Genomic DNA, 57,671 nt, shown 5'->3' with positions numbered 1-57,671 from the left:
ATAAATGATTACCGTGATCGCATGCACGATGAGACCCGCCTTCATCGACAACGTGTTCGAGAATTACGACCGCCAGCTCTGGAAGAACAAGAAAATGATCATTATCCTGAACAATGACGGCATGGACATCGAGGTTTACAAAGAGCGGGCCGGCCAGTACCCTGAAGGCGAAGTGACCGTCTACCAGCTGCCCCAGAAATACCGGCTCGGCAAATGCCTGAATTACGCCATCAAATACGCGGACAACGGACTCATCGCCAAGTTCGACGACGACGATTACTACGGGCCTAAGTTTCTTCGGGAGGCCGCCCGCGCGATCAAGCACGGCAAAGCGTCTATCGTCGGCAAGCATACCGCCTACCTCTATTTCAAAGGAAAGCGGGCCTTGATGGTGTTCCGGCGAGGCGGCGAGAAAACATACAAGCGCAACGTCAAAGGCGGCACGCTCGTATTTCGCAAATCGGTATGGCGCCGCGTCAAATTCCCTTCGAACCGGAAAGCCGGCACCGATGCCAGATGGCTCTCCCGCTGCATTCGGCGAGGCTTCCGCGTCTATTCCGTTTCCAAACGGCACTACGTCTGCATCCGCCGCCAAAACTGGAACAGCCATACGCAGAAAAAAAGCACGCGCCGGTATATGCGGCACTGCAGGCTCGTACGCCGCACGAACAATTTCAGCCGTTACGTCAATTGATGCCCGGCAATCGGATAACGAACGCAAGGTCAACCGGCCGGCCGGTTGACCTTTACGCGCGTGCGTCTCCGTCCCTATGCCGCGGGCGTGCGCATGGGCATCAACGTTTAAGCAGGTTGATATGATCGAGATCGGTGCTGGAGTCGAATATAAAAGCGAGATTGTATTTGCCGCGTTTATAGACGACCTTCTGCTGCACCAAGGATCCGTTCCGGATCGTGACCGAGTACGCAGGCTTTCCCCAGCGTCCGAAGAGCATCCGCTTGGTGATGCCGCCGATATTCGTCTGGCGTTCAACGTTGGTCCCGAAGTAGCGCATCTCCCGAACCTTGTTGAGCCTATAGGCGATGGCATAACCAGGGCGGCCCATCTCCGCATGATACCTATCATAGCCATTCGCGCTCGATCTCGGCTTGTCCGGCTGACCGATTTTGCCAATGACCTGCTTGCGGGTGCTGGTCCCGACCTTCAGTCCTTTCACCGAGCCGGGGAATTGCCCGACCAAGGCAGGCTTATAAAAGCTGTTTAACGTCTTCAGCGCCATTGCGGCGTCCTCGCTGCCTGCTGTCCGCATCTGTTTCGCCGCTTGCCCGGCATCGGCAAGGGCGGGCATTCCGGATACTAGGAATAGACCGGACAGAGACACGGCTAATACGATCTTGGAAGCATGTTTCTTCATGAGATTCCTCCTGCGTTCGAGATGGTGGGTTTGGATGATCTTAGCTAACTTTCCCTTGTGCCCGGCGGTTTACTCGCATCCCAACGCTACAGGGGCAGGCAAACGCGAAGCGATCTTCGGAATAAAGCAAAAAAGCCGCGATTTCCGCGGCCTTTCACGTTTTCGGTTATTCCGTTATCTTGAGATACGGGCGACAAAATCATTCACTGCTTCCGCAAACGCTTGGGGCGTCTCTACGTGATTCATATGTCCGCCTTGTTCGAAGATCACGAGCTGCGAGCCTGGGATTTTCTCATCCATCTCCTTGGCCCAGCGCGGTCCGCAGTTAAAATCGTACTCGCCTGCGAGGATGAGGGTGGGGAGTTCAATCGTTTCAAGATCATCGCGAACGTCCCACGTATGCGGCTTGCGATTCGGATCCACGGAGAAATCCAATCCGGCCCGCCACTCGCCGAATGCGTCTGGCAGCCTCCAAAAATGTCCGAAAAACGCAGGCATCAAGCGGCCCAGCACGTTCAGGATGGCTTCTCTGTCCCGCGCTTTTCCCGTAATCATGTCCATCCATGCCTGCTTCGCATCCTGCGCTTCCGGACGGTCCGCCCAACGCTGGGCGAAAATCTCGAGTTGCTGAACCTGCTCCATGCCTAGCTCTTGATTCATGCACGGAGCCGAGCTGTAGAGGATAAGTCCGCCGAGCTCGTTCGGATAATCAAGCGCATATTGCAAGCCAACGAACCCGCCGTGCGAGTGACCTAGGAACAATGGCCGATGCGCTCCGATATGAGCTGCTACTTGATGGGCGAAGTAGGCGTATTTGGGCATCGTGTACTCTCCGCCTGGAAGGTTGTCGGAATTTCCAGTACCTACTGCCTCCAAATAGACGACGGTCATGGATTTTTCCAGCAGCGGCATGCGCATATAGCTCCACTGAAAACCTGGGCCTCCCGCATGGACCAGACAGACCGGGCCTTCTCCCGCAATATGATAAACTTGGCGGACACCGTCAATGACAATCTCGTGCATTGCCGGCACGCCAATCGAAGCTTTATCGTTTGATGCAGTCATGTATCTTCCTTCTTTCGGTTCATCTTTGACTACCTGAATCCAGCAACCGCCCAGCAACTGCTTGACTCTGCATTACCGATGCGCAATAATTGCTACATGGAAAATCGAAAAACGCAAATCATAACTATGGCATCATCGCTTATTCGAAAAAAAAGCTATTCGAACTTCACGTTTGACGAGATTTCAAAACATTTTGGCGTTACGAAAGCGAGTATACATTATCATTTCGAGAAAAAGGAAGATCTGGGCCTTGCCGTATTGGATCAACTTTATCGAAGGCTGGTCGACTTTAAGTCCGTCATTCAACTTTCATCGCAATCGATGGAAGAGAAGCTCGTGCAATATTGCATTAACCAATCCATACAGTTCGCGGAGTATGACATATGTCCGACCTCTTCCTTGCAGACGGATTATGAACTGCTGCCGGAATCGATGAAACGAAAGCTGCAAGAGATAGGCGAGTTTGAAATTACGATCATCGATGAGATCGTTGCTGAAGGCATCGTAGACCCGGCGATGAATACGCGCGCCATGGCGATCACGATCTTGTCCGCAATCAAGGGAGCCCTGCAATACAATCGCGCCATGCAGCACAATTTCATTCCGGATATCATGTATGGAATTAATCGGCTATTGAAAAGCTAGCCGGCAAACGCAATGATACGAGTTAATATTTACGGGCTGCCTGATGCAGTCTTTTTTTGTTTTAACCCTTTATTTGGGACAAATCTCTATTATTCAAGACCTGGATAAGTGATATGGTATTTTCCCGAAACGGATAGTAGATGCTGCATGGCCTCGGGAGTGGGCGGCTCTACATGATTCTCCATTCCTTCGACATAAGGAACGCCAAGTTCCTTCACGAAAGAATCAAATCCCGCAGGGTATGCGGTAACCAGAAACTTAGCCGTATTCGATTTCACTTTGAACGTATGCGGAATGCCGCGAGGCGCGAACACGTATTCGCCGGCTTTCACCGAAATCGTCTCCTTGCCGAGCGTCATCTCGATTTCTCCATCCAGAACGTAAAAAGATTCATCTTCTTTCTCATGCAAATGCAATGGAGGTCCATCATCTTTCTTGACGGAACAATGCACGACGCAAAACTCTCCGTTCGTATCTTCGCCGCTTACCAATATGGAATTGACGTCGCTAAGAAACAGGAACGTATTTTCTTTATTGATATTCCGGTACATCACATCTGCAATCCTTGGATTACTCATCTTATCGGCTCCTTCTGGGTGTGAAATCATGTTGTATAAATCTTACTAACCGGCCGGTAAGTGTAGTTGAATTATAGCTACACTCTTAACCGTGAGTCAATATTTCTAACATTAAGATATTGTGAACTAGCATTGCCTCCTCCGCGCCGATCCGGACGGCAAGCTCCGAGGCGGAGCAGCGTTGCCCGCTTGTCCATTTTTAAAGGGACCAACCACATTAAAAAGCCCGCCTTTGCAAACCAGCAAAGGCGGGCACTTTCGTTTATGAAAGATAAACTTATTCCACGGCCGGCTTCGGCATGAGCCACGCATGATCCGGATCGTTGCAGAACTTCCATATCCGCACCGGGCCTGCCATGACGTTCAAGTAGTAGGCATCGTACCCCGGAGGAGCCGATACGGGATGGTAGCCCCGAGGCACGAGCACCGCTTCGCCGCTTGCTACCGCCAGCGTCTCGTCCAGCGAGCGATCGTCCGTGTAGACCCGCTGTACCGCGAAGCCCTGCTCCGGCTTGACTTGATAGTAATACGTCTCCTCGAGCAGCGATTCCTCGGGCAGATGATCCCGGTCGTGCTTATGCGGCGGATAGCTGGACCAATGGCCGCCAGGCGTGAACACTTCCACGACGAGCAGGCTGTCCGCCGCCTCGGATTCCGGCAAAATGTTGTGGATGAGCCGCTCCGTGCTGCCTTGGCCGCGGACTTCGACGCCTACGTCCCCGGGAGCGATCAGACGGGCCGCTTGCGTTGCCTTCCCCGGCGCCCAGCAAAGCGCGAGATGAAGCTCTGTCGCGGCCGTGATTTCGAACCGGTCGCCGGAAGGCACGTAGACCGAGTACGGCGGAATTTTCTCGAACACGCTCATGCGCGCGCCGATCCCGTTCCATGCCTGCTCCGAGGTTGCGACATCCGCCTTGCCGGCAAGCAGCACGAGGCACGCCTCCAATTCCCCGGTCGAACGAACGAGCCGCTCCCCGGGATTCATCCGATATACTTCAAAGCCGACGTACGTCCAGCCTGCCGATGCCGGCGTGATGCGCAGGACATTGCCCTCCGCGTCCGGCGTCAGGCTTGGTTTTACGATGAGCTCGCTCATGGATGTGAATGCTCCCTCCCGGCGCTTACCAGCGCGCCGTCACCATTTTCTTGCGCGTATAAAACTCCACGCCGTCCTGTCCGTTCGCGTGCAGATCGCCGTAGAACGATTTTTTCCAGCCCGAGAACGGGAAGAACGCCATCGGCGCGGGCACGCCCAGGTTGATGCCGAGCATGCCTGCGTCGATGTTCTCGCGGAAGTGGCGGACGCTGCTGCCGTTCTGCGTGAAGAGGCAGGCGCCGTTCGCGAAGTCCGATTCGTTGGACAACGCGATCGCTTCGTCCAAGCTGTTCACCCGCACGACCGACAGTACCGGCGCGAAAATCTCGTCCTGCCAGATCTTCATCTCGCTCGTCACGTGATCGAAGATGGTCGGGCCGACGAAGTAACCGTCGCCCGCTGCCGCGGCATCGGTACGTCCGTCGCGGCGCAGCACCGCGCCGTCTTGCTCGCCGGACGCGATATAGCCGAGCGTGCGTTCCTTGTGCGGACCGCGGATGACCGGGCCGAGGAAGACGCCTTCGTCCATGCCGTTGCCGATCGTGATCCGGTCCGCCGCGGCGACCAGCTTCTCGATCAGCGGCTCGGCCGCCTCGCCGACGGCGACGACGACGGAACAGGCCATGCAGCGCTCGCCCGCGGAGCCGAAAGCTGCGCCGACGATCTGCGTGACCGCGGCATCGAGATCCGCGTCCGGCATGACGATGGAGTGGTTCTTCGCGCCGGCGAGCGCCTGGACCCGCTTGCCATGGGCGGATGCGGTCTTGTAGACGTACTCGGCCACCGGCTGGGAGCCGACGAACGAGATCGCCCGGACGTCCGGATGCGCGAGCAGGCCGTTCACGACGTCATGCGCGCCGTGGACGACGTTCAGCACGCCGTCCGGCAAACCCGCTTCCCGGAAAAGCTCCGCCAGCCGGTTTGCGAGCAGCGGCGTCCGCTCGGACGGCTTCAGCACGAACGTGTTGCCGCAGGCGATCGCGAGCGGGAACATCCAGCACGGGACCATCATCGGGAAGTTGAACGGCGTGATGCCGCCGACGACGCCGACCGGGTAGCGGTACATGCCGGATTCCAGGTTCGTCGCGATATCCGGCAGCTGCCGGCCCATCATGAGCGAAGGCGCGCCAGCGGCGAATTCGACGCATTCGATGCCGCGCAGCACTTCGCCGTGCGCTTCGGCATAGCTCTTGCCGTTCTCCAGCGTGACGATGCGGGCCAGCTCGTCCCAGTGATCGACGAGCAGCTGCTGGTACTTGAACAGGATGCGCGCGCGGCGGGGAACCGGCGTCTTGCTCCATGCCTCGAAAGCGGCTTTGGCGACGCGGACGGCGCCGTCCAGTTCGTCCTTGGACGAGAGCGGCACCTGGTGGATGATCTCGCCGGTTGCCGGGTTATAGACCGGCTCGGAGCTGCCGGAGACGGATGCGACCCATTCGCCGCCGATGTAGTTGGGAAGCAGAGCCGGTGCGTTCGTGTGGGACATTCGGAAAATCTCCTTTCGGAATCGGAATTAGGCTTGCTGGGAAGCTGCTATATAATCTTCGATCTGCCGAACCGTCGGCATCGCGTCGGAGCAGCTGTGGCTGGAGATGACGATGGACGCGGACGCGCTGCCGAATGCCATGCTGCGGCCGACGGTCCACCCCTGCATCAGGCCGTAGAGGAAGCCCGCCGCGTAGGAGTCGCCCGCGCCGAACGTCTTGATGACCTTCGCGGGGAATATCGCGCCCCGGTGAGAGCTTCCGTCTTTGCCGTAGGCGATGGAGCCGTCCTTGCCGTGCTTGATGACGACGAGCTCGGCGCGGCAGCCGAACCATTGAGCCGCCGTCGCCTCGTCGCTGCGCGCGGCGCTGCCGTCGAAGCGCTCGAGCATGTCGAATTCCTCGCGGGTGCCGATGATGATGTCGCTCTTCTCCGCCGCGAGCTGATAGCAGATCGCCGTTTCCTCGGGCGATGCCCACGAATACGGCCGGTAATCGATATCGAAGACGACCTTCGTGCCGTGCTTGCGGGCATAACGGAGCGCGAGCAGCACCGCTTCGCGCGACGGGCTCTTCGCCAGCGCCGTGCCGGATACGAGCAGCACCTTGCTGTCCGCGATGAGCGCCTCGTCCACTTCTTCCGGCGCGAGCAGCAGGTCGGCGACGTTGTCGCGGTACATGAGGATGCTGCATTCCTCTGGGCTCTTGATTTCCGTAAACGCGAGTCCCGTTACCGCGCCCGTGCGGTCCGTCGTCACGCCGGACGTATCGATGTTGTTATCGCGCAAATAACGCAGGATGAACCGGCCCATTTGGTCGTCCGCCACCTTGCCGATGAAGGCGGCGCTTTGCCCCAAGCGGGACATGCCGATGCAGATATTGGCCGGCGAGCCGCCGACGTACTTGGTGAACGTCATCGTCTCTTCCATCGGGCGATTGATCTCGTTGGCGTTCAAATCGATGCACAGCCGGCCGATCGCGACGAAATCGCGCGGCTTGCCGGCATCGAAAGCGATGGACTCCATCTTGCAGCCCTCCCTGATGTTCGGATTGAATGGATAGCTTGCGAATTATTTCCTATATAGAATGCTTTATTTCATGAATGCTTTATTTCATGCGATGAATGCCTGATCTCAAGCGATGCTGGCCAGTTAGCGAAGGAAATGCAATTCATGCGATGATCGGCTATCCAATAGAGCTGTCAATAAGGACGCGCGGCCCGGAGACCCTCTTGCATCCGCTCATGCGCCTCGACGACCTTCCCGCTCTCGGACACCTCCGGCACGCCGACATGCCACCACGACTCGTAACCGTCCGAGTTCGTGCCCGGGAGCACCTTGATCTCCACCAGCACCGGACCTTCCTCGCCCTTCGCCTGCCGCAGCGCATCGGCCAATTCCTCCGCCGTGCGCGCCGTATAGGCGGCCGCCCCCAAGCTGCGCGCATGCATCGCGAAGTCGATCGGCATGTACGTGCCGTTCAGGCGGCCCGTTTCCTTGGAGCGATATCGGAATTCGTTGCCGAAGCCGTCGCTGCCATGACCGCGCTGCAAATTATGAATGCACTGGAAGCCGTGATTGTCGAGCAGCAGCACCGTCAGCTTCACGCCCTCTTGAAGGGCCGTCACCAGCTCCGAATGGAGCATGAGGTAGCTGCCGTCGCCGACGAACGCGTACACGTCCCGCTCCGGCTCGGCAAGCGCGGCGCCGAACGCCCCGCTAACCTCGTAGCCCATGCAGGAGAAGCCGTATTCCATGTGGTACGTCTTCGGCTCGGTCGTCCGCCAGAGGCGGTGCAGGTCGCCCGGCAGACTGCCGGCCGCGGCGACGATGACGTCCTTCGGACCGATGAAGCCGTTGATGACGCCGAGCGCGCGTGTCTGCGTCAAGCCTTCGTCGCTCTCGAGCGCGTAGAGACGGTCGACTTCGGCGTTCCATTCCGCCTTGAGCGCGGCGATGGCGCCTTCCTCGTAACCGCTCAGGTAGCCGCGCTGCGTCAGCTCTTGCGCCAAGGCCGCGAGCCCTGTCTTGGCATCCGCCGTGATGGCTGCGCCTTCCAGCTTGACTGCGTCGAACGCGCTGACGTTGATGTTCACGAACGCCGCGCCGGGGCAGCGGAAAGCCGACTTGGACGCCGTCGTGAAATCGGAGAAGCGCGTGCCGACGCCGATGATTACGTCGGCCTCCGCGGCGACCCGGTTCGCCGCCAGCGTGCCGGTCGTCCCGACGCCGCCGAGGGCGAGCGGATGGTTCCACGGCATCGCGCTCTTGCCGGCCTGCGTCTCCGCGACCGGGATGCCGAACGTCTCCGCGAACTGCCGCAGCGCTTCCGTCGCCTCGGCATAGAGGACGCCGCCGCCCGCGATGATCAGCGGCTTCCGCTTGCCGACGATCGCCTCGGCGGCCCGCTTGACCGCGTCCGGAGACGCCGGACGGCGGTCGAGGTAATGCACGCGCTTCTCGAAGAACGCGGCCGGATAATCGTAAGCTTCGGCCTGCGCGTCCTGCGGCAGCGCCAGCGTAACGGCGCCCGTATCCGCGGGATCGGTCAGGACCCGCATCGCCTGCAGCAGCGACGCCATCAGCTGCTCGGGACGGACGATCCGGTCCCAGAACTTGCTGACCGGCTTGAACGCATCGGTCGCCGAGACGGAATAATCGCTCGGCACCTCCAGCTGCTGCAGCACCGGGTCCGGCTGGCGGCTGGCGAAGTTGTCGCCCGGCAGCAGCAGGACGGGAATGCGGTTGACCGTCGCCGTGCCGGCCGCGGTCACCATGTTCAGCGCGCCCGGCCCGATCGACGAGGTGCAGGCGAAGATCTGCCGGCGGTTCTTCTGCTTGGCGTAAGCCGCCGCGGCATGCACCATGCCCTGCTCGCTCTTGCCTTGGATGAATGCAAGCTCGCCGGATGCCCTCTCGAGCGCTTCGCCGATGCCCGTCACGTTGCCATGGCCGAAGATGCCCATGACGCCGCGGACGAATTTCGTCTCTTCCCCGTCCGCGGAGAGATATTGTTGGTCCAGGAATTTGAGCAGCGCCTGGGCCATCGTCAGTCGAATCGTATGCATGCGTTGCCGCCTCCGTTCACGGATGATGTCGCTTAGAGCGTTTCGTCCAGCTTGAGCAGGTATTCCAGACTCGCCGCCAGGCTGTCGAGCGGGCTGCCCGGGCAGTAATCCTGCTCGACGGCGAACCATTCGACGCCGCTTGCCAGTCCCCAGCGGAGGATCGGCGCGAAGTCGATGACGCCCGAGCCGATCTCCGCGAAATACTGGCGGTCGTCCGCCGTCATGTCCTTCAGGTGAAGGATCGGCATCCGGTTCGCGTAGCCGCGGATGAACGACAGCGGATCCTGGCCCGCTTTCTTCACCCAGTACGTATCGATCTCGGCGTAGATCGCCGGGTCATCGAGCAAGTATTCGAGCGCGAACTTGCCGTCGATCGTCGTGTGAAACTCGAAATCGTGGTTATGGTAGCCGACCCGGAATTCCGTTCCCTTCACGCGCTCCGCGACGGCCAGCAGGTCGCGCTTCACGCTTGCGTAGCCTTCCGGATTCTGCAGGCCGTCCGGCAGGGAATGGCAGATGAAATCCTTCGTGCCGAACAACCGCGCTTCCTCCAGCACGTTGTCCAGGTCGTCCCGCATCCGCGGGAGGCCGACATGCATGCCGGCGGTCTTGAGGCCGAGCTCGTTCATGACCGCCGCGATGTCGCGCGCCGGATTGCCGTGCAAGCCGTCGATCTGAACGGCTGCCCAGCCCATTTGCGCCAATTCCCGCAGGACGGCCTCGAAATCCTTCTTCAGTTCGTTGCGCACCGTGTACAGCTGCGCGGCAAGCCGTTGCTTGATCATTGCGCGATCGCCTCCCTTTTCAAATCGAGCCATTCGACTTCTTCGAGCGTCAGATGCAGGTTCATCGCCTCGACCGAGGAAAGCAGCTCTCCGGGATTGCGCGGTCCGATGATCGCGCCAGTGGCGAACGGCTGATGCAGCACGTAGGACAGCGCGAGCTGGATCGGGGTGACGCCCTTCTCCCCGGCCATCTTCACGGCCCGGCGATAACGCTCCCAGTTGCCTTCGCTGTAGTACACGCGCACCATTTCTTCGTCCGCGCGGTTCTCGGGCGTGAAGTGGCCGGAGAAGAATCCGCCCGCCTGCGCCGACCAGGACAAGAGCGGCATGCCGTTCGCAGCGTGCCAAGCGATCGTCGCCTCGTCCGCCGAGACGACGCCCGGCCACCGCGCCTCCTGCGGCTTGGCCAGGCTCAGGTTCGTGCTGCTGAACGCGAATCCGGTCAAGCCATGCGAGGCTGCGTATTCGTTCGCTTCCTGAATCCGCGCGTGCGTCCAGTTCGACGCGCCGAACGCGCGCAGCCGACCGGCTTCGAGGTTCGCGTTCAGCTCCTCGATGATCGGTCCGACCGCGACGGTCTCGTCGTCGCGGTGCAGCGCGAAGATCTCGACGTGATCGGTGCCGAGCCGCTCCAAGCTTTCCGTCAGATCCTGGCGGATCGCCTGCGGGTTAACCCGCGGCCCCGGACTCCCGTCGTCATGATGGGCGCCCTTCGTCAGAATGACGACCTTGTCCCGCAGCTTCTCCTCGGCTAGCCACTCGCCGAGCAGCTTCTCCCTGCCCCGGTATTGGTGAGCGGTATCGAACGCATTGCCGCCGGCGTCCACGTAAGCGCGCAGCATCAGCCGCTCGTTCTCCTCTAATTTCCGCAAGTCGCCCGTTCCCATGATCAGCCGGGAGATCGGTTTATCCACACCTTGAATATGCAACGCGTCCATCCTTACATCCTCCTTAGACAGCTCAAGTCCGCTTCTTCATTCGCTATCGAATTTATAATCTGGTATCGATTCCATAACGATCGCCGACGCGTTATTGCGAGATCGCCCTCGGCAGAATTCGACTGCCTGCATGCCGCTGCAGAAACGCCTTCAGCCCTTCCAAGTCCGGCGTGCCCGTGCTACCGCCGTAAGCGCCGACGGACATCGCGCCGCAGGCGTTGCCGAACTTGAGCGACGTCTCGACGTCGAAGCCTTGAATGAAGCCGTATAAATATCCGGCATTGAAGGAATCTCCCGCGCCGGTCGTATCCACGGCCTCGACCTTGAAGGCCAGGTGCCGCGTCATGACGCCGTCCTTCATCGCGACGGCTCCGTCCGAGCCGAGCTTCACCACGATATGGGATCCATGATCCGCCATGATCGCGAGCGAATCCGCGATCCGCTCGCGGCGCGTATAATGCAACGCCTCGGTCTCGTTCATCAGGAATACGTCGATGTGGCGCATCAGCTCGAAGATCCCCTCGTACCATTCGCCGGAATCGTCCCAGCCGACATCGCAGGAAAGCGTAACACCCTTCTCCTTCAACCGCTTGACGATCGCGAGAAACTGCTCGTGGTTCTCCCTGCCCCGGTAGCCCGTCAGATGGACATGCCTCCCCTGCGCGATCTGCTCGATGTCGAGCCGCTCGAGCGCCAGCTCCTGATTGGACCCCATATAAGAGAGGAAGGAACGGTCCGTATCCGGATTAAAGGCAATCGAGATGCCGGTTTGATGGGTTTTGCTCGTTTGAATCTGGCTGGTATCGATACCATATTGGGCGAATTGCTCCCGGATGAAGCTGCCGTTGCTGTCATCTCCCAATACGCCGTTGAACGCCACGCCAAGGCCGAGCTTGGCGAGAGAGAGCGAGAACAATGCCGCTCCCCCGCCTACGTGCATCATCATGTTATCCACGAACACTTCCTGGCCGGGCTGCGGCACCTGGCTGTACCCCACTACCACAAGATCTATATTGACGTCTCCGACGACGACAGCATCGAATTTCTTCACGTCTCTCTCCCTCTTCCACTCCGATGTAATGATGCCTGCGTTATTTATCCATGCCGCTTGCAGCTGTCGCGGACGACGAGCTGATGCTTCAGCACGACATCCTGTCCGGGCGCGTCCTCTTGGTCCATGATCATGTCGATCAGCACCTCGACCGTGACCTTCCCCATCTCCTGGATCGGCTGCTCCATGGACGTCAATCGCGGCCGCACGAGCTCCGTCAGCTGGCTGCCGTCGAAGCCGATGATCGAGAGGTCGTCCGGTACTGCCAAGCCTTGGTCGCGCACGGCGTTCATCGCGCCTACCGCCATGTCGTCGCTGACGGCGAAGACGGCCGTAGGCCGGTCCTCGCAGGCGAGCAGCTCCCGGATGAGATCATAGCCGCTTTGCGTCTTGTAATCGCCGAAACGGACATGCTCGTCCACGAGCGGCAGCGAGCTGTCGGCCATCGCGCGGCAGTACCCGATATAGCGGTTCTGCCCCGACGTCACGTCGCGCATGTCGCCGCCGATAAAGCCGATCCGTTCGTGCCCGAGCTCGATCAGGTAACGCGTCGCGTCGTAAGCGGCCGTATAGTCGTCGATGATCACGGAGGCGAAAGCCTGGTCCGTCGGCTTGACGCTGGAGAAAATAATCGGGATGCCGAGCTTATGGATCATGTCCCGTATCTCGTCGTTCAGCTTCTCGTGCATGATAATGATGCCGTCCACGCGCATTTCCTTGAACACGTTCAAATATTTGAGCTCTTTGTCGATGTCCTCGATGATGTTGCACACGAGCAGATTATAATCGTTCATGCTCGCCGTCTTCTCTATGCTGCTCAGGATGGTAGAATAAAAGCTCGACGTCACGTCGGGCACGATGACCCCGATGAGGTTCGTCTTCTTCCGCACGAGACTCCTGGCGATATGGCTCGGCGTGTACCCCAGCTCGTCGATTGCCTGCTTCACTCTGTCCTTCAAATCGTCTTTGACGTACTTCTCGCCGTTCAGCACGCGCGAAACCGTCGTGACCGATACGCCAGCTTTCTTCGCCACATCTTTGATTTTCGGCGCCATACGCTCATCAAGCCCCCAATTTCTTCATCCATGCGTCGTTATCGCCCGTTAACTCTTCACCGCTCCTTCCATGATGCCCGCGATGAACTGCCGGCTGACCACGAGGAAGATGACGATGAGCGGCAAGGTTGCCATGAGCGTGCCGGTCATGACCATGGAATAATCTGCCGTATGAACTGATTTTAACTGTTGGAGAGCTAACATTAAAGTGAATTTGGACGTATCCGTCAAAACAATTAACGGCCACAAGTAATCTTCCCACGTGCCCATGAATGTGGTGATGGCCAGAAACGCCAGCGCCGGCCGCAGGATCGGCAGCGCGATGCGCCAGTATTGGCCGAACTTGCTGCAGCCGTCGATACGCGCGGATTCCAGCAGCTCGTTATGGATGGCCAGCGCGTACTGCCGGATCCAGAAGATCCCGAACGCGGAGGCGATGCCGGGCACGATCAGCGCTTTGTAACTGCCGACCCAGCTGAACGACTTGATGACCATGAACTGCGGCACGAGCAGCATTTGTCCCGGGATCATCATCGTGCCGATCATGACGTAGAACAGCACCTGCGAGCCGGGGAACTTGAACTTCGCGAACGTGAACCCCGTCAAGGAGTTGAAGAACAGCTGCAGCGTCGTGCTGAGCACCGCGATGAAGATGGTATTGAAGAGGGCGCGAATGAAATTGGTGTTATCCAAGACATGATGGAAATTCGTCATGAAATATCCGCCGAACGTCAGCCTCGGAGGGAACGCGAAGATGGCGCTCGTCTGGTTCGTCGACATGACGACCAGCCAGTAAAACGGGAAGATCGATACCAGCACGCCGATTAGCAGCACGGTGTGCAGCAGGATCTTTTTGGTTAGGATTGCCTTGCCCATCGGTCATTCACCTCGTTATCAATCGTCAGATTTATTGAAGACTTTCCAGTTCAGGACCGACAGCAAACCGATGATGATGAAGAGTACCCAGGAGACGGCGGCCGCGTAGCCGTAGTTCTGATAAGTAAAGCCTTCCCGGAACATGTACAGCACGACGGTATCCGTGCCCGGGTACGGGGATTGCGTGCCTGCCAGAACCTGAGGTTCGGTGAAGATCTGGAATCCGCCGATCGTCGACATCATCACGGAGAACAGGATGATCGGCTTCAGCATCGGCAGCGTGATGCGCAGGAACGTCTGGACCGTTGACGCCCCGTCGAGCTCGGCCGCCTCGTAAAGGTCCTTCGGGATCCGCTGAAGGCCGGACAGATAGATGATGGCGTTGTAGCCCATATACCGCCAGCAGATCATCGCCGCGATGACGACGCGGGACGCGAAGGGCGAGTTGAACCATTCGATACGCGAGAGTCCTACCTTCTGCAGCAGGTAATTGATCAGCCCGTATTCGTTGCCGAACAGGGATTGGAATATGATAACGACAGCGACCATGGCCGTAATATTCGGTAGGAAATAAGCGATGCGGTAGAAACCCTTGTACTTTACGACGGCCATATTGATCAAGAAGGCGACGATCAAGGCGCAGATCAGCTGCGGCGCGTTCCCAAGGATCCAGAGGATGATGTTGTTGACGAGCGCCTGCCAGAACGTCGGATCCGTGAACAGGTACGTGAAATTGGCGAAGCCGACGTACTTCATCTCCCCGATGCCGTCCCATTTGTGGGTGGAGAGGAAGACGGAGTAGAAGATCGGGAATACGGAAAAGACCAGGAACAGGATGTAAAACGGCGATATAAACAGATACAACGCTCTGCTCTTGTAGATGTCTTTCAAAAGGCCTCCCATGCGATTCCTCCGTTACTTGGCTGGGACGGGAAGGGGCCTTCGCCCTTCCCCGTACCATCCGTTATGAATGCCAAGCTTGGCTGCGGTCCCGGATTCGCTTAGTGGGACAGCTGTTTCTTGATTTTATCCTGCGCGTCCTGCCATGATTTCACGGGATCGCGCTTCTTGTCGACGGCGACGAGCGCGTCGGTGATGGCCGTGCTCGCAACCATGTCGCGGGAATCGGTATGCGCGACCTTGACGTCCTTCGCGGCGTCCGCGAATACGGTGCTCAGATCTTGATTGCCGAAGAATTCGTTCTTGTTGACCATATCCGGGCTCGCGTAGATTTCCGGCGTCGACGGATAGTTGCCGAACTCCTTGTACGCCGTCACGAGATTTTCCGGACTGACGAGGAATTGGATGACCTCGTACGCTTCCTTCGGATGCTTCGTCGAGTTCAGCGCGCCGAAGAACGAACCGCCTTGGTTGCCGACGCTGCCCGGCGGATGCGCGATGTTCCATTTGCCCTTCGTATCCGGAGCCGCGCTGATCAGATCGCCGACGGCCCACGAAGCGCCCGTGAACATGCCGATTTTGCCATTGTTGATGGCCGCGTTTTGCTCGGAACCGTTGGAGTACGGGAAGGTCAAGCCCTGCTGGTCGGCTTTCACGGCCATGTCGTAGGCGCTCTTCACGTGCTCTTGGTCGCCGATGTAGTTGCCCTGCTCGTCGAAGTACGATTTGCTGCTTTGGCCCATGATGGTGTTGTAGATGTCGGCGATATTGCCCGTCGTCGCCCCCGTCGCGTCCTTCACTTTCTTCAGCAGCGCGAAGTAATCGTCCCATGTCTTCACCGCGGCGCCGACCGCGTCCGGCGTGTTCGGCACGCCGGCTTTTTCCAGCAAGTCCGTGCGGTAGTAAAGCACGACCGGCGCCACGTCGATCGGCATGCCGATCAAGTATTTATCGTCCGGCGTCGCGGCCATTTTCCATTTCCAGTCCAAATACTTGGATTGCACGTCCTTGGCGCCTTGGTCGTAGAGATTCACGAATTTATCTTTATACGTCAACATCGAGGATACCCAGCTGTCCATCGCGACGATATCGGGACCGTCCCCGCCGCCCACGAGGGTAGCTTTCAATTTGGTGAAATAGTCGTCCCCGGATGGAAGCTTCTCTGCCTTCAGATCGATGTTCGGGAATTTCGCTTTCGCCGCCTCGATCGTGGAATCGGAAATCGCGCCGTTCCAGTACCACAGGGTCAGCGGAATTTTTTCGGTTGAAGCGCTTTCCCCGCCGCCATTGCCGGAAGCCGTATTATTGGAACCGTTGGAACCGTTCTGCCCGCAAGCCGTCAGGACAAGCAGCACGCACGCCAGCAAGATGGCGGTTAAACCAAAGGACTTTGTTTTCATTGACTCGTTCCCCCAATTTTAGAAAATAAAGTGCATTCATAGGATGACTGCATTCCGCTTTCTTCAAAGCTTTCCTTACTCGCAATTTCCTATTCACCTGCCGACATGCTTTCCGATTTAACCACCACCTTCGAAAAAATAAGCCGTCACACGTCATTCTGGTACCGCTACCAGAAAAGAATTAAAAAATATGGTACCGATACCAGATTCATAAATGTTTTCCTCTATGGTATCGCTTCCATATCGTTGTGAACAGTATAATCGCATAATTTCCTTTTGACAATCCTTTTTTTAGTCGAATGTAAGCGTCCCTCATGGACCGAATTTGTCCCGATCGGTCTCCTTATGTCATCGGCCGCCGCCGCTCGCTTCCGGAATAGAACACGGGACCGCATCGGGGAATGCGGGCCCTTGTCGACTACGCAACGCTTTTTTCGGACCTGCAGGAAATCCATCTTCTAACATGCTTCTAAGGTTGCAGCCCTTCGACTACTCGAGCTGTAAGTGTCCGATTGGCGAAGTCGAAGACGAATTCAACGACTTCGTTGTCCCGTTCAATGATCAACGTCGACTTCGTGGAAGACCCGCTTCGGGGGTAGCTGTCGATCGAATACGTCTGGGACAAGGTTCCGTAAGGAGCTGCCGCATAATCGAACGCGCCTCGGAACGGAAATACGAACGTGCGCCGATAAAGGCCGTTCCCCGTGTAATACATGCGGGTGGTCTCACTGTTGGAATCGAAATTGATCGCCCCGACCTGATGTTGGAAGCTGCCGTACAGAATGACGCGGGCCGGAAGCTTGACGCCGGTCTCCGGATCGAAGTCGTTCGCCGCGCCATAGGATGCATTGGGTATTGGGTTGCTTGCCCGACCCCGGAGGTCTTCCTCCGATTGCCAAATCCGCTTGATCGTCTCTTCCTGACCGAATCCGAGCGGACAGCCGCTGCCGGGCCGGTTTGCTTGATAAACGTCGGTGACCCCTTCGCCTCCGCCGCTTGCCGGCATCGCGACTCGGCAGCTGCCCAATGTTCTGCGGATCGGCATTTGCAAATATGCATGGATGTTGTTCACGGCCGTCCATCGGTAGGCATATTCCAAGAATTGATCGCGGCTCTCCGCATCCTGCGAGGCAAACCATGCAATCTGATCATAGCCCCACCACTCCATCCAAGCTCGGCGTTCATCCGGAATGCCGTCGCTTTCGCCGAAGAACTTGCCGCCCCAATTATCGAGCTCCATCAACATCGGCAACGTATCGCAGTCCCAGCCGCTTACTGTTGCGCCGCCTTCGCTGAACCCTTCTTGAACCAGCGCGAGCTTGTCTCCCGGCTGATCCAAGATCGGCATCCGCGAATAAGGCATGGAATGAAAGTCGAACAACAGCGTGCCGTTAATATTCACTCCGTGCGTATGCGCATCGAGCAGCACGATGCCGCGTCTTGCATGGCCTCTGGCATAGTCCCTTATCTTCCGGAACAATGCGGCCGTTTTCCTGAACCCGTGGTCTTCGGCGGCATATAAATGGACTTGCCCCATATGGATCGCTTCGTATCCGGCATCGATATAACGCGCCGCCCTGTAGTAGAACCATAGCTGCGTCTCCAGCTTATTCATGTTCGGAATGCCGCCGTCCCCGTCCCACACGAAACCTTGCGGCTTCGAATCGAACAGCATGTCCGCGTAACGGAACGCACGCCGTTCGACGGATAATCCAAACGCCTCGAATACCCAAGCCGGTATTTCAATCTTCTCCACGTCCGTGAAAACGGCTTCAAAAATGCATGTCTGCAGCATAATGTCCGGGTCGATCTCATGCACGCGTTCCGCGAGCGCCCGCGAGTTCCGGAAATGAACGTCGTCATCCGGTTCCAGCAGCCACACGCCCGATGCGCGGCCGAGAAACTTGGCACCGATGCTGCCGATCATTCTCAAATCGTCGTCCAGCGTCGTGCTGTTCACCAGATCCGCGGCCGTGACCGCTCGCGAGAGGTAGCCTTCCAACGCCTCGCGGCTGATCGTTCCGTTAAACATAGACAGGGTCATACGCAACCTCCAATGTTGGGATTTGTAGTGATGAACGTCTTTCGTCGCCAATCTGGTATCGGTTCCAGATTGTTAGTTCTACTATACCATCTCTTTTGGCGAATGATAGATAATTTTCGGGCAGGATACTAAAGTTCGGCTATCTCCCTTAATCCGAAACGAACTCGAATCGAAAATTTTTGACTCCGTATAAATTTCCCTAGAATAATAACGGCACAAGGAGGTTCTCCTGCGCCGCTATTTTGTCATGTGTCCTGCATTCTTGAACGATGGCGACACGCTAGGTTCGCGCTTGCAACGCGCTTCTGGCAACCAGCATATATCCGACTCCTCGAATCGTAATGATTCTCTCCGGACTAGCTGGGTCGGCCTCGATTTTTTTGCGCAAATTGCTGATGTGAACGGCGACCGTTCTCGTATCCTCCAGACTGTCCATTCCCCAGATGAGTTGAAACAACGCATCAACACGGACGGCACGATTCACGTTTTGCGCCATATAGGACAGGAGACTGAACTCTTTTTTCGATAAAAAGATGGCTTCGCTCCCCATATTGACGGACTGCGCGTAGAAATCCAGCGTTAAACCCGGCAACTCCAGCAGCTGTTCCCTTCTCCCCGTCGACACTCTGCGAAGATGAGCCTTGATCTTGGCCATGAGCACTCCCGGGCTGAACGGCTTCGTCACATAATCGTCGCCGCCATAGGATAATGCGCTGATTTTTACCTCGTCTTCCTCGCGGCTGCTCAAAAACACGATCGGCGCATTCGTGAAGCTGCGTGCGTTCACGCACCAATCAATGCCGTTTTCATTAGTCAGCAATACATCCAGTACAATCAAATCCGGCTCGAAAGACGCAAGAAGCTTCATCGCTTCCGTCCCATTATGACTGTAGGAAGATAAGAACCCCTCCCTCTCGCAATAAACCTGAACAATCTCGCATATTTGGGGATCATCATCGACGATCAGGATTTTGCGAGCGTCCGTCATACCGTCACCTTCCTTCATTTTGCATACAAGGAAGCGATACATAGAAGATCGACCCCGTCTTGCCGTCGCTCTCCGCTCGAACCGTCCCTCCATGGGCTTGTACGATTTCCCTGCAAATCGCCAGTCCGAGCCCGCTGCCCTCTATGCCCTTCTCCACGCCCGGTCGGTCATATCTGTAATTGCGATCGAAGATTTGCTCGAGCTGGTCCGGTGGAATACCCGTGCCGGAATCTTGTACGCTAAGGATCGCATGGCGAATATCCTTCGCCTCTTCCACGGCAAGCGCAATACGCACCAACCCGCCGTTAGAGGTGAATTTCATCGCGTTCGACACGAGATTAAACAACGCCTGGTCTATTCTTTGCGCGTCCATCAAGGCAACAGGCAAGTTAAGCCGTCGATCTTCCGCATCGCCGATATCCAGCATGAATTCCAACCCTGCATCACGCACGACCAGTTCATATCGTTCAAAAAAACCGCGCAAGAAGCGAATTACGGGTACCGGCTCCATTCGGTACGACACTTGTCCCGTCTCCAAATGCGACAAGAAGGACAACTCCTCGATCATGCGGTTAATTCTTATCGTGTTATCCCGGATATACTTCAAGTACTGTTCATTACGTTCCGGCTTGACCTTGTCCTGCACGGCTTCTACATAGCCCAGCATGCTGGACAGCGGCATGCGCAAATCATGCGTAATATAGGCAAGGAGCTTCTTCCTCCCCTGCTCGGAGTGAAGCAACCGGTCATACGAAGCGCGGAGATCATCGTGAGCCGCGGATAAGGCCTGCGTGCGTTCCTGCACGGTCCGTTCCAAATTCAGATTCATTTCGGTCAGCTTATCGTTCGCGTCCTGCAGTTCGCGTGTAATCCGCTCCTCGTTCGATGCCGCCCTCGTAAACCTTGAAGAAAGCAGCATCATCTGCGCGATCGTGAACACCAGCAGGCCAAGCGGAGATGTATTGGCGATCGGAGACCATTCGTTATAGTATAAAAAATCATTGACGACAGTAACCAACGCAACTACGGACACCAGCAAGAAGAGCAAGGCTCCCTCTTTACGCCGCATGGCCGCTTGGACCAGCCCCACCATCAGATACACCATGTGCAGAACAACGATCACGCCGATGACGAGCAGCATTTTCGTATATAGAATTGCGGGGGTCGCCGCAACGATGATACAGCATGCGCCGGTTACGACCCGCGTGCCAAGACGAAACCAACGCGACACATAATTCGGGAATATGCAATCGAAGTACATGGTGATGATATAACCGCTGCTGCACAGAATCAGGTACTCCGTCTTGAACTCCAATTCCCAAGGAAAAGCCGGCCACAATTGCGTAAGCAAGACCTCGCCGACCAACAAGGATCGGATACCGAACAACACCGTGAACAAACCGAAATACAAGGGTGCCTTGTCTTTGCGCCGCAGTCCGAACAACAGCAGATGATATACGCCGATCACCAGCAGGCTAGCGGTTATGAACACTTCGGCAGCGACTTTCAGATGGGTTCTGACCGTTAGCGCATCGCTGCCGCCCAGCTCTATCGATTTGGTGATGCCACCTCGCATATGATGGAAGTTGGCGACTTGCATAACCAGCTCTACCCTGTCGCTCTCGGGCTGGAAGAACACCAGCTTCGTTGCCAGTCGCGGCGTTACGCTGCGCTTATCTTGACCAACGACACCGACTTCTGCCAGCAATTCTCCGTTCGCCCATAATTTATACGCGTGAAAAATAGTAGGCAGCCTCAGGGCAAGCCGCTCGTTTCGATCCTGCTCGCCAAGCTGGATGACCAACCGAAAGGTCGCGAAGCCTGTACCGTTCAGCAGTCGACCATCCAGCCGATAGCCCAGCCAGGAGCTCGGGATGCTGATCCAGCGTTCATGAATTTCGTCAGTTGCAGAACGAATCCGAATGTCCTCCGGCGACAGCAGCTCTTGCCAGTAGAACGCCCATTCTCCCGTTAACTTTAGCGGGTTCTCGCTGACATGAACCTGCGTTAGATCCAGGATTCCTTCTTTGCTTTCGATCTTCGGGGAGTCCGGTGCAGGCATGACGGCATAGCTTGCAATCAAACCGACAACAACGGCAGCAGCTATATAAAGCAAGATCTTACGAGAACCGAGTCGGAGAATTCCCCTCATGATGAACCTACCCCAATCTGCAAGAGCGCAATAAGCAAGTCAATTATCCAAATCATATCATCATTAAAGGAAAATGTACCCTGCAAATATCCGCAAGGCGCTGCTTGCTGCTATGGTTTCATCGGCGTAATTTGCGAGGTTCGAATCCATCTGACCTCAGCGAGGCATATTTGCTCGATCGTACGAACTCGCGATGGGCTTCTTGAATGGCGTTCGCGCGCATCAGCAGCTCCTCGGAACCGCCATGCTTCAGCTGCCCGGCAATCCGCATCAGATTGAACGTGTTGAAATGGTTCGCATCCGCTTTGCTGCGGCTATGCTGCAATGCGTCCTCGTACGCTTGCCGTTCCGTGGAGAGGCTCATGGCTTGATCATGTAGGTGGGGATCATGTCGCTGCAAGTAGTCCATTTCGTCGGCCCGCAGCTTCTTGCCCGTCATGAGCAGATTTCGAATCAATGCCAGACGCGGCTGATCCGCGGTCGCGCGTGCGTCCTTGCATTGCTGTATCGCTTTGAAATAAATACTGGCCGGCTGCGCGGATTTAATATTCATGCCATCCCCCTAATTACAAATGTCATCATGTGCAACGTTGCCTTGATCCAATGATCCGGCTGCATCTACCATTTGCAATGACAGCTAGCTTCACTTCGTCAAAACCTACACATATACTACAAATTTATCATGAAAGATCGTTCTATATCGAAAACGCAAAGAAAACTTTGAGTTCATAGCGAATGTTGATCTCATACGCCAACTCATGCCCCTGCCGGAATCAAGGCAAAAAGCCTGCTCCAATGGGAGCAGGCTTTTCGCTAGTTTGGTAGGGTTACGTTGCTTGCAAATTGATCTGTTTAAGATTAATGCAAGTCCGCGTCATACTCCATCACGCTCACTTTGCCTCCTAATGCGCTGCCCCCCGTTGGAACGTAATAGCTCACGTAGATGTTGTCCGAGCTGTCGATAGCGAGATGGACCCACTGAACGTTATCTGCGGTGAGGCCGGCATACTCGACGACGCTCCAACTCATGTTCTCGTATTTCATCACCGTTACCCGGTTGCCGTTCGCAGCGTCCCGATAAGCAACATAAGGCGTGCCTTGGCTGTCGAAGGCGATGCTTGCGTTCAAGGTCATCGAATCTGACGTCGGGAATCCGGTCGTGCCTACGGCTTCCCAAGCGGAGCCCGTGTATCTCGCCACGTTTATCTTGGAATTGCTCGTATAGACCACATAAGGTAAGCCGCTCGGATTCAGCGCGAAGGTTTCGCCCCAATAACCGCTCGGTACCGGAGGCTCGCTAAGAAAACTCCGAGCGAAGCTCTCGCCCTCGTATTTCGCCATGGCCATTTTAGTACCCGAATTCCCTACGTTATAATACCCGTAGAACAAATATGGCATGTCGTTCGGGTCTAGCGCGACGACCGTATTCACAATGCTTGCCGCCCCGATACCGCTCTGTATCTTCTGCCAAGTACCGTCTTTAAATCTCGCCACGTGCACGTTCTTCGTGCTCTGACTGACGTCGACATAAGATATATATGGCATATCGTCCTTGTCGAACGCAATGGAGACATTATCCCCCATTTCCGAGATACTGCCTACGGTCTCCCACGTTCCCGCAATGTATCTCTTCACGACGGTTTTCATGGATTGCGCGATATAAGCGACGTATAGCGTGTCCTGGCTGTCCATGGCGAGCGTGACGCTTACCTGCGCCCACGACTTATCGAGGACGGTTGGATCGCCGATGGTCTGCCACTCGCCTGTCGCTTCCATGTATTTCTTCACGTAAACCTCTTTATTCCAGGTCAACGCGGCAACGTAAGGCGTGCCCTGGCTGTCGATGACGACATTGGACTGATTATTCACCAACGCATCCATCGCATCGCCAAGATTCAGCCACGAGGTCATGGTCCACTTTGCGTATAGGGTCATATCCTTGGTCACCGTTGCCGAGAAGTCATAGGCGTTCGTCAGTGCGGAATCTCCGTACCACCCGTCGAACCGATATCCTACCCACTTCGGTGCGGAAGGTGCCGCAGCTTTCCCGCCGGGAACCACCGCCTGGCTCGCAATGGCCGGCCCGCCGTTGCTGTCGAAGCTTACCGCGTAGCTGTTGAATGACCATTTCGCGTACAACGTGAGGTTCGCTATCACCTGTCTCTCCGTGAAGAGATAAGCCTCGTTCAGCGCGGCATCGCTGTACCAGCCGACAAACGTATAACCGGCCTTCGTCGGCGCGGTAGGCGCCGCAGCGTTGCTGCCATTGTTCACATGCTGGTCGGCCACTGCCGATCCGCCGTTGCTGTTGAAGCTCACCGTATAGACGGCCGTCCACTTCGCGTACAAGGTGAGGGCAGACCTCACCTTCGTCGAGAAGTCGTAGGCTGCGGTCAGACCGGCGTCGCTGTACCAGCCGCCGAACGCGAAGCCGTTCTTCGTCGGTGCGGTTGGCGATGCAACCGTGCCGTCATAGGCTACCGTCCGGATAGCCACCGCCGAGCCGCCGTTACTGTTGAAGCTCACCGTGTAGCTGTTGATCGTCCACTTCGCGTAAAGCGTAAGATTAGCCGTAATCGGCGTCGTCGAGAAGCTGAAACGGTTCGTCAAGCTGCTGTCGCTATACCATCCTTCGAACGTTTGACCGGTCAACGTCGGCGCTCCGGGCGCAGTAGCCACGGCTCCTTCCACCACCGTCAGCTCAGCCACTTCCGTGCCGCCGTTGCTGTTGAAGCTCACCGTGTAATTGTTTTTGGGAGCAACCGTCCATTTTGCATACAACGTCATGTTAGCCGCCACGGTCTTCGTCTCGAAGTCGTAAGCGTTCGTCAAGCCGCTGTCGGCGTACCAACCGCCGAATACGAAGCCTTCCTTGGTCGGCGCGCTAGGCGCCGCGGCCTTGTCTCCTTCGTTGACCTTCTGGTCGGCGACCTCCGAGCCTTCGTTGCTGTCGAAGCTCACCGTGTAACTGCGCAGCCACTTCGCGTACAACGTGAAGTCTGCCGTTACCGATGTCGCGAAATCGTAGGCGCTCGTCAGGGCGCTATCGCCGTACCAGCCGCCGAACGTCAGATTATCCTTCGTCGGTTCAGCCGGTTTGCTTACCTGGGAGCCATACCCTACCGTCTGGGCATTGACCGTTGATCCGCCGTTGCTGTCGAAGCTTACCGTGTGGTTGTCCAGCGTCCACTGGGCGGCGAGCGCGACAGCTTGGGCCGGCATCGTTGCCGGAGAAGCCGGAGACCATCCGGTAAATGCATGCCCCTGCCAGGTCGGAGCGCCCAGGTATAACCCCGTCGTTGCCCCGTATGGGACGTTAACGACCTTCGTCGTGTCGCCGGAGCCGTTGTAATCGATCGTCAAGGCGTAGGTATTGCGCTTATAGTACAGTTTCAGGATCGTCGTGCCTTTGCCCGCGATCGGGGCCGCCAGCACCGTTCCCGGGATGCTGCCGTCGAACGTGAAGCCCGCATAGGTCTTGCTCGGATTCGTCAGCTTCGCCTCGGTATCGGTCGCGCCGCGATACGATTCCGTATCCGCGACCGTATAGGTGTCGCTTCCGATATTTTGCAGCAAGTAGACGACTTGGTAAGACGTGTCTTCTTTGGCCGTCCATCTCGCGGTATAGGCTGTGTCCGAAGCCGGCATCGCGCTTGGCACGTTCGGCGACCAACCGGCGAACGTATATCCCGGTCTTGTCGGCACGGGTATGCGAGCCGCGATGTTCTTGCCGGCTGCTTCCGTTACCGAGCTTCCGGGCGCTCCCGCATAGGCCCAATCGAAGGTCATCGTACGATTCATCGGGTAGTACTCGACTCTGACGACCGTCGATCCGTCGCCCTTGATCAATACGCCGCTTGCCGTACCCGTCCCGTAACCTTGGTTCTTGAACCTGTCGGAGGCAATCCGAATCTCCGTGCCGGTCGTGCCGATCAACGTTTCCGTAGCCGCGGGCGACATCGCCGTCTTGGTGTTTGGATCGATCAAATAATGCTGAACGGTATACGGCGTATCCGTGTTCGGAATCCAGTGCGCGTACAGCGTCCAATCCTGGGCAGGCATGCGGCTCGGAATGCTCGCCTTCGTGCCGCCGGAGGCTGACCAGTACCAGCCGTCGAAGGTATAGCCCCGATTGACCGGGGTGGCGAGTGTGATCGGCGCGTTATACGGCGCGGCGACCACCTGGGTCATGCCCCCGTTCTGCGGATCCAGTTGGATAATATAGTCGCCTACCCTGGCCAACCATTGCAACGGAATCTTGCGCGTGAGCGAATCCGACGAATACGACAGCGGCGCGCCTTTCCAGGTGATGACCAGATTACCCTCGCTCACCTGAATATCCGTATTCACCACTTCGATTTTCCCGGTATTCGCCCGATACCTGAAATTCTTATTGTCCACCTGGATGTCGAATCTCGAACGGTCGTACGCCTGCGTACCCATCTCGCCCGTCTTCAGATCGAAATTGCTCATCGTGAGCAGATTCTGCGGTACGGAGAGGGATGATGCGGAACCTGCCAACTTCACGGCGGGCGCCGTATCCTGCGAATAGGCAAAATCGACGACCTGCTTCTGCTCCCCTGCCGAGTACAGCGGCCATTGATTGTCGTATACCGGTACGCTGGCCGAGAGCAATCCGTCGCCCAATTGGGCGCCTACCGAGCTCTCGAGATAGATGCCGATCTCTACGTACAGCGCGCCTAGAGATCGGGTAGACTGTACCCCGTTCTGCTTCTTCATTTGATAGTAGAAGTACCCCCACAAATTCACGTAGGCGCCGGGTTCTACGGCCAGCCCGATGCTGTTCAATTTGACGCTTCCGATCCCCGCTTTAAGCTCCATATGCATGCCCGCCCGCAGCCCGAGCGTTCCCATGACGTAGAAGGTGAACTGATAATTGCCGTCGCCAGGCAAGCTGACGGTGTCGCTGTTGCCGGAGAAACTCAGCACGCGCAAGGTAGCCGAGTAGCGCTTGGCGGACGTATAGTTGAAATCGGCCCCGATCGTCAGGTTCACGTTGGCATGGACGACGAACTCCGCCGTGAAGTTGACTTCGACGATGCCGAACGCCACGCGCATGCTCTTGTCCACGAGCTCTTTCTTGATTAACGGAACCCAGTCCGTCTCGTTCTCCATCATCTCTTGATACTGCGCCCTTAGCGACGCATCGTCGACGCCGGTATCTTGCACGCCGTCGATTAACGCTTGGATTTCCGTCGCGATGTCGCGCACCTTGCCTAGCATGCCGCCGTTATTGGCTTTATCCCAGTCATCCAGCGCACTCTGCAGCTTATCGTGTTCGACGGTGGCGATCTTCGCCGTTACGTTGATTCCGGTATAGGTATAGGCATCCAGATTCACGGTGACCACATAATCGTCTATGGTGTACCAATAGGGGACGCCCCAGAAGTAGTCCCAATGTCCTTGCAGATCCCCGTCTACGCCCAGCCCCAAGCTCATCTCCTCAAGGAAGGTACCGGTCATATGGATGACGAGGTCGCTGTCTTCGTTAATCTCAACGACGATGTCGGCTGCCACTTGCAGCGAGGCGCTAACGCCCGAGGTTCGGCCGTCGATATGACGCAGCGTCGTGCCGAGCAAAGCGGCGACGGTCAGATTCTCCACTTTGACTTTGCTCTCGTCGCTTGCCAGCGCCTTGACCATCGCCTTCGGCTGCGCCTTGAATTCTTTGGTCTGCATCGCCAGGCCGGACAGATAATTCCCGGCTTTCGCGACGAAACCGCTCGCTTGCGCTTGCTGCTCCATTTGATCTTCGAGCTTGGCGGCATCCTCGTCCGATAACAGCAGGTCGCCGTCAAGCGCTTGCTTCTGATAGATGTCGAAGACATGCTCGATGTCTGTCACGGTGGCATCGTTATACGTTATGATAAGCATCTCCGCCGCATGGGTAACCGACGTGATACGGCCATATCCGCTTACTTCGGAACCTTCTTGGGCAAATTCACCCGTATAGAATCCGATAAAATCGCCCACGTCGACGGTGGTAAGCTCGCTCAAGCCGAATCGCGCATACAGACTGTCGCTGTAGTTCATCGCGAGACTCTCTACCTCGATCGAGTGGTTATCGGCGTCTCCATCCGTGTCCGCGTCTACGCTCACCGGCAGAACGTCCGGCTTGAACAACACTTGCTTGGCATCCGCGTTGCCGAACGTATAGGTGTTGCCGCTAATGGCCGTGATCGTGACATAGGCGACAGCTCCGTCTTCGACGCCGGATGTTGCTACCGTGCGCAGATCGGGACGAACCCCTTCATAGATGGCAAGGGCATCGCCGACCTGAATCGCCGCGTCTCCGGTATAGGTGAATGTTCCGCGGCTCGCATTCGCCTCGGCGAGACCGGATCCGCCGTCACCCACCGTCGTCGAGACGACCGGAACGACGGGCGAATCCGCATCCGCGCCATTCAGCATCATATCCCTGACTTCCGCGAAAGGCAGGTAGATCATGTTCGGATTTAACGGGATACGCATGGTTTCTTGCTTCGCGACGCTAAAAACATAGATGTTCGTCGTCTCGTCTTGCCCTGCGAAAGACAGGCTGTCATCCGTCAACGTAAGTTGATACGTGTTGCCTTCTTCGAATCGACCGTCTTCGGTTGCGGAAGCCACCGTGAAGCGTCCGTTCGAACCCGTGACGGTAACCTCCGCGGCGTCCGGATTCGCGATGTCGTTGAACGTCATGCCCGCTTTTACCTCGGATGCCGTCAGATTGCCGGTCTCGTCGTCTACGGCGATGGTGAAGTCCGGCGCGACATCCAGCACCGAGTAACTGGGAATGCTCTCTACGCCATGACTGACGTTATCGATATATTTGGCATACAGCTTCGTATCCGCGCTAACGGTACTTCCATTCGCGAAAATAAGCGACAAATCGCTGTCCCTAAACCAGCCTTGGAAGATAGAGCCTTCTTTCACGGGGGCAGGCAGATGATTCAGCGCTTCCCCTTCCTTTACGCGCCGAGCAGCGACCGCCGTCCCGCCGTTGCTATCGAAGCTCACCGTATAGTCGGCAGGATTAGGAACACCGGGATTGCCGCCATTGTTGCTACCGCCGTTCCCGCCGCTATTGTTGCCGCTGTTGCCGTCGCCATTCCCGCCTGTCTCGGGATCCGTCGTCCCCGTCGTTTGATTCTGATTCATCCACGCCTGCACGACCGCGCTATTGCGCATGAAGAGAACCGCCGATTCCGCGCGGGACGCTTGGGCATGCGGGTTGAAATCGCCATTCCCATCCCCGGTGAACAAGCCGGCTTGCCACAGCTTGACGACCGCGTCAACCGCCCAAGGGGAAACATCGGCAAGATCGCCCGGCTTCGTGGTGACGCGTTTGCTAGTTTGATAAGGAATCTGATAGATTTCAAAATAACGCAAACTCATCGCCGCCATCTGCTCACGGGATACGGTGGCATCCGGAGCAAATGTCCGGTTGCCTATGCCGGCCGTAATGCCTTTCTTGGCTGCCCACGCTACGAATGGCGCATACCAAGTGCCCGACTGCACGTCGGCGAAGGTCCCGGTCGTATACTCGCTTACATCCACGCCCGCCATTCGTCCAATCGCCGTCACATACATGGCACGCGTCAACGTTCCCTTGGGCGAGAAGAATCCGCCGCCCGTTCCTCCGAAAATACCATGCTTCTGGACATAGACGGCCGCATCGTAGAACCAGTCCGTTGGACTAACATCCCGGAACCCGATTGGTTCAGTTGCAGCCTGCTGCTCCGGCAGTATTGACGCTGCTGTTTGCTGCACCGGCAGTTCGGACGCCGCCGCCTGTTGCGCCGGCAGCTCGGTCACAGCCATGCTGATGACCAGCACCCACGCCAGAACTCGCGATGCCAGCTTCCCTTTCCATTTTGACGCATGCTTCACGCTAAATCATCCCTTCTCGCTCGCACTGTTGAGAATCTTCGTTTCTGCCATCCTGTTCTATCGATCAACGTATGAAGATATTGAATTCTAGCATGGCAGAGGATTGATTTTGCGGACTGTAAAGAAAACTTTAACGTGCGCTTGCGACACGTTTCTTCCAATCCGTACATTTTTCGCTTCCGAATAGCACAAAACGACAAGGTGAATCGCGGATGTCCGACAATCGAATAGCGAACGTTCGACAAGCTGAAGAAAAAACAAAAAAGATCACGGCGTCAATTGATGCCCAACGCCGTGATCCTTTTTGTCCACCGAGTAAGAACTACGCGAAGCTTTAATGCTCACACTTTTCATTTGTGCCGTGCATCCAACTGCGGCTGGCGGCTACGCCCGGCGCACGAAAAAACCGTTGCAGCATCGGCTGCAACGGTTTCTTTGCCACTGCTTTATTGCGATTGCGCTATTCCGTTGACGAGGACGTTGCTGACGTTATTGGGTTTATCTTCGGCATTCCAAAATATGCTAAAATGGATAGAGAAGTAGGGATAATCGACACTTCGCATACGTGGAATGAAGCCGTTATGCGCAGAAATATCTTAATTGAGCGGAGAGAGCCCATGTAGGAAATCCAGTTTAATTTCGGGGCTACAACCAACTGTTTACATTTGCATTCGACGAAAAGGAACTCTCGTTGTCCGCGCCTGAACTAAGCTCTAAAATCAACGTGGATTATCTCGTGAATGTCTGGGAGAACGCCGATTTTTATTTCTTGTTCCACGACAAGCGTAACTTCTGGTACATCCCCAAAGCGTCGTTCCAAAACCGAGAACAGGAGCAATATTTCAGGGCAATCATCTTGAAGCATCATAAAATCTCGACCGGGATTATGAAATAAACATGCCCGCGCACGCGCCACGATTGACCGCATGTGCGATCGAACTGTCTGTAAAATACTTTGTGTAAACTCTCAAACCTATTAAAATGAAAGTAACAGAAGGGTTGGGGAGTACACATGGGATTATGGACAAAAGAGCAGCTGCGGGCATTCATTAAGGAGAACAAGCTGGTCACCGCGCAAGATGCTCAAACCGCATTGAAAGACTTGTTCGCCGAGACGATTCAGGAAATGTTAGAGGCCGAGATGGACACGCACCTCGGCTACGAGAAGCACGAGACGAAAGCCAAAGTCTCCTCCAATAGCCGGAACGGCAAGAGCAAGAAGACCGTCATGAGCGAGTACGGTGAACAGGAAATCTTGGTTCCTTGTGACCGGTTGAGCGAGTTTGAACCGCTTGTCTTGAAGAAGCACCAATCGAACGTTACCGGCATCGAGGACCAGATTGTGGCGCTGTACGCGAAGGGTGTCTCCACGCGAGACATTCAGGATCACTTAGAACAGGTACACGGGATCGAGGTCTCGCCCACGCTCATTTCCAATGTCACCAACAAGTTGCTGCCGCTCATTAAGGAGTGGCAGAGCCGGCCGTTGCAGGGCGTATATGCGGTCGTTTTTCTAGATGCCATTCACTTCAAAGTGAAGCAGGACGGCGCTATCGTGAACAAGGCTGCATATATGGTCATCGGAATCGATCTGGATGGGAACAAGGATGTCCTGGGCATGTGGATCGGCGAAAACGAGTCGTCGAAGTTCTGGCTTAACGTCCTCAATGACCTTAAGAATCGTGGCGTGCAGGACATCCTGATCACTTGTGTGGACAATCTCAAAGGCTTCACAGAGGCGATCTCTGCCTGCTACACCAAAACGGAGATTCAGAAATGCATCATTCATCAAATCCGCAACTCGACTCGCTATGTATCCTACAAGGACCTCAAAAAAGTCACCGCGGACTTGAAACCCATCTACAAAGCCGCGACGGAAGAATTGGCGCTGCTTGAGCTTGACCGTATTGAAGAAGCGTGGGGAAGCAAGTATCCGCTCATCATCCGGTCGTGGCGCAACAACTGGTCCGAGCTCTCGACCTTCTTCAAATACCCGCCGGAGATTCGCAAGCTCATCTACACGACGAATATGATCGAAAGCTACCATCGACAGCTTCGTAAGGTCACCAAGGGCAAGAGCATCTTTCCGACCGACGAGGCCTTGCTCAAGATGCTCTATTTAGCTACGATGGATGTTGTCCGTAAGTGGACCGGCCGGGTACAGAACTGGGGACAAATCCTCCTCCAGCTGTCCGTCTTCTTCCCTGATCGCATCGGTCAACATTTACGCTAAAGTTTCACGGGTAGTGAGTTTACACAAAATTATTGACAGACCCATTATTTATTGAAGGAAGGCACCAGTTGCGACATAAACAATTGCTTCTACTACTAGCATTACCGATTCTGCTGCAAGCCTCACCTGCGACCGCTAGGGAAGAAGGACTATCCCTACAGGTAAAATCGATTCAATTTCCGAGTGCTGATCGTACAATTCACGCTTCGCTAACAGGCTCCGAGCACTTTGACATCTCTTGGCATATAGACAGCGGAGAATGGCCTAGCAATTTATACGCCGCTGATGACAGTACATTCTACTACATACAAGCGGGAAGTAGAGTCGGTATTCTTCCGTCAGGCGAAATAGCCAAGCCTCGTGCAAGTGCTCAAGAGGTTCACATTCCGATCCCTCCCGGCATCCAAGCCGAAGGCAGCAGGATTTCATCTACCGTATCGAAACGCTCGTGGACCTATAGCCCTCCCGAAGGAAAGAGCTTCCTCCCGGACTCCCTGCAGACTGATCTAGCCGGCCACTTGTACATCCATGACGATCACGGCGGATGGTACGCTTTGAACTATGAAACGGGAAAATTACGGTATATGTTGCAGCTGGATTCAACCGAGCCTGGCGCAGACAGCGACTCCATTCGCTGCAGGGTTGCGCCATCCGGCGATGCGGTATGCGCATCGAAGCTGATCGGCATGATCGGCATCCGCGAGCGAACCACAGCACCGCGTGTCTTCATTAATGGCTTGGAACAGTTCTATGCGCAGAAGCCGTTGATTCGAAACGGCACAACGCTTGTACCGCTTCGCGGGATTTACGAACAGCTCGGCGCAACCGCCAAATGGCATGCTGAAGACCGCTCTATAACTGCGATTAAACAAGGCATAACCATGAAGCTTATCATCGGTTCAAAACGAGCGTTAGTCGGCCATGATCAAATTCCGCTTACCGAAGCACCTATCGTGATGAATGGAACTACTTTCGTGCCGTTGCGATTTATCAGTGAATCGCTGCATGCGATCGTCATTTGGGAGAAACCGACTGCAACGATTCAGATCGTCACTCTACCTTAAACAATGAATGGACGCTAGTTCGAACTTAAGCAATCGGAGGTATTCGTTTGAGAAAGAAACGCATAATTACGCTCATAAGCTTTATCTTCTGTGCAGCACTGCTTTCCTTTGTAACTTGGAAACAGCTGTTTGCTTCCACTGCACCTCCGCGAGTATCGTTCGTGCCTGTCGAAACTACGACGCAGTTGTTGAACAACCCCTACATGGGATTTGTCGCGGATGCAAGATACGATGATGCAAAGCAGCCTCTCCGTCTTGCACATGTAAATTTACGCTGGTCCGAGCTTGAGCCAACGAAGGGCAACTATGCCTTCGATGAAGTTGAACGCGCTTTTAATCTGGCGCTGTGGAAACAACGCGATGTCAAGTTGATCCTCCGGGTCGTACTTGATTATCCGCAAGAGGAAGAGCACAAGGATATTCCGCAATGGCTGTATGAAGAGATCGGCAAGAAAGGAACCGTTTACGATAATCCATATGGAAAAGGCTTTAGTCCGGACTATTCCAATCCTCTTCTGATTCAATATCACAAGCAGCTCATTCAGAAGATTGCGGAACGATATAACGATGATCCTTCTATTGCTTTCGTCGAAATTGGCAGCGTTGGGCATTGGGGTGAGTGGCATACCTACGATGGCGATGTGAAGAAGCTGGTTATTCCGTTTCCGAAACATGCCATTACAGATCAGTACGTTCAGCCCTATATCGATTACTTTACGAATAAGCCGCTTATGATGCGCCGCCCACATGCCATTGCGCTTGCGCATGGGATGGGATTGTTCAATGATGCGTTTGGCGAGCCGAACTCCACCATTAACGGGTTTCTGGATTGGTATTCCAACGGCTACACGAACTGGCTGACACAGGAAGCAGAGCCTGCTATGCCTGATTTCTGGACCAAAGCGCCAAGCGGCGGTGAATTTTCAAGCGGCAGCACCCTTCTGTCAGATGCAAATATTGAAGAGGCTTTGCGCGAAGCCAAGTTGACACATGTATCCTGGATGGGGCCGTATGCGCCTACCTCAGAACCCGTTAACGGTCCAATGCAAAGTAACATCGACCGTTTTCTTACGACAATCGGATATCGTTTTGTCATTGCCGAGGAGTCTCATGAGGAAGAATTAAACGCTGGCGATACGCTACATGTGAAGCTAAAGGTCAACAATCGCGGCGTTGCTCCCTTCTATTTCAATTGGCCGCTTGAACTCGGACTAACCGATGAGGCCGGTACACTCTTAACTACCATTTCAACGAAAGTCGATATTCGTTCATGGCTACCTGGATATTCGGAGGCCTCCGCCGAACTTCCAATTCCATCCGACTTGATGGAAGGAAACTATCGCATCACGGCTGCGATACTAAATCCGGGGACAGGGCTTCCGGGCATTCAATTGCCTATTGACGGCAAGCGGGACGACGGTCGGTATACGCTCGGATCTTTAATGGTTATGAACAGCAATACAACCGGAAATCCAAAGTAATATGAGCTCCATTTCATAAAACGCAAAGACCGTGACCGGCTGCTGTTCTCGCCGATCACGGTCTATTAACTAATGACGTTTAGATTGTAAAGTTATTGTGCATAGTCGCCCGAATAGTTAATGAGCGAAGCATCCTGTACGCCTTCGATGCCGCTAATTTCGTTGACGAAAGCGCTATTGTCGTCACGAAGTTGAATTTCAACCGTCAACTCCGTAAAGTCTTTCCTTACCGTCTTGGATTTTAACTTATAATTCAATTTCCGCAAACGTTCTCGGACTTCAATAGACGCAGCCTCATTGTGCCTAATAATAAATAGATAAGGCTGTTCCCTGATTTTTTTTCTGGACAGCCACAGCAATACAAGTCCAATGATGACAGAGCCTAGCAGGGCAATCGGATACAGCTTAGCTCCAGAAGCGATTCCGGCAGCGATAGCCCAGAACATGTAGACAATGTCCAACGGGTCCTTAACTGCCGTCCGAAACCGCACAATGCTGAGCGCGCCGACCATCCCGAGAGATAATACGATGTTGGTGCTGATCGTCATAATAATTAGTGCGGTAATCATGTTCATAAGAACGAATGAAACATTGTAATTGTAACTGTATACAACCCCGCGGAACGATTTTCTATAAATCCAATAAATAAACATCCCTGTAATAAATGCGGATAACATCCCAATTCCTACATCGATATAAGAGACGTTGCGAAACGCTTCGAGGTTCAGTACGCTTTTCTTGACAATTTCGCTAAAATTCAAATTCTCTCCCACCAGGCTTCCTCCTTCACGCTACTCTTTATGGTGTTTATACTTCAACTCGCGGCAAATCACGTATTTAGAAATAGCCGATCGCACGTAATGATCAGGCTGTACGACATTTCTAACGAAATCCGGAAGGAACGAATCAAATTTCACTTCCATTACCGTAAGCGGTCCGATAATAGCTTCTTCCAGCGCCAAATTATCATCGAATAAATCAATCGCGTTGACGCCCGTGGATACCCTCTTATCAAAGGTAACCCGGACATTCCCGTGCGGATATACATACGCTTCTCGCGTATAGTCTACAATTACTGTCGGACGAAATGCCCGATAAGTGACCGCATAGTAGAATTCTTTGCATAGCGCATTGTCTTTTTCGAGAAGAAATTGGGCATCCCCGGCTAATAGGGAATCGTATTCAGAACGACTTAAAGCTGCGCCTTCTTTGGCAATGTAATCCCCGAATTTGCTCTTGCGTTCCAGCGTTATCCGATCGTCTTGGCCATTATAAATGCGAATGCGATACTTATCTCGTTTGAATACGCCGTTGTTCTTATCGTACAGCGAATGATCCTGGTTGCCGTCGAAGTACAGGCTTCTTATCCCGTACCCTTCGCCATCAATGGAATACTCATCCATATTCATCATCTTGGTTAGCCGGCTGCGTAGAGTCAAATATTCATGCAGATGGATATAGTACTTGTACTCATTCCGAAGCTTTCGACCTTGGAATTCCATTATTTCACCTCGAATTGCCTAATACCGTAGTAAGTTTGGTCATCCCCGTCATATCTATCAAAGGCAATTTGCGTATGACCTTTACTGTCTCGCGCAATGACTTTCCAGTAATATACATTCGGAGTTAACGCAACCAATGTGGTAGTCGTTACGAGCCCCTTCTGCTCTTTAACGATTTGTTGAAACGCCGGGTCCAGCGCGACGGTAACATCGTAGGTTAGATCGTCCCCTTGGAAATCATAGGACAAGCCCCACGTGAGCTGCTGCTGATCGCCGTCCTTTACCACATCATCAAGATAAAATGGCTTAGGCTTCTCCAAATCCTCCTGATAGAGCTTGATTCCTCTCTCCGGCACATTGGCAAGATCGAGCATTTCTTTGGACAACTCCGCTTTCGTCCCCGGCAAATAATTTTGGTCCGGTGCGCGGTTCAAGAATGGGCTGACTCCGCCACGATAAAGTTCCAATTGTTTCGTAATGGTATCCTTATTAATGTACTTGTGAACCTCGTTGATTTTGTCAGTCAGCTGCTGAATATGCTCTGCCGAACGGAAGTAACGATTGTGAAGCACGCTTCCCCAATAATTGCTTAACCCGGCTTGATACTCGCTGATACTCTTCAGATTACGTTGTACTCCCCATCCACCATCGTAATCCCAAGGCAGGAAATACCATTTATCGGAATTCAATGGCGAATAGAGGTAAAAGTTATTAGCATCCGTGTCCATGTTATCCGTAAGAATATTGACGGCAAGCCACGTTAGATAATTGTCCAGATCGAAATGCTTCTCAATGACTTCGTCAATCGGCATCGACATATCATTGACATCGTCGAGCATCGCAAGCAGTTTTTCGTGGTCTTCGCGGCCTTTGATTTCCAGATGGCTTTCAAACGCCTTTTTATCGTAAGTAGGGTCATCTTTCGATTTTAAAAACTCCGGATATCTAAAGAATTCAAAGAATGCGATTTTGTACAATTGCCCATAAGGATCTAACCAATGCGATTTAAGGAACATTTCATTGGGCTGCTCGATTTGGGTATAGAGCCCGTAATCTTCAAAGGCCGAACCGCCTCCGGATAAATCCTTCACATACAAATGAACGAATTGCGTTCGCAAGCTCGTAAAGTCGGGGATCTTCTCCATCAGGTCGAAGCTCAACTTGTTAAGCACGCGAGTTAAGTCGTATGAATGTTTGTTCAGGTTGAGCGTACGCTGGTCCTGCCATAATCCAGCCTCATCCGTTAACCGAATCTTATAGGATTTTTGCGATGCATAGCGAGCGGTATTACCGCGAAGGCTAATGCTGGCATTTGCCTTGTCTTGCCCATAGCCGAACATACCAGTAGCTGGTCCGGATCCGTTTGCGTTACCTTCTTGCATAATAATTTTCATCGATTCTTCGCTGTAACGATCTGTAAGCCTGTTCAAACCATACCAATCCAATTTCGTGGGTTTCTTCGATTTATCCGGCAATACCGTGATATAAAGCGTCTTGATGGAATCATCAGCATCCCGCTCATATAGACGTTTGTCTTCCGCGAGCTTGGTTCCTTGATCCGCACTCGTCGATGCCTCGACCTTCTGCTCGGTCGATGCGGCCGAGTCGTTAACGGCGCTGGTGCACCCCGACAAGATAGAAGCAGACAGAACGATGATGCCGACAATAGCCCCCGGTTTTCCTGTAAGCCGAGCTAACTTTGAAGATTTGGAACGCCTATGAATAGGCTGCGTGCAGAACGTGTAGTAATCGATATTACGCAATACGAACAAAATTCTGGCGATGGCTGCGAGCAGCGAGATAAGCGAAGCAAGAAGCATCCCTAATCCGTCGCTATCGAGTTGTATACATACATAAGTAAGCACCGCGTTCAAAAAAACGAATAAGGAGCTAATCATCAGAACGCCTTTTCTGTCATCGAAGTACATCAAGATATGAAGGAAAACGAACATGATTATGAATAGAAAGTAACCTAAAACCAATAAATTGAACGCATCTACCTGTGCAATTGAAAATCCGATTTGGGGAAGAAACTTCATCCCTACCGCGATGGACATGATTGTAAAAAACAGCTGCACTTCCATAAGAAAACTGATCTCCTGCATTAAAGTCCGCTGCATCTCGACCTTCGCGCGCTTCATATCCTGGTATGTTCCGCCCTCGATTACTTGCTTGTAATAAATACGGAATTTCTCATAGAACGAGGTTTCAACGGACACGACAAAAGTAACCAAGGTAGGCACGACCGACAGAAAGGCGTAGAATACCGGCAAATCGTAAAAAGTAGAAACTCTAAACCCTTCCTGAACCACGTTTCCTTCACTGGAAAACCAATATACGAAGCTGTGAATGTAAATGCCGGAGTAAAAAAACGTACCTATGACAAATAGGGAAGGGTATTTCTTCAAATACGTGATAAACACGAAAAACAACCGGAACTGGCTGCTTGGAAAAATCTGCTCGAAGTGTCGGGAACTCATAGTCGCAATAAGCAGAAAACCGATATCGATTGCAGACAACGCGGCGGTCGTGGCATTCAGATCGGTGTAAGACAGCAGAACCCATCCGCTGGCAAGGGAGACGACAACGCCCAAAGCAAAGCTGCGAACGATACGCATGTAATCCTTCAGTGCGGATAAGTACACGGCTTGAATCCAAACGACGATAAGCTCCATGAAAAACAAATAAGCGACGAGCTTGTAACCGAATGAGGCCGAGACCGTCTGTAAAAAGAAATAGGCGACGATCGCCCCGGCGGGCAATGAAATAATTAACGCCCCGTAATACGACGAAAGCAAATGATTATATTTCTTTTGAAAAATCATATCTGCGATAAATCGGGTCAACAGCAGCGAAATCCCGCTGGTTATGATGATGGAGAAAATAAAGCAATACTGTACCGTTGCGATATATAGCTCCCAATCCAAGAAAGACGCGTTGTTATAATCCATCATTCTTTGCAGCGCAATAATGAGGACAATACTGAGAATCATAGGACCAATGGTCGTCAATGCCGAGAAAGCATAGGCTTTAACATTGTTAATCAGCCCTTGCTCGCGGAATAGTTTCCTTAACTCAAAGCCGATTCCGGCCATCGTTTTACCTCCTTTAAAGACGCATACAGCTGCTTATAGCTGGCAATAACTTCTTGATCCTTGTAATAAAGCGATACACGCTCGAGTGCGTTTCTACCCATTTCCTCGCGAAGCGATTTACTCTTGCATAGTTTGATAATATTAAGAGCCATCGGCTCATAGTTCATGACAGGGGATACGAAACCAGCCAATCCGATGCCGTCATTGACTCCGTTTAGGAGCTCTTTACAGCTTCCCACATTCGTTGTTACGAACGGTTTGCCGCAAGCCATTCCCTCTAATACCGCTAGCGGTTGTCCTTCGCTAATGCTCGTCAATAGCAGAATATCCATTTGCCCCAAGTAGTCCTTTACCTGGACTTCACCGGTAAACAGAACATCCTGTACCCCCAGTGCCTCTACTAGCTGCTCGCACTCATGGTAATAAGATTCGTCCTCTTCGGTAGGTCCCATAATGGTAAGGTGGGCATTAGGAATTTCCTGTTTGACCAGGGCAAAGCTTTGCAGCATCGTTTTGATGTCTTTAATAGGGACAACCCTAACAACCGCCCCTATTCGTATAATGCCATCTTTAGGCGCTTGCGGGATTCCCGCAAAATGATCAACGTTTACACCGTTCGGTATGATGCTGATTTTTGACTCTTCGCAACCCAGTTCCACCTGAATTTCTTTATTCCGATTGAATAAAGTAATGACTTGGTCGGAAGCTTGGTAGGCGCAGCCGGAAAGCGTATAGAAATATTCGATCCACAGATCTTTAAAATATCCTTTGACCCAATCCGCCTTGATAATTTCCTCTTCGCGCTCCCTGGAATAGATTCCGTGTTCGGTCAGTACTAACGGAGCACCGTGAATATGCTTGGCAAGAGCTCCAATTACGCCGGCATATCCCGTGGAAACGCTATGATAAATATCCGCTTTCGGAATATCATGCCTAATCGTTAGAAATAGAGGCAATATCATCGATCGGACGGTCCAGAACATTTCGGTGAAAGGTACGAGCGAATATTGGTTCCGGCACATTTCTTCCAAGATGTCGAAATAATCTTTACTGGATAGAAAATCAGCCGCGATCTGGAATTTTTTCGTGCGTAGAAGATCGAATAATTGACTCCATACGACTTCTCCGCCGCCAAGCAAGGAGCGTATGCTATGCGTTTGCTCCGCGGTAAGACGGAAACGCTGTCCCCAGCTTCCTTCTTCATCTAAATAAGCATCCAAAAACACTTCCTTGATCTCAACGACGTTCGCAGGCAATTTGTACTTGTAATTCCCTTTTTGCTTGCTTTGCGCACCGATCGCATAAATAATGAATTCGTGCTCCGGCATTTGATTGATTATACTGTGAATCCAGCTGGATACCCCGCCTGTAATATAGGGGTACGATCCTTCGGCTATCATACATATTCTCATCGTTGTTAACCGTCCAGTCTAATTTCAAATTTTGAACTACTGGCTTTAACTAGGAACGTGTTATCGTCAATTTTGGACACGTCACAGGACTTCGTCTTCAAGATCGATTTCTTAGTCCGCAAGACAAAATATTGATCTGCTTGGAAATTCGAAATAGCTCCTTGAATCGAATCCCCTTCCCTTGTCCATGTCACGGAAGCATTCAATACTTTTTCCATGTCTATGCCTGCTTCGGCTGCTGTCCGCGCCCGTAACCATGGGTAGGTCCTCTGGACGCGGTTCATTTTCTCCGAGAAGCCTTCATAAAGCTTCGACCACGTAAGATTCATGTTTCGATCTTCTGAAATGACGTCATCCGGATGCACGAAGTGCGAGAAAACCCCTAATGAAGTAATCGCATTCGCCTCTATCCAATCTCCTACCTCGTTATCTATGTAGCCTGAAGTCATTCGAGGAAATTCGATAATGCCATCCTTAGCTACCTCGTACTCTTGGATGTACGACATATTCGTCGCATCTTCTTCGTAAATGGAAGAAATCACGGTTAAATTAGGCCATGCTTTCTTTAACGCTTCCCGTCCTACCGCATCCATCTCATTGGAAGGAGGAACATACGAAACAATATCATACTTTGGGAATGCATTGTTGGCGTATTTCAGAGCTTCCTTTATTGAGGCGCTCATCTCGTCTACGCTTTTCCACGACTTGTAGCCGTAATTATCGGCAACCACTTGACTCGTTTGCAGAGATTGATGGTTGTATCCGTGGATTCCGATTTCTCCTCCGCTCTTCATAACCTCTCGCCCATAGGAAATAAGGTTGTACCTCTCCTCGTCGATCGGCGAGCTGAAATCGCCCATGACTTGATCATTGTAGGACTGAATTAAAACGGCCGTATACTTAAGGCCTGTTTTCGTCGCCGTTTTCAGCATATCCGGCCACCAAATATCATGGTAAAACCTAGGTATATCCCGATGGTACTCTTCATAGATGGAAGGCAAATTGCCTTTTCTTATGGGAGCAGGAAAATCATCGATGAACATGAGCTTAGCGTTAAACACCGGATAAATATAATCCGGTTCCAGCATACTGATTGCCCCGGTAAAAAGGCCTCTATTAATTTTTTCTACAAGCATCGTTCCATTAAGCACCATAAAGGCGCCTTTACCGTAATCGCTTCTCCATAGCAGTGGAACTCCTGATCCGCTCGATGCGAGAACCTCGGACGATTCGTCGAGTTCAACAACATTCGCTTCATTAAGGACAAAAGGAGAGCCAACGGACAAGCCCTTTTCTCCGATCAGGACATTCTTATCTAGTTTAATTCCATCGACTTGCTTAGATTCGCTGCTCGCTGTAATGCCGAGTTTACGGTAAATCTGATAGTACGCCTCGTCCTGCTCGAGCGTTCTCGCAAACATCATGTATCCTCCATCTTGCACAAAAGAAGACAACTTGTTCATATCTCCGAGCTCGCTCAGCGAGAAACTAGTGATAATCGTTACGGAACAGCCCTTCAAAACCAATGATTGCTGCGCGATATTCGTGCTTTCTGTTTTCTTCTTCATATATTGCAGAGCACGCATTACATTGTTTTTTACTTTTACGCTGACAGCATCTCTTTCATCATAGACTACGCAATAGGCTGGGCCGCTAAATGCAATCGGCATGCCTGGACTTTGGTTCGTTATCCGATGGCTTTCTAACAAATGATTGTTTTTGCTAAATTGAAGAATATATTGCGATCGAGATAATTGTACTGCAAGCGCCAGCAAAATAACGGATAAAAGCATAATATATACGTTTCGTTTCAAATAAAAACTTTTTTTCATCTCATGCTCCTTCTGACCAGAACCTTACAAGAGTCAGCGCACGATTAGAAAGACGAAGCGGAGACCGTTTCAGTTGTTCTAAAGTTCCCATCATTTTCTTGTATGATTTCATATAAAAATAAACCTTTAACAACGCAAGATAGGCTTCCTCGTTTTGCGGATACCTGTGGAAATAGAGCAGAGCCGTTTGTTCCGCCTCGATTAATTTTTTAACGTCCAGCTCGGCTTGAATCTTCTCGAGATATGCAGGTTCATCCTCTGGCGAAACCGTAATAAGATGTTCCAAAACCATAATGTAAGTAAATTTATGCTTTCGCAAGGTCTTCTCATCCAGAAAACCGCTTTTCATATACGATTGCAAAACATCCACATATTCGCGAAGAACGACCGGATCCGTTTTATTGGACTCATACTTCACCGTTAGTTCCTGCAGCGCCAGCATGAGCTTGCGTTTCAGCTCCATAACCGCGCTGACCGCGTAATGCGAGGTTTCCGTGTCCTCGTTGCCTACCGCAATTTGCAAGATATCCATATATTGAATCGAATCTTTCTTGAGCACGTCAATCATAACCGATCTTCGATCCGCATGACCGCTGACAAGCAGCGCTTCTTCGATGGATACGACATTGGTTTCCTTTTCAGCTTCCATCCTGGAATAAATACCAACCTGATGAACTTCGGGCTCGTCTTGAAACTCGAAAATCTGTCTGAGAGCTTCGTCGTCTTTCTTCCGAGACCAGCTTTTCGGCCAGAATAGAGGAAATAACCAACCTATAACAGGCAGCGTGCTTACGATGAGCCATCTAAGAAGCCATTCCTGCCACGAACACGAATAAACAATCCGAATCGCAATAGCCGAAAGGATGACATAGAGTAAATAGACTAGTTCAACCATAAACAACTTCCTCTTCCATCAGAGTTAAAGCGATATCCTTATCCGCAAACCGCTTAAACACGTTTTGGGCATCGCTTGGCGCAGTATTTGACATCATAATCCAAACCTTGTCGTCATGTCCGACACCGATATAATCCGTCTCTCTTAGCAGCTTCGATATCACCACTGACTTGTCGATATCCGATATATCATTGCCCTGATACGAGAGGAGCAGGTAGTTGATCCGGTGCTTCTCCTTAGCAAGCTTCTTGCTTTCCAGAATCGATGCAAATACTTCTTTATTCAAAATAGTTGTACCTTCCACATACCGACTGCTCTCAGTTGCTTCTACATACGAGAAGGCACGCGATAAAGCAGATGACACGAGTTCTACGGTAACTTTAAATAAATTCTGATGATATAAGGTGAATTTTTCAAATTGAACCCCATCGATGCAAATGACAGCAACCGTTTCGCCACCATTTTGAACCGGCGCGGACATCAGCGGAATTTCGTCGTTCAATTCCTTGTTAATATGAATCGCGCCTTCGGCGAACATTCTTTTAAGATATTCGAAATCCTCGACTTTAATCGATTTCGTCAATCTGGTTTCTCCGCCGATCGAATGCGCAACCAGTCTTAAGTAGTTACGATAATTATTGACCGTATAAATAGAAACGGCATTGGTTCCCATGATAGACTCGATAACGCTCACTGCGGAATTGAATATTTTTTCCGGTTCCAGGCTGTCCAATTCTTTAGTAATCGAATAGATTTTACCGAAGCTGTCGCCGCTATTCTGAATTCTTTGTTGAAGCTCGTCTTTGACTTCCCTTACTTCCGTGTATACGCTGTTCAAAAACTCGTATTTATCCGAAATTTCCTCAACCTTATGTTCTTGGGACGCAATGACCCCGTTCTTTCTTTCGATCGCATAACCAACGACAAGTCCGATGAACAAATAAACTGCCGCTTGGAAGAAAAAGTCCGTATCGTAAAGCAAAGAAACAAGTTCCCGTCCGTCTATTAGATTCTGATAGAGCAACAGACCGATCGATAGCGCGGCAGCAGTAATGGATTGCCGGTTACCATAAATAATTCCGATGATCGTGATATAGAATACCTTCAAATCAATAAAATTATAAGAAGCGTCGAAATTGCTTAAACCGAGCCATGAGATAAAGGCAAATGCAAGCAAGTTCTCCGCGTAGGGCTTAAGCTTCTTCGTTACGGTGCGATTGACTTCCGGCTCCGTTTTCTTGGTAGCTGCCGTTTTTCGAGACTTCATGTGATTGTCGGAAAACCAAGCATAGGTTTTGCTAAGTCCCTCTTGGAAGCTATAAAGCGGCGCCCAGTCCAGATCATTGTTTATTCTGGAATTATCGAGAGCCGAATGTTTAATATCTCCCAGTCTAGCGCCGCTATGCTCAACGACGGTCCCTTCTTGCAAACTCTTTATATGGCTTACGAGTTCATTCACGGAACATTGTGTGTTCGTTGATAGATTATACACGCCTTGAAGAGTCGAATACGACGACCGGTAAATCGCATCCGCCACATCTTCAACATAAACAAAATCGCGCGTTTGTTCGCCATCGCCATTAATCGTTAATGGCTTACCTGCCAATGCTTTCTCCATGAAAATGGAAATGACGCCGCCTTCTCCGGCATTTGCCTGACGAGGCCCATACACATTGGAAAACCGAAACGCGACCGTTTCCAGCCCATACAGCTCATTCCATTTCAAACAATATTCTTCGCCCACGTGTTTGCTAATCCCATAGGGAGAAATCGGATCGCATTCGGCACTTTCCTTTATCGGCAGATCTTCATTCAGGCCGTAGACCGCTGCCGAAGAGGCGAATACAAATTTCTTCACCTCGTATTTCTGAGCCAGGGATAACATATTAACTAAACCCAACACATTGGATTGCGTATCCAATCTTGGATTCTTTATGGATTCAGTGACGTTAATTTGAGCAGCGAGATGTACAACCGCATCGAAGCGATTCGAGCGAAAAATCTCCTCGCATTTCTTATCTTCTACCGACAATTGATATCCCTTATGTTTATAATTCACATTTTGCGTAGTGCCGGTGCTCAAATTGTCAATGACGTAGACCTCGTAGCCTTCCTTGTAAAAGCGATCTGCGACATGGGATCCAATGAAACCGTATCCCCCCGTAATTAGAACCTTCACGTTTCCACCTCGTTATTTTAATAGATACATTATGTATACACAGATGTCGAATTTTGTATTATTAAATATTAACACACATAGTTATTTTATACTATACTTCCAGGACTATAAGACGACGAATGCAACCGACGAATTGAATACTCGTAAAGGGAGATTTAAACAAAAAAAGACGACTCCTATTCCAAAAAAGGAATAAATGTCGTCGTTTGCACAAAATGAGCTTCTATTTAGATTAGCGTATAAGTCGGAGCCTTGCCATCCAACAATATTTGATCGGAAATGTTGTCGTTTCTTAGAAATACGATACTTATCGTGTTCTCTTTAACAATTCCCAAATCACTAAGTTGTATCCTTGCTTCAATCACGGTTTGAGTTACCACGTAGTTTGACGTTCCTTTATAATCCGACATTTTTGACCACGCCCAGTCCGTTCCCGCTCCGCTGTATCGATATAACGTTCCATTTTCAATCAAGTAGTCGGCACCGGTAACGCTGCTATTCTTCACTTGATATCCTGTCTCGCTGCGATTGTCGGAGTTGATGTAAAACTGGCCTTTTGAAGTAAGCTGTTCACCTTGCACGAGCAAGTACAAACTCGAGTCCTTGTTATACAATTTTAATGATTTAGCCATCAACGTTCCTGTTCCTGCAGTAGCAACCCCGCTCCATTCATCCGCCTTCCCATCAATCAAGATATTAATTTCAGGCACGGGCACTGATGCAGGTTGTTCCGGTACTGGTGTTGGTGTTGGGTCTGGTGTTGGAGTCGAATCCGGTATCATTTCAAAAGTCAGCGCGGCAACATCCAGAAGACTTCCGCTAGCTGGTAGTTTAATAGTCTTCGAATCGTTCCAAACATAACCGATTTTGATTGCCGTATCTTTGGTGACCCCCATATCGGTGTAAGGAATTGTCGCCACAAGAAGCGCACTCGATACGGAGAAATTAGGCGTACCTTTATACTGTTGAACTTTGGTCCAGGACCAATTGGTGCCGGCCTTCTCCCCATAACGATACAACGTTCCATTTTCCAGCATATATTCCGCACCACTCTCCTGCCAATAAGGGGCTGCGAAACCAGTGCTTTTATTGTTATCACTATTAATGAAAATCTGGCTTTTGCTATCGATGGTAGATCCTTCTATGGAAATATTCAAGCTTGATTTCCCTCTGAAAGCTTTTATTTTCTTTGCATTATCTGTTCCAGTGGCTAGAACGCTAACCTTGTTCCAATCTATGCTTTCCTCGATTACGGTTGGTTTGTCCGCAACGGATGGAACATATTCCGTCGCGCCAATATCAATTGCTTGACCTTGAATTCTTGCCTGACCGTACAAATCGATCGAAGTGCTTGGCAAATATTGCTGAGAGCCTTTGTCGATACCCAAGGAGCCTGATTTCAACTTGATATCCAGATTCGCTTTATCCACAAACAAGGGATCGCTAAAAGAGGAATCGGCGTCGTTACTTGTTGCTTTCTTATAGGCGCTCCATGAAGTATAAACGATTCCATCCCATTTCCATTGCGTTGCGGATGCTCCATTCGGATTAAAGTACAAATTAAAGTTCAGTTTGTTCCCCGAGCCTGTTTTGTTAACTTTGTTTATGGAAACTTTTTGCGAGTTGTTGAAGATAATATTATTTGCAATTACGTTATTCGTAGTATTGCTTTGAAGAGTAATATCACCGTAGCCTTGCTTCAGAGCGTCGTTTTCCAGGAACGTATTATTGTAAATTAAATTTTGGGCAGCGCCGCCATTCGACGAGCTCGATCCGCCTAGTAGTAAGCCTGCGCCATAATTGTGGTGAATAAAGTTGTTTTGCACCGTAATATTAGTGGTGGCTTTTCCTAACTTCTCACTCGCTAATTCAATACCGAAGTCATTATTGAAAATCACATTTCGTTCGATCGTGATATTCATAGCTCCGTCAGCGTAAATGCCTCCTGCCGCGTGAACATTGGAGCCGTAAGCCACATTCGTGGAAGAATCGATTCCGTAAACCGTATTCCCCGCCACCGTGCCATTACGCACCTGGTCGATGCAACTCGAGCATGCATTATAGAACCCTGCTAATTCAATGCCAATGTTATTGTTACTGTAAACTTTATTGTTTGTGATTGAAAACCCGTCAATATTGCCGCTTAACGTAAGCGACTCGCTCCAGCCCGTAACGAGATGGTGAATTTCATTATTCTGAATCATGATACCGGTCAACGGAGTCGACGTATTTCCTAGTACATGAATGCCATGGGCATTACCCGAAGCGGAAGTGTTTTTTATATCGTGAACATTGTTGTTTAGTATTTGAATATTGCTTCCGCCGTTTACTATCCTTATTCCGGCAGGATCTAATGAACTAGTTGAGGCTGAAAGATTGCGGATCTCGAAGCCGTTAACTCTTACGTAATTGACGTTGGATAACATCCATAACGCTTGTTTAGTACCAGACGGCGCCAGGCCTGTACCATCTAAAATAGGCGTTTCGTTCGTAAAATTCTGAAATGTAATATATCCCGTGGAGTTGCCTGACACGTTGACGGACACAAGTTCGGTGTACACGCCGCCTCTGACGAACACCGTGTCTCCCGGAAGCACGGAATTCGCGGCTTTTTGAATCGTTCTCCAAGGCGCGTCCAACGTACCCGGGTTACTGTCATTTCCTGTCGTAGCCACGTAAAACGTTCGCGCGTCGGCATAAGCTTTCGCGGCAAATCCGACATTAAGCAACAAGCTAAAAAGTATGATAGTAATCAGACTAAAGTAGGGGAGATGCTTTACTCTTTGGACTTGTCTACTTCTCTTAACTCTCATACGGACAAAACTCCCTCTCTGCCCGAAAAAAAAGACACCCTAAGTTGGGTATCCGTGTGCAACACGATATCGCAACTTCGGTAACTGGCTAGCTTTTTTGCGGAAGATCCCGCAAACGAAGCCCCTTTAGCTTTGCGTCACTTGGTTTCCCAAGCTATGCCTTTTCGGTTTATTTTCTTCCAATATACGACTTAAACCTACACTTGTCCATAGACTAAAGAATCAAATAATCATGTTTATACTAAAAATCATGAGCATAAATTACTATATTATCAAAAAAACCTCCACCTTCTCACGACGTTATTAATCACATGATCTAAAAGACCTTGGAATCATGGCCCAGACCATGACGACGCTCAGTCGAAAAGGCATCCAAAAAACAAAAACCCCCCGAAAGATGGAAGTACCCCATCATTAATCAAGGAAGCTTTCTATGACTATCAGGCTATATCGAACGAATGTCCTATTCGTTCAAATAAATCGTTGCCCGATTCTGAAGTTTCTTGGCTGCTTCCTCCGCGGATTGGCGTCCTTCCAAGAATGCCTCCGCCTCTTCTTTCCCCATTGCGACAATCGCTCCGTTTACCTCGACGAGCCGCTTAATCCATGGAATCGTGTCCATGATGGTCTTGTTATCCGCATCCGTAATGGCAGGAGGCGTATCTCGCCATCCGGGCCGGCGAGCTTGATATTCCCGCTCTCGAACATTATCTTCGACTCTTCAACCTGCTTAGCCGTCATATCCTTAATTACCGAGAAACCCATCATGCCCGGCGTGCCCTGCCTCTCCGCAAAGAGCAAGTATTTCATGAATGCCCAAGCCTCCTGCTTCGCACCTGAATTCGCGTTCAATCCAAGCATGAGCTCACTTCCGAATGTCATCCCTTTAGCTTCGCCGCCTGATCGGGTTTGGAATACATCGCTGTTGACTTGGAACATTATCTCCGGGAACATGATCATATCCATCGGCATCATCAAATCATATGGCCGAACATTTGCTGGCCTGGCCCCGGCCTTCCCTCGCTAACCATACCATCGTCATACAAGCCTTTCAAATTCTCCAGCAGTGCTGCAAAATCCCCGGTATCAAACGATGCTTTCTTCCCTGCCGCATCGACAAAATGCTCATAACTCGACTCCGCCATCAGCTTTAGCATTTGTTCCCTCGGCATACCTGACAAGCTATAGCGGTCCGGCTTGCCGTCACCGTCCTCATCTTTCGCGAGCTATGGGCACTAAAGAACCTTATTTGACGTTAAAGAACTTTATTTTCATTAAAAAACTTTATTCTTTCTCATCAATATATTAACCTTTAGCAAACCTTTAGCGCTCTGTAATGGAATTGTAATATTCCCTTCATGTTTCTTTCATAATCCGACTCTATAATAAACACATGACCCCCCTTTATTATATATTTTCTCTCTTGCGCCTGCGGATATGCCGCAGGCCTTTTTGTTTATATAGGGCCTGCTGCGGAGTTTACCCGGAAAACAAAGAAGCGCGGCAGCTGCCGCGCTCCTTTAATCCATATTTCACTGAATTCCTATCCATCCTATGATGTTCTGTAATCACTATGAAATACCTTCTACAATCTCAATAGGATTACATCTGCCTTACAAAGCTTTCACCGCGTCCGCGAACTGTCTCGCGCGTTCGGTCAGCAGATCGAAACGTCCGCCGCGCACCCAGTCGAGGTTGACGAGCTTGCTGCCCATGCCGACCGCGCACGCGCCGGCTTTAAAATAATCGGCGATATTGTCCAGATCGACGCCGCCCGTCGCCATCATGGGAATACGGTCCAGCGGCGCCCGGATTTCGGCGAGGTATTTCCAGCCGAGGGTTGCCATCGGGAACACCTTCACCGCTTCCGCGCCGGCTTTCCAGGCACGCACGATTTCCGTCGGCGTCATGACGCCAGGCCACACCGAGACGTTGTTCTTCAGCGCGTAATCGACCACGGACTCGTCTAGATTCGGGGAGATCAGAAACTGCGCTCCTGCCGCGACCGCTTCCTTCGCCATCTCCAAGTCGAGCACCGTACCCGCGCCGATCCCCGCCTGGCTGCCGTACTTGTCGCGCCAGCGGTTGATCATGCCGGCCGCGCCGGCCGTGTTCATCGTAATTTCCATCAGCGTGATGCCGCCGCTCAGCAAAGCTTCGGCCGCTTGGTCCGCATATTGATCCTCGATGCCGCGGAATATCGCGACGATCTTCTCCTGCTGCAATCTATCAAGCATTGCGCTCACGGTTCAGCCTCCATCCCATCGGTTCGTTCCGTCTATGAATCCTGCGCCAGCCACGCGCGCAGCACGTCTTACATCCATAACCATTGTAGAACGAGCCTATCGGCGAATCAATCCAAATCGCGCCAGTAATCCTGCAAAATGCGGATAAACACATTGGGGAACGCGAGCGTCCGCATCTCCTCGGGACCGATCCATCGGTAATGGGCCGGCGCCCGGTCATCTCCATATGGAGCCGAAGCTTCGGTAATAGCTTCGAACAGACTGGTCCCTGCTGTACCTGCAGCAATTACTGTGCCCGCTGCTTCATCAGCCGCCGCTTCACCTGCCGCGCTTGTCGTATTTACCTTGCCCGTCGTCTGCCAGAAGCCGAACTCAGCCCGAAACACCTGCATGTCCCAAACGATATGGCTAAAGACGTGGTCCGTCTCGCCCCACCAAGCCTCCGGCCGGACGAGCAGCCCGTCTTCCGCCGACAAAGCCCGGCTCAGGAAATCCGCCATCGACGCGCGGCGATCCGAGCTGCCGCCGGCATCCGGCGGTCCATCCGCGCCAGCCGTTCCTGCATGCAAGAGCGGCTCCGCGAACGCCGCCAGCTCCGAACCCGCTGCAGACTCGCGTACTGCGGCCGATGCCTCGGAAACAGAAACGGATACAATCGCAGACGCTTCCTCAGGCGCAGCCAACTGCAGCTCGCCAGCCACCGCGGCCGCATTCAAGGCCGCTCCCGCCTTGCTGCGGCCACGCCGCTTGGCGGGCGCTGCCGCGCCGAGCGCATCGGGCGCCAGCACATGCGGCAGCTCCCACATTTGAGCGAGCAGGCCGCTCTCGGGCCGCTGGCGTACGAGCAGCTTGCCCGCATGCTCGCCGCTGCCGGTAATCAATGCCGCGATCCGCGTCTCCCGGCGCGGCGGCTTTGCCTTCGTCTTGATCGGCAGCACATGCTCTTTGCCGGCCATGCGCCCTTCGCAGTGCATCATCACCGGACAGGTCAAGCAGCCAGGCGACTTCGGCGTGCATACGAGCGCGCCGAGCTCCATGAGCGCTTGGTTGAAGTCGCCTGCCGAGCCCTCCGGTATAAGCGATGCCGCCAGCTTCTCGATGCCGATTCGCGTTGCGGGCTTGGCGATATCCTCCTCGAGGCAGAAATACCGCGACAGCACGCGCATGACATTGCCGTCGACCGCCGGCTCCGGCCGGTTGAACGCAATGCTCATGATCGCGCCCGTCGTATAAGGGCCTACGCCGCGAAGCGCGGAGACGGCTTCCTTGTCATCCGGCACGGCGCCGCCATGGCGGGCCACTACCTCGCGCGCTCCCGCCTGCAGGTTCCTGGCCCGCGAATAATAGCCGAGCCCCTCCCAGCATTTGAGCACCTCCGGCTCCGGCGCATTCGCCAGCGCGGAAGCGGTAGGGAATTTCTCCAAGAACCGTTCGTAATACGGAATCACGGTATCCACCCGCGTCTGCTGAAGCATGATTTCCGATACCCAGACGCGATACGGATCGCGGTTCATCCGCCAAGGCAAATCTCTTTTGTTGGCCAGGTACCACCCCAGCAGTTCACGGCTGAAATAGCTTGCCGCTTCCGTGGTCATGCGTCTTCACTTCCTTCTTCGTCTTCCTCGTCGTCGTCATGGGAGATTCCCTTCGCCCCGTCGCAATAAATCTGCCGATAACGGCTCGGGGTCAATCCGGTGTATTGCCGGAACATGCGGGACAAATAATGACCCTGCATGCCAACCTGCTGGGCGATGTCGGTAATGCTGAGCTCTTCTCTGAGCTCCAGCAGCAATTTCGCGCGTTCCAATCTTCGCATCGTCACGTATTGGGCAGGGGCATGTCCCATCAGATTTCTGAAATAGCCGATAAAATAGTTCGGATGAAGATAAACGAGCCTCGCCAAATCCTCCACGGCGATTCGCTCGGACAAATGCTCTTCGATATATTTTAACACGGCATCGAGCTTCTCGAACGGTTCGATTTCGCGCACCGTTGCTTCGTTAATGCCGCCATGTTCCAGAAATACAGCCAAGATCTCAAGCAGCTTCGCGCGCGTGCGCAGTTCCTTCGTCAGCCGAAGGGAACGGTAAGCCTCGATTAATTGCTCGAATAACAGCACCATTCGTTCTTCCTGATCCGGCACGACGTAGAGCGGGAGCTTGAGCAAGTCGAACATCTCCGCGTCCCCGATGGATGCGCGGAAATGACACCAGTACATGCTGACCGTCACATGCGGCTCGGCAGCGAACGACTGGAACGTATTCGGCGGAATCAGGTACAGCTGGCCAGGCTTCATTTCGACCTCCCGGCCATCTACCTTGAGCGCGCCTCCCCCTTCGCGAACGTACCAGAAGCGGTAAAACTCCGGCATCAAATGGGATGTTCGCCCTGGCTTCGTGCTCGAAAAAGCGGCCATGGATACTTCTGCATGAAAGCGGTGAAAATAATGTAGGATGATTGTTCTGTAGGTGTGTTTCATCGCAGCTCCGCATCCGAAATAAGTTAATTAGGAAAGCATAAACATATCGCTCTATTATAACGCAACGTTTCGAGAGGAACCAATGCACATCCGACTAGCAAAATATTCCTACCAAAGAATGATTTACATAAATCGACATCGCATAAGGAGGATTTTTCCAAGTGACCAACCCTACGTTAATCCCTTCCGTCCGCGGAACCATTCGCTTTCTCTTGCTCGCGTTTCCTTCCGCCATGCTGCTCCTGGGCGGACACGATCCTGCATCCGCGTCGGCATTCGGCGCCGGTGCGTCCGATACGCCGCAAGTATTCAGATCCAATTGCATCTCCTGCCACGGCACCGACCTGAAGGGACGGATGGGCGACTCCACGAACCTGACGAAGGTCGGCAACCGCATGTCCAAGGCGCAGATTGCCGCCCAGATCAAGCAAGGCGGCGGCGGGATGCCGCCCTTCTCCGGTAAACTGCAGGATTCGCAGATCGAAGAGCTGGCTGCCTGGCTTAGCGCCAAGAAGTAAGAGCCAGCAGAATCGGCCGCGCGATGTAGAATTAACAACGAAAAAAGATCCTTACGGGAGGCCGTCGCAGCCTCTCGTAAGGATCTTTCTCTTGCCTTTCGCAATCATGCGCTCGTTAGGTTACTTGGCTTCCTTCCCTGCAGCCCGCTTCCAATGGGGCAAACCCATTCCAAGCGGTCCCTTGTACGACCACTTGGAATCGCCCATCGTCGGATGAGGGGGGAACGAAACATCCCGCAGCAGCGGAAGGCAGCAGCCCCACAAATCCTCGTACAGACCTTCAAGCGGAACGGCCTGCCCGGTTCTGAACATCCGTTTGGAGAGCAGCCCTTGTCTCATCGCCATTCGCCGCCTTTCCCTTTGCCCGATATTGCTTTGTTGTATTCCAATTATGGGCAAAAGGTGACGATCGTATGCGAGCGCCTTCAAATAAGGCGTTCTACGATAACGTAAGCGGACGCTAAATCGCCGTCATGCGAGATGGATACATGAATCGCAATGTCGCGGTCCTGATGTCCAAGCCGCCCCCAAGCTGCCGAAGACAGCCTGCAGACCGGCTTGCCTCCGGCTTCCCGGCCGATCTCGATGTCTTGAAAGCCGAGCGCGCCGCCGATGCCGCAGCCGAACGCCTTGGAGACGGCCTCCTTGGCGGCGAAGCGCCCGCCGATAAATTCCACGGCGCGTTTGCCCGTGTATGCCGAAGACATCTCGCGCTCGCTCGCCGTCAGGATCCGCACCCGGAACCGCTCGCCGTAGGATCCCCGCAATGCCTTTCCGATCCGCTCCAGCGAAGCGAGATCATGTCCGATTCCGATAATCACTGCTATTCAACCGCCTCGCCTAGCCGATGACGCCGATGAGCGCCAATCGGAAATTCGTTCCTCTGCATTCCGGCCGATCGCCGTGAATGACTTCAAGCTCCATCCGATGCTTCCCCAGCTCCAGCTCGTCCCCCAGGAACCAAGTATGGAACCAGCCTTCGTCCGCGCACCAATCCGGCCGGTTACGGCTGACCGCGACCCAATCGCCGCCGTCGAGCCGATAACGGAACTCGGCGGACAGCTTTCCGAAATCAAAGCCGAGGGACAGCCCCCGCCCGGTAAACGAAAAGGACAGCTTCGCGCCGATCGCTGCGGTTTCCAGCACCTGGTCGATCCATTCGTAGAACGGCCAGCGGCGAATCGTCCACGGCCCCTCTGTCTTGATGTCCGCAAGAGGCAGAAGCTCAACCGCCCCCCAGTGCTTCGGGTTCAAGGGCTCGGGAAGTCCGCTGCCGTCTACGGCCTGTCCGCCCGCCGTCCGCTCCGGCTTCGGCTCGCCTCCTGCGACGCCAAGCTCCCGCTCCAGAAAAGCGATGATGCTCTGGCCATAGCTGTAGCTGCCGCGGCTCGTCGGATGCAAACCGTCGGGAAGCCATTCCTCCCAGCGCATCCGGCCTTTACGCACTTCATCCAGCGCATACAGTCCCATCCAGACGGAGCCGATGCCGTAATGCTCCGCCAACTCTTCCAGCTCCGCGATGGAGTCCGGCACGCCGCCGGCGATCATCGCCGCGTACATGTCCTGCATGTACGTATGCGCAAGCACGACGTCCCGGCTGCCGTCCGCCAGCAGCTTGCGGATCAAGCCTTCCCTCGTCCGGCCGCGCTTCTCGGTCGTTTCGCCGGAGTCGTTGACCGCATAATCGATAAATACCAGCTGGCAGCCGCGGTCGACGAGATCCCGCTTCGCACGAAGGACGGCCAGCTCGCTGCCCGTTGCGCCGATCGCGGCATTCTCGACGATGATCCTAGCCTGCGGGAATTGCTCGACGAGCCAGCCGATGACCGGCTCCGGCCAGTTGTTGCGCGGACGGGCGTCCGTAATGGAGCCGCCGATGAATCCGACGGTCAGTTGACCTTCCGAGAGTGCCCGGACGGTATGGATGAGCGGATTGCGATGCTGCCAAACGGATGGATGCATAATGACGAATTCCTCCCCATGTGGTTGAATGTCCTTATCATACCAAATAATTGCAGAGGGACATATACGGGAATAGGCATCGTTCGATTATACGGTTGGTGCCAAACCGACGGATGAATAGCCTGCCGGCCGCGGGTGCATCCATGCACAAGCAACGCCCTTCGGCCAAGGAGGCCGAAGGGCGTATTTGCTCTGCGCGATGCCGCTATTTAGATACCCGGAATCGTGTTCCGTTTGTGTGCGGTCTTGACGTACTGCTTCTCCAGCTTCTCGCGTGCCGCGTCGCTGACCGGTTTGCCTTCGAGGTAATCGCTGTTCTCGTCATACGTGATGCCGAGCTCGTCCTCGTCGGTTTGGCCTTCCCAAAGGCCGGCCGTCGGCGCTTTCGTCACGACTGCGCCCGGAACGCCGAGCGCCGCCGCCACTTGGCGAACTTGGCGCTTGTTCAGCGTGCTGAGCGGCGTGATGTCGACCGCGCCGTCGCCCCACTTCGTATAGAAGCCTGTGATCGCTTCGGAAGCGTGGTCCGTGCCGACGACGAGCAGGTTAAGCTCGAACGCGAGCGCGTACTGCGTCACCATGCGGGTACGCGCCTTCACGTTGCCCTTGCCGCCGCGGCTGATGTGACGGGAGATGCCGATCGATTTCAGGCTGTGCTCCACTTCCAGGGCGATCTCGTCGACCGCCTCCTGGATGTTGGTCTCCACGCGGTGCTTCAGCTTGAACGCTTCGGCGACCTCGTAGCTGTCGGAGATATCGACTTGTTCGCCGTAAGGCTGGAACACGCCGAGCGTCATATATTCCTTGCCGGTCTCTTCGCTCAGCTCGTCGGTCGCCAGCTTGCACAAGCCGGTCGCAACCGCGCTGTCGATCCCGCCGCTGATCGCGATCAGAAGGCCGGCCGTGCCGGATTTGCGTACATAGTCTTTCAGGAAGTCGACCCGCTTGCGAATCTCTTGCTGCGGATCGATCTCGGGTTTAACGCCAAGCTCTTTGACGATCTGTTCCTGCAAGCTCATGCTCTCACCTCTTATTGGCAGTACCGCTCGAATGCAGAAGTCAGGTCTGCTGCGATATCGGCGGCCGAACGGTTCTCGATTTGGTGGCGCTCGATGAAATGCACGAGTTCTCCGTCCTTGAACAGGGCGATCGAAGGCGAGGATGGCGGGTACGGCGCGAGGTATTCGCGCGCTTTGGCCGTCGCTTCTTTGTCCTGGCCGGCGAATACCGTGAACAAGTGATCGGGTTTGATATCGGATTGCAGCGCGTGCGCAACGCCTGGACGGCATTGGCCGGCGGCGCAGCCGCAGACGGAGTTAATGACGAGCAGGGCCGTTCCCTTGGCATCCGGAAGCTTCTCTACGACCGCTTCGGGCGTGCGCAGCTCCTCGATTCCGATTCGGGTCAGGTCGTCGCGCATCGGTTGCACCATATCAAGCATATAACGTTCGAAAGACATCGACATATGTGTTCGCTCCTCATGAGTTCAATTTCCTCCTATTATACCCCCCTCCTTATATGAAAGCAAAGAAAAAGCAACCGGGTCTGCGCCCGATTGCTTCGGTGCTTCATTGCGGATCATCGTCCAGCTCGGCGTCGTCCATCGCCTCGTATGCCGCGTCCTTATCGGGATGCGCGAAGATGCCGGCTTCCGGCTCGATGCCCTGCTCGAAATATTCCCGGTTCTCGCTGGTCTGAAATCCGATGTCCTTGAATGGATGCACCCACTCGCTTCCGGCCATGACGGCGGGATCCGTCTCTTCCGTCCAGCTGCTGAGCGGCGACTCCGGCGACTCGTACGCATGATCGCCGATCACGACGCCGCTGCTGTTGACGAAAGGCGCCCTCGGCCCCCGGCCGCTGCGAAACTCCGGCAGGAAATTGATTTCATACGGATCCAGCTCCGGATCATCGCCGCCGGCTCCCGGTCCTTGGATCTGCTGCCCGTTATGCTCGTCGTGCTCGTTTGGTTGACTCATGCCCGTGCTCCTTCCTTAGATAGAAGGGCGATTAGGGCCGTCTAGTTTCTTGTCGTAGCCTTCCGACTCAGGAGCTTTGCCGCCCTGCTTCTTCTTGCTGGCTGCCGCATCCTGAACGGATTCGCTGCGTGACTGCGGATTGTTTCCCACTGCTGGCACCCCCTTCCAAAGGTAGTATGCGCGCACGGAATTCCGCTTATCCGCCCCTGATCCGTTACAGGCTCTATGTGCTCCAATTCATTATGTATCGTGTTTCGCTCGGTTGTTCTCGTTAATCCCGGCTCAGCGCGGCCGCGGCTTCGTATGCGTTGCGGCTGCGGTCGAAGCGGACGATGAAGGTCGTGCCGGCCCCTTCCTTGGAATCCACGTGGATGACGCCGCCGTGGCGCTCCATGATGCTGAGGCAAAGCGGCAGCCCGAGGCCGGTGCCGTGGGATTTGGTCGTATAAAACGGCTCGAACAGATGCTCCAGCTTCTCCTGCGGGATGCCGCTGCCGGTGTCGCTGACGCGCATCTCCACGTAGTTCTCGAATGTAGCCGTTTCCAAAGAAAGAATGCCGTGCTGGTCCATCGCCTCCATCCCGTTCCGGG

At 53.3% G+C, this 57,671-nt stretch carries 48 protein-coding genes, 1 pseudogene and 1 riboswitch (2 of these 50 running past the window's edge); of the genes and pseudogenes, 9 read left to right on the top strand and 40 right to left on the bottom strand.

Going from position 1 to position 57,671, the window contains the following annotated elements:
• Together GT003_RS23880 and GT003_RS23875 are read left to right on the top strand one after the other, a co-directional pair.
• Positions 1-4, top strand: partial view of a glycosyltransferase family 4 protein gene (locus GT003_RS23880; RefSeq protein ID WP_161702631.1) — the final stretch only. 1,025 nt of this gene lie to the left of the window's left edge; only the last 4 of its 1,029 coding nucleotides appear in the window; the start codon falls outside the window, past its left edge; it ends in the stop codon at positions 2-4.
• The gene (locus GT003_RS23875) at positions 5-694 is read left to right on the top strand and encodes a glycosyltransferase family 2 protein (RefSeq protein ID WP_161702629.1); all 690 of its coding nucleotides are present in this window, start codon (positions 5-7) and stop codon (positions 692-694) included.
• A 100-nt stretch (positions 695-794) separates the two neighbouring features.
• On the opposite strand, the gene GT003_RS23870 is transcribed toward GT003_RS23875, so the two are convergent.
• Positions 795-1,373 carry a YjgB family protein gene (locus GT003_RS23870; protein WP_161702627.1) on the bottom strand — a complete coding sequence of 193 codons (579 nt, stop codon included), beginning with the start codon at positions 1,371-1,373 and terminating at the stop codon, positions 795-797.
• A 174-nt stretch (positions 1,374-1,547) separates the two neighbouring features.
• On the bottom strand, positions 1,548-2,438 hold the full coding sequence (locus GT003_RS23865; protein WP_161702625.1) for an alpha/beta fold hydrolase: 891 nt from the start codon (positions 2,436-2,438) through the stop codon (positions 1,548-1,550).
• A 78-nt stretch (positions 2,439-2,516) separates the two neighbouring features.
• On the opposite strand from GT003_RS23865, the pseudogene GT003_RS33170 reads away from it, so the two are divergent.
• A pseudogene (locus GT003_RS33170) lies at positions 2,517-2,681 on the top strand (TetR/AcrR family transcriptional regulator); the annotation flags it as partial.
• Between the two features lie 15 nt (positions 2,682-2,696).
• On the top strand, positions 2,697-3,083 hold the full coding sequence (locus GT003_RS23860) for a hypothetical protein (RefSeq protein WP_239566013.1): 387 nt from the start codon (positions 2,697-2,699) through the stop codon (positions 3,081-3,083).
• An 89-nt stretch (positions 3,084-3,172) separates the two neighbouring features.
• Here the strand turns inward: GT003_RS23860 and GT003_RS23855 are convergent, their stop codons facing one another.
• From GT003_RS23855 to GT003_RS23775, 17 genes are all read right to left on the bottom strand, one after another.
• Entirely contained in the window at positions 3,173-3,661 is a 489-nt protein-coding gene (locus tag GT003_RS23855) for a quercetin 2,3-dioxygenase (RefSeq protein WP_161702621.1), read from the bottom strand.
• 277 nt (positions 3,662-3,938) lie between these two features.
• A complete protein-coding gene (gene iolB, locus GT003_RS23850; RefSeq protein WP_161702619.1) occupies positions 3,939-4,757 on the bottom strand; it encodes a 5-deoxy-glucuronate isomerase in 819 nt (272 codons plus the stop codon).
• Between the two features lie 25 nt (positions 4,758-4,782).
• Positions 4,783-6,243, bottom strand: a complete 1,461-nt coding sequence (locus tag GT003_RS23845) for a CoA-acylating methylmalonate-semialdehyde dehydrogenase (RefSeq protein ID WP_161702617.1) — start codon at positions 6,241-6,243, stop codon at positions 4,783-4,785.
• A 27-nt stretch (positions 6,244-6,270) separates the two neighbouring features.
• On the bottom strand, positions 6,271-7,266 hold the full coding sequence (iolC, locus tag GT003_RS23840; protein ID WP_161702615.1) for a 5-dehydro-2-deoxygluconokinase: 996 nt from the start codon (positions 7,264-7,266) through the stop codon (positions 6,271-6,273).
• Between the two features lie 176 nt (positions 7,267-7,442).
• A complete protein-coding gene (gene iolD, locus GT003_RS23835) occupies positions 7,443-9,308 on the bottom strand; it encodes a 3D-(3,5/4)-trihydroxycyclohexane-1,2-dione acylhydrolase (decyclizing) (RefSeq protein WP_161702613.1) in 1,866 nt (621 codons plus the stop codon).
• A gap of 32 nt (positions 9,309-9,340) precedes the next feature.
• On the bottom strand, positions 9,341-10,093 hold the full coding sequence (locus GT003_RS23830) for a sugar phosphate isomerase/epimerase family protein (protein WP_170312320.1): 753 nt from the start codon (positions 10,091-10,093) through the stop codon (positions 9,341-9,343).
• Entirely contained in the window at positions 10,090-11,031 is a 942-nt protein-coding gene (locus tag GT003_RS23825) for an aldo/keto reductase (protein WP_161702611.1), read from the bottom strand. Before GT003_RS23825 ends, GT003_RS23830 begins: the two co-directional genes overlap by 4 nt.
• A gap of 91 nt (positions 11,032-11,122) precedes the next feature.
• Positions 11,123-12,082 carry a PfkB family carbohydrate kinase gene (locus GT003_RS23820; protein ID WP_161702609.1) on the bottom strand — a complete coding sequence of 320 codons (960 nt, stop codon included), beginning with the start codon at positions 12,080-12,082 and terminating at the stop codon, positions 11,123-11,125.
• Positions 12,083-12,126: 44 nt separating this feature from the next.
• Complete coding sequence (locus GT003_RS23815) at positions 12,127-13,137, bottom strand: LacI family DNA-binding transcriptional regulator (RefSeq protein WP_161702607.1); 1,011 nt, start codon at positions 13,135-13,137, stop codon at positions 12,127-12,129.
• Positions 13,138-13,185: 48 nt separating this feature from the next.
• Positions 13,186-14,013 carry a carbohydrate ABC transporter permease gene (locus GT003_RS23810; RefSeq protein WP_161702605.1) on the bottom strand — a complete coding sequence of 276 codons (828 nt, stop codon included), beginning with the start codon at positions 14,011-14,013 and terminating at the stop codon, positions 13,186-13,188.
• Positions 14,014-14,031: 18 nt separating this feature from the next.
• A complete protein-coding gene (locus tag GT003_RS23805; RefSeq protein ID WP_161702603.1) occupies positions 14,032-14,916 on the bottom strand; it encodes a carbohydrate ABC transporter permease in 885 nt (294 codons plus the stop codon).
• A 98-nt stretch (positions 14,917-15,014) separates the two neighbouring features.
• Positions 15,015-16,313, bottom strand: a complete 1,299-nt coding sequence (locus GT003_RS23800; protein ID WP_161702601.1) for an ABC transporter substrate-binding protein — start codon at positions 16,311-16,313, stop codon at positions 15,015-15,017.
• 469 nt (positions 16,314-16,782) lie between these two features.
• Positions 16,783-18,357 (bottom strand): hypothetical protein, encoded by a 1,575-nt coding sequence (locus tag GT003_RS23795; protein WP_161702599.1) that lies wholly within the window; start codon positions 18,355-18,357, stop codon positions 16,783-16,785.
• A 280-nt stretch (positions 18,358-18,637) separates the two neighbouring features.
• Positions 18,638-19,345: a response regulator transcription factor gene (locus GT003_RS23790; RefSeq protein ID WP_161702597.1), complete on the bottom strand. Its 708-nt coding sequence runs from the start codon at positions 19,343-19,345 to the stop codon at positions 18,638-18,640.
• A gap of 4 nt (positions 19,346-19,349) precedes the next feature.
• Positions 19,350-21,497 carry a sensor histidine kinase gene (locus tag GT003_RS23785; protein WP_161702595.1) on the bottom strand — a complete coding sequence of 716 codons (2,148 nt, stop codon included), beginning with the start codon at positions 21,495-21,497 and terminating at the stop codon, positions 19,350-19,352.
• Between the two features lie 118 nt (positions 21,498-21,615).
• A complete protein-coding gene (locus GT003_RS23780; protein WP_161702593.1) occupies positions 21,616-22,050 on the bottom strand; it encodes a hypothetical protein in 435 nt (144 codons plus the stop codon).
• Positions 22,051-22,355: 305 nt separating this feature from the next.
• Complete coding sequence (locus GT003_RS23775; RefSeq protein WP_161702591.1) at positions 22,356-29,390, bottom strand: InlB B-repeat-containing protein; 7,035 nt, start codon at positions 29,388-29,390, stop codon at positions 22,356-22,358.
• A 655-nt stretch (positions 29,391-30,045) separates the two neighbouring features.
• Here GT003_RS23775 and GT003_RS33165 point away from each other — a divergent pair.
• From GT003_RS33165 to GT003_RS23755, 4 genes are all read left to right on the top strand, one after another.
• Positions 30,046-30,285: a YcxB family protein gene (locus GT003_RS33165; protein ID WP_420831470.1), complete on the top strand. Its 240-nt coding sequence runs from the start codon at positions 30,046-30,048 to the stop codon at positions 30,283-30,285.
• A 117-nt stretch (positions 30,286-30,402) separates the two neighbouring features.
• Complete coding sequence (locus GT003_RS23765; RefSeq protein ID WP_161702587.1) at positions 30,403-31,623, top strand: IS256 family transposase; 1,221 nt, start codon at positions 30,403-30,405, stop codon at positions 31,621-31,623.
• Positions 31,624-32,177: 554 nt separating this feature from the next.
• Complete coding sequence (locus GT003_RS23760; protein WP_161702585.1) at positions 32,178-32,687, top strand: copper amine oxidase N-terminal domain-containing protein; 510 nt, start codon at positions 32,178-32,180, stop codon at positions 32,685-32,687.
• 47 nt (positions 32,688-32,734) lie between these two features.
• Positions 32,735-34,168 (top strand): DUF4832 domain-containing protein, encoded by a 1,434-nt coding sequence (locus tag GT003_RS23755; protein ID WP_161702583.1) that lies wholly within the window; start codon positions 32,735-32,737, stop codon positions 34,166-34,168.
• 92 nt (positions 34,169-34,260) lie between these two features.
• Here GT003_RS23755 and GT003_RS23750 read toward each other — a convergent pair whose 3' ends face one another.
• The 13 genes from GT003_RS23750 to GT003_RS23690 form a co-directional block, all read right to left on the bottom strand.
• Positions 34,261-34,941 (bottom strand): DUF4956 domain-containing protein, encoded by a 681-nt coding sequence (locus GT003_RS23750; RefSeq protein WP_338045994.1) that lies wholly within the window; start codon positions 34,939-34,941, stop codon positions 34,261-34,263.
• Between the two features lie 18 nt (positions 34,942-34,959).
• Positions 34,960-35,670, bottom strand: a complete 711-nt coding sequence (locus tag GT003_RS23745; RefSeq protein ID WP_161702581.1) for a polyphosphate polymerase domain-containing protein — start codon at positions 35,668-35,670, stop codon at positions 34,960-34,962.
• Entirely contained in the window at positions 35,670-38,765 is a 3,096-nt protein-coding gene (gene pelG, locus GT003_RS23740; protein WP_161702580.1) for an exopolysaccharide Pel transporter PelG, read from the bottom strand. The genes GT003_RS23745 and pelG overlap by 1 nt, the downstream gene beginning before the upstream one ends.
• Entirely contained in the window at positions 38,741-40,165 is a 1,425-nt protein-coding gene (gene pelF, locus GT003_RS23735; protein WP_239566014.1) for a GT4 family glycosyltransferase PelF, read from the bottom strand. The genes pelG and pelF overlap by 25 nt, the downstream gene beginning before the upstream one ends.
• Positions 40,166-40,182: 17 nt before the next feature.
• Positions 40,183-42,009 carry a DUF2194 domain-containing protein gene (locus tag GT003_RS23730; RefSeq protein WP_161702576.1) on the bottom strand — a complete coding sequence of 609 codons (1,827 nt, stop codon included), beginning with the start codon at positions 42,007-42,009 and terminating at the stop codon, positions 40,183-40,185.
• Position 42,010: 1 nt separating this feature from the next.
• A complete protein-coding gene (locus GT003_RS23725; protein WP_161702574.1) occupies positions 42,011-42,904 on the bottom strand; it encodes a tetratricopeptide repeat protein in 894 nt (297 codons plus the stop codon).
• Positions 42,897-45,083 (bottom strand): NAD-dependent epimerase/dehydratase family protein, encoded by a 2,187-nt coding sequence (locus tag GT003_RS33070; RefSeq protein ID WP_161702572.1) that lies wholly within the window; start codon positions 45,081-45,083, stop codon positions 42,897-42,899. The genes GT003_RS23725 and GT003_RS33070 overlap by 8 nt, the downstream gene beginning before the upstream one ends.
• Before the next feature lie 227 nt (positions 45,084-45,310).
• Positions 45,311-47,896 (bottom strand): right-handed parallel beta-helix repeat-containing protein, encoded by a 2,586-nt coding sequence (locus tag GT003_RS23715; RefSeq protein ID WP_161702569.1) that lies wholly within the window; start codon positions 47,894-47,896, stop codon positions 45,311-45,313.
• 76 nt (positions 47,897-47,972) lie between these two features.
• Positions 47,973-48,067, bottom strand: a riboswitch (cyclic di-GMP riboswitch).
• 411 nt (positions 48,068-48,478) lie between these two features.
• Entirely contained in the window at positions 48,479-48,862 is a 384-nt protein-coding gene (locus GT003_RS23710) for a hypothetical protein (RefSeq protein ID WP_161702567.1), read from the bottom strand.
• Between the two features lie 8 nt (positions 48,863-48,870).
• Positions 48,871-49,053: a hypothetical protein gene (locus GT003_RS23705; protein ID WP_161702565.1), complete on the bottom strand. Its 183-nt coding sequence runs from the start codon at positions 49,051-49,053 to the stop codon at positions 48,871-48,873.
• A gap of 456 nt (positions 49,054-49,509) precedes the next feature.
• Positions 49,510-50,142, bottom strand: a complete 633-nt coding sequence (locus tag GT003_RS23700) for a bifunctional 4-hydroxy-2-oxoglutarate aldolase/2-dehydro-3-deoxy-phosphogluconate aldolase (protein WP_161702564.1) — start codon at positions 50,140-50,142, stop codon at positions 49,510-49,512.
• A gap of 107 nt (positions 50,143-50,249) precedes the next feature.
• Positions 50,250-51,737, bottom strand: coding sequence for an A/G-specific adenine glycosylase (gene mutY / locus GT003_RS23695; protein WP_161702562.1), 1,488 nt, complete (start codon positions 51,735-51,737; stop codon positions 50,250-50,252).
• A complete protein-coding gene (locus GT003_RS23690; RefSeq protein WP_239566019.1) occupies positions 51,734-52,513 on the bottom strand; it encodes an AraC family transcriptional regulator in 780 nt (259 codons plus the stop codon). The genes mutY and GT003_RS23690 overlap by 4 nt, the downstream gene beginning before the upstream one ends.
• Positions 52,514-52,782: 269 nt before the next feature.
• On the opposite strand from GT003_RS23690, the gene GT003_RS32905 reads away from it, so the two are divergent.
• Entirely contained in the window at positions 52,783-53,139 is a 357-nt protein-coding gene (locus GT003_RS32905; RefSeq protein ID WP_161702557.1) for a c-type cytochrome, read from the top strand.
• A gap of 120 nt (positions 53,140-53,259) precedes the next feature.
• On the opposite strand, the gene GT003_RS23680 is transcribed toward GT003_RS32905, so the two are convergent.
• The 8 genes from GT003_RS23680 to GT003_RS23650 all read right to left on the bottom strand — a co-directional run.
• Positions 53,260-53,484 (bottom strand): hypothetical protein, encoded by a 225-nt coding sequence (locus GT003_RS23680; protein WP_161702555.1) that lies wholly within the window; start codon positions 53,482-53,484, stop codon positions 53,260-53,262.
• An 80-nt stretch (positions 53,485-53,564) separates the two neighbouring features.
• On the bottom strand, positions 53,565-53,960 hold the full coding sequence (gene acpS, locus GT003_RS23675) for a holo-ACP synthase (protein WP_161702553.1): 396 nt from the start codon (positions 53,958-53,960) through the stop codon (positions 53,565-53,567).
• 19 nt (positions 53,961-53,979) lie between these two features.
• Positions 53,980-55,101 carry an SGNH/GDSL hydrolase family protein gene (locus tag GT003_RS23670; RefSeq protein ID WP_161702551.1) on the bottom strand — a complete coding sequence of 374 codons (1,122 nt, stop codon included), beginning with the start codon at positions 55,099-55,101 and terminating at the stop codon, positions 53,980-53,982.
• 209 nt (positions 55,102-55,310) lie between these two features.
• A complete protein-coding gene (gene nadE, locus GT003_RS23665; RefSeq protein WP_161702549.1) occupies positions 55,311-56,120 on the bottom strand; it encodes an NAD(+) synthase in 810 nt (269 codons plus the stop codon).
• An 11-nt stretch (positions 56,121-56,131) separates the two neighbouring features.
• Positions 56,132-56,566, bottom strand: coding sequence for a BrxA/BrxB family bacilliredoxin (locus tag GT003_RS23660; RefSeq protein ID WP_161702547.1), 435 nt, complete (start codon positions 56,564-56,566; stop codon positions 56,132-56,134).
• Between the two features lie 103 nt (positions 56,567-56,669).
• Positions 56,670-57,080, bottom strand: a complete 411-nt coding sequence (locus tag GT003_RS23655) for a DUF3905 domain-containing protein (RefSeq protein WP_161702545.1) — start codon at positions 57,078-57,080, stop codon at positions 56,670-56,672.
• Positions 57,081-57,095: 15 nt separating this feature from the next.
• Positions 57,096-57,230, bottom strand: coding sequence for a hypothetical protein (locus GT003_RS32900; protein WP_275589185.1), 135 nt, complete (start codon positions 57,228-57,230; stop codon positions 57,096-57,098).
• Positions 57,231-57,351: 121 nt separating this feature from the next.
• Positions 57,352-57,671, bottom strand: the 3' portion of a protein-coding gene (locus GT003_RS23650) for an ATP-binding protein (RefSeq protein WP_161702543.1). The gene runs 1,372 nt beyond the window's last position; 320 of the gene's 1,692 nt are visible here — the last part of the coding sequence; its start codon lies beyond the right edge, outside the window — the gene reads right to left on this strand; the stop codon is at positions 57,352-57,354.

The organism is Paenibacillus sacheonensis, from assembly GCF_009909195.1.
Taxonomy (GTDB): domain Bacteria; phylum Bacillota; class Bacilli; order Paenibacillales; family Paenibacillaceae; genus Paenibacillus_Z; species Paenibacillus_Z sacheonensis.
The sequence above is the reverse complement of the archived record's forward strand: the minus strand, read 5'-3'. Positions and strand labels throughout refer to the sequence as shown.

Excerpts from the sequence above, each read along its gene's own strand:
- GT003_RS23875 (WP_161702629.1), top strand. The coding sequence starts at position 5 with ATGATTACCGTGATCGCATGCACGATGAGACCCGCCTTCATCGACAAC.
- GT003_RS23870 (WP_161702627.1), bottom strand. The coding sequence starts at position 1,373 with ATGAAGAAACATGCTTCCAAGATCGTATTAGCCGTGTCTCTGTCCGGT.
- GT003_RS23865 (WP_161702625.1), bottom strand. The coding sequence starts at position 2,438 with ATGACTGCATCAAACGATAAAGCTTCGATTGGCGTGCCGGCAATGCAC.
- GT003_RS23855 (WP_161702621.1), bottom strand. The coding sequence starts at position 3,661 with ATGAGTAATCCAAGGATTGCAGATGTGATGTACCGGAATATCAATAAA.
- iolB (WP_161702619.1), bottom strand. The coding sequence starts at position 4,757 with ATGAGCGAGCTCATCGTAAAACCAAGCCTGACGCCGGACGCGGAGGGC.
- GT003_RS23845 (WP_161702617.1), bottom strand. The coding sequence starts at position 6,243 with ATGTCCCACACGAACGCACCGGCTCTGCTTCCCAACTACATCGGCGGC.
- iolC (WP_161702615.1), bottom strand. The coding sequence starts at position 7,266 with ATGGAGTCCATCGCTTTCGATGCCGGCAAGCCGCGCGATTTCGTCGCG.
- iolD (WP_161702613.1), bottom strand. The coding sequence starts at position 9,308 with ATGCATACGATTCGACTGACGATGGCCCAGGCGCTGCTCAAATTCCTG.
- GT003_RS23830 (WP_170312320.1), bottom strand. The coding sequence starts at position 10,093 with ATGATCAAGCAACGGCTTGCCGCGCAGCTGTACACGGTGCGCAACGAA.
- GT003_RS23825 (WP_161702611.1), bottom strand. The coding sequence starts at position 11,031 with ATGGACGCGTTGCATATTCAAGGTGTGGATAAACCGATCTCCCGGCTG.
- GT003_RS23815 (WP_161702607.1), bottom strand. The coding sequence starts at position 13,137 with ATGGCGCCGAAAATCAAAGATGTGGCGAAGAAAGCTGGCGTATCGGTC.
- GT003_RS23810 (WP_161702605.1), bottom strand. The coding sequence starts at position 14,013 with ATGGGCAAGGCAATCCTAACCAAAAAGATCCTGCTGCACACCGTGCTG.
- GT003_RS23805 (WP_161702603.1), bottom strand. The coding sequence starts at position 14,916 with ATGGGAGGCCTTTTGAAAGACATCTACAAGAGCAGAGCGTTGTATCTG.
- GT003_RS23800 (WP_161702601.1), bottom strand. The coding sequence starts at position 16,313 with ATGAAAACAAAGTCCTTTGGTTTAACCGCCATCTTGCTGGCGTGCGTG.
- GT003_RS23795 (WP_161702599.1), bottom strand. The coding sequence starts at position 18,357 with ATGACCCTGTCTATGTTTAACGGAACGATCAGCCGCGAGGCGTTGGAA.
- GT003_RS23790 (WP_161702597.1), bottom strand. The coding sequence starts at position 19,345 with ATGACGGACGCTCGCAAAATCCTGATCGTCGATGATGATCCCCAAATA.
- GT003_RS23785 (WP_161702595.1), bottom strand. The coding sequence starts at position 21,497 with ATGAGGGGAATTCTCCGACTCGGTTCTCGTAAGATCTTGCTTTATATA.
- GT003_RS23780 (WP_161702593.1), bottom strand. The coding sequence starts at position 22,050 with ATGAATATTAAATCCGCGCAGCCGGCCAGTATTTATTTCAAAGCGATA.
- GT003_RS23765 (WP_161702587.1), top strand. The coding sequence starts at position 30,403 with ATGGGATTATGGACAAAAGAGCAGCTGCGGGCATTCATTAAGGAGAAC.
- GT003_RS23745 (WP_161702581.1), bottom strand. The coding sequence starts at position 35,670 with ATGGAATTCCAAGGTCGAAAGCTTCGGAATGAGTACAAGTACTATATC.
- pelG (WP_161702580.1), bottom strand. The coding sequence starts at position 38,765 with ATGGCCGGAATCGGCTTTGAGTTAAGGAAACTATTCCGCGAGCAAGGG.
- pelF (WP_239566014.1), bottom strand. The coding sequence starts at position 40,165 with ATGATAGCCGAAGGATCGTACCCCTATATTACAGGCGGGGTATCCAGC.
- GT003_RS23730 (WP_161702576.1), bottom strand. The coding sequence starts at position 42,009 with ATGAAAAAAAGTTTTTATTTGAAACGAAACGTATATATTATGCTTTTA.
- GT003_RS23725 (WP_161702574.1), bottom strand. The coding sequence starts at position 42,904 with ATGGTTGAACTAGTCTATTTACTCTATGTCATCCTTTCGGCTATTGCG.
- GT003_RS23715 (WP_161702569.1), bottom strand. The coding sequence starts at position 47,896 with ATGAGAGTTAAGAGAAGTAGACAAGTCCAAAGAGTAAAGCATCTCCCC.
- GT003_RS23710 (WP_161702567.1), bottom strand. The coding sequence starts at position 48,862 with ATGGATATGATCATGTTCCCGGAGATAATGTTCCAAGTCAACAGCGAT.
- GT003_RS23705 (WP_161702565.1), bottom strand. The coding sequence starts at position 49,053 with ATGCTAAAGCTGATGGCGGAGTCGAGTTATGAGCATTTTGTCGATGCG.
- mutY (WP_161702562.1), bottom strand. The coding sequence starts at position 51,737 with ATGACCACGGAAGCGGCAAGCTATTTCAGCCGTGAACTGCTGGGGTGG.
- GT003_RS23690 (WP_239566019.1), bottom strand. The coding sequence starts at position 52,513 with ATGCCGGAGTTTTACCGCTTCTGGTACGTTCGCGAAGGGGGAGGCGCG.
- GT003_RS23680 (WP_161702555.1), bottom strand. The coding sequence starts at position 53,484 with ATGGCGATGAGACAAGGGCTGCTCTCCAAACGGATGTTCAGAACCGGG.
- GT003_RS23670 (WP_161702551.1), bottom strand. The coding sequence starts at position 55,101 with ATGCATCCATCCGTTTGGCAGCATCGCAATCCGCTCATCCATACCGTC.
- nadE (WP_161702549.1), bottom strand. The coding sequence starts at position 56,120 with ATGAGCTTGCAGGAACAGATCGTCAAAGAGCTTGGCGTTAAACCCGAG.
- GT003_RS23660 (WP_161702547.1), bottom strand. The coding sequence starts at position 56,566 with ATGTCGATGTCTTTCGAACGTTATATGCTTGATATGGTGCAACCGATG.
- GT003_RS23655 (WP_161702545.1), bottom strand. The coding sequence starts at position 57,080 with ATGAGTCAACCAAACGAGCACGACGAGCATAACGGGCAGCAGATCCAA.